Below are 54,342 nucleotides of genomic sequence, written 5' to 3' on the forward strand. Positions count from 1 at the left end.
ACGACGTCCAGAAGCACGGCTCGGCGACCTCTGTTTTCGGACACGATTTCCGAGCCTTCGAGCAGCAGCCCCTCTTCAATCAGGGAGTCGACCGCCCGAGTGACAGTTGCGGTGGAAATGCCCGTGGCTTCAGCGATTTGTTTCCTGCTCGCCGGGGCCAGTCGGAAGACCTCTGCGAGCACCGCGCCACGATTCATCATCCTCGTGCTTTGAACCATCGAGATCCTCTCAGCTTTAGATTCAGCATGAAGTAAAAGATACCGGACGCGGCGCCATTTCTACAGTCCTCGAAACAAATATTGCCCGTATTCTCCGAAAGCTCTTGACTTTGGTTGCATCCTGAAATCAAAATGGATGCAACACGTCAAGGGCGACTCTCCCGGGCTCCCCACGGTGCGGCGGCATCGTCCCTTGACAAGCAGCTCAAGGAAGGTCAAGGAACCGATGGAAACACCCACGCTCGTAGGACGACGCAATGCGCGATGGCTTATCGCCGGCGCGATGGCGCTGGCACTCTCGCTCGCCGGCTGCGCCGGGCCAGGGACATCCGGAGCATCCGGGTCAGGAGCTCCGGCCTCGCCGGCAACACAGCCCAGCCTTGAATTCGCTGGTCCAAACGGCGAAAAGCCCGGCAAGCTCGATGAACTTGCGTTGACCGATGGAGAGAAGGCCAAAGTCAAGAGCGGCAATTACACCGCAGCATTCGTTTGGCACACATCCTCGGAGTTCGTTTCCGCGGTCGAAAAGGGCGCGCGTGAGCAGTTTAGGGATCTGGGGATCAAAGTCGTAGCGAGTACACAAGCTGGCTTCGACGCTGCCACCCAGGCCAACAACCTTCAGACGGTGCTGGCGCTGAACCCTGACATTATCGTGACCATCGCAGTGGACCCGGTCTCGGCGGAAGCGACATTCAAGCCGGCAGTCGAGAAGGGAATCAAGCTCGTCATCATGACCACGCCGCCAGCTCACTACAAGGCAGGGCAGCAGTTCGTTTCCATCGTGACCGAATCGCTCACGGAAGCCGGACAGCTAAACGCCAAAATCCTTGGGGACGCACTCGGCGGCCAAGGAGACATCGGCTATATGTACCACGATGCCGACTTCTGGTTCACCAACCAGCGCGACAAGGCTTTCAAGGCTTGGACTTCCTACCTGTACCCGAACGAGAAGATCGTCGCTGAGGAGGGCTTCACGGACGAGGCCAAGACCCAGGAGATCGCGGCGGCGATGATAGCGCGCCACCCGGATCTGAAGGGCATCTACGTCCCGTGGGCAACTGCCGCCCAAGGTGTGCTCGCCGCCCTTCGCGACGCCGGCCGCTCCGACGTCAAGGTAGTCACCAACGACCTGGACGCCACGCTCGCAGCCGACATGGCCCGCGGCGGCAACGCGGTTGGCTTGGTGGGCAACAGTTCCATCTCCATCGGCAAGGGACTGGCCACTGCCTCCGCCTACGGCGTGCTGAAGAAGAAGGCACCTGCGCTCGTGGCCACGACGCCGACGGGGATCACTAAGGACAACCTGGCCCAGGGCTGGAAGGACGATTACGGCACCGAACCACCGTCGAGCGTCACAGGCAAGTGAGCGGGCACTGATTCCGGGCCCGGCGACGCTGGGTCCGGAATCAGAACAGGGGCATTACAGCCCTTTGACGCGTCACGACCCCCATCTCTAAAGCCCAACCCACGGGCACATTCTAAAGGAACTTCCCATGGCACAATTTGTGCAGACCGTACTCGGTCCGGTTGACCCGGCCACACTTGGAAAAATCCTCCATCACGAACACCTGACGTCTCTGGTCCCCGGACCGTGGCTCTCGGGTGGACGTCCGGAGACGCTCGCTGACCCGCACACGCTGGTGGTCCCGCCAACGGACCCCGCCTATGTGGACGACCAGGTGTCCCAAGCCGTCGGCGCCCTTAGCGGACTCAAGGACTTGGGCTTCGACACCGTGGTGGACCTCAGCCCCTACAGTGTCGTCGGCCGCACGGCGCTCGGTGAAAACCTGCACCTCCTGCAGCGGGTCTCCGAGCAGTCTGGGGTGCACATCGTGGCGGGAAGCTCCGTCTATTTGGAACCTTACAGCCCGGCCTGGACTGCCGAGGCGTCTCTGGAGGAGATGACGGAGCGGTTCACCGGGGACGTCACCACGGGGATCGGTTCCACGTCAATCAAAGCCGGCGTCCTGGGTGAACAGGCCACTGGACTGAACGAAATCACGGCCCACGAAGAGAAGTGCCTGCGTGCTGCGGCTCGCGCCCACCTAGCCACGGGAGTGTCGCTGGTGACACACACAACGCACGGGACGATGGCCCTGGAGCAGATTCAGATATTGAACGAGGAGGGGGCTGATCTCAGCCGTGTCGTCATCGGACATATGGACATTCAGCCCGAGTTCGGGTACCTGCTCAAGGTCCTGGACACCGGAGCCAACATCGCCTTCGACACCATCGGCAAGGAGTTCTGGGACTTCGTCCTGGAGCCCGGCCCCGCCCAGCCGGCGGAAGGTGAATTTTCCAAACGGGCCTACTACCGCTCTGACGCGAGCAGGGCGCGGAACTTGGCCGAACTGGCCGACCGGGGCTACGCAGGGCAAATCCTGCTCTCCCAGGATCTGACCGGTGCCGAGGTATACCTCAACCCCGGAACCCACGGACAGTGGGGCTACAACTACCTTGGCGCGGTATTCATCCCGATGGTGGCCGAAATCGGCCTGACAAAGGCCCAGGCCGATCTGATGCTGCGGGACAATCCCCTCCGCCTCCTGGCCCAGGAGGGGCTGTGAACGCTGGCCCGGACCGTGCCGTCGCAGATGCGGCCTACTACGTGGTCGGCGTTGATCTCGGGGGGACAAAGATCAGGGCCGGCATCGCCAGCGAAACCGGGACCATCCTGGCTGACCGGAAGGTGCCAACAAACGCCGGCGGCGCCAGCATTGTTGAACAGATTGTCGCCCTCGTCAGTGAGTTGTGTGCAGTTGTCGGCGCCGGCACCGAGCAGGTCGCGGCGACAGGCATTGGTGGCGCGGGAGTTCCAGACAGCTCCGGAGAGAACTTCGATCAGGCTCCCAACCTCTCAGGACTGCGGGACGTGCCTTTTGCGCAGGATCTTATGCAAAGGCTCGGGCATCCCGTGATCATCGAGAATGACGTCAACGTCGCCGCTCTCGGAGAATTGCACTATGGCCTCGGACTGGGTCACTCGGACTTCGTCTTCGTCTCCGTCGGTACCGGGATCGGCATGGGGATCGTGGCGGACGGCCAGCTGATACGGGGTGCCAGGGGGGCCGCAGGGGAAATCGGCTATCTCCCCTTCGGAACGGACCCGCTGACCCCGGAAAACCACGTGCGAGGCCCCCTGGAGGAAGCGGTTGCAGGCGACGCTCTGGTACGCCGTTACGAAATGGCCACAGGGGACCAAATCTCCGCACGGGAGATCTTTACGAAAGTGCAGGACGGTGACGCGGACGCTCGGTCAGCCATCGACGACGAAGCCCGCTGGCTCGCTGCGGCCCTCGTGGCAGTCCACGCGGTCCTCGACCCGGAAGTCTTCGTGATCGGCGGCGGCATCGGCAGCAGGAAGGAGATGTTGCCCCACCTCCACACCTGGCTGGCCCGCCATGGGGCTTCTTCACTCGATATCCGTATAAGCGAGCTCGGCCACCGCGCACCAGTAGCCGGAGCGGTCCGGCTCGCTCTCGCGGCAGCCAAACCCGGGTTGCCCACCCCTACCGCCACGCTCTCCGCACCGGCCGCACCTGCTCAGAAAGGACACACACCGTGAGCACCACAACCCTAGCGAAACCAAACTTCCTGACCCACGTCAAGGAGGTGAACTGGAGCAACTACGTTGTCTACATCGGATTCGCGCTCGTGTTCCTGTTCTTTGCGGTCACACAGACGGCGTACTTCCTCAACACGACCAATCTGCTCAACATCGTGATCCAGGCAGCCCCGATCACGATCATGGCGATCGGAATGGTCTTCGTGCTGAGTACAGGCGAAATCGACCTCTCTATCGGCTCGACCGTAGCACTGTCTGCGTTGACAACCGGCGTAGTCCTTCAAGGAACCGGGCAGTTTTGGATCGGCGCTCTGGCCGGGCTGGGGGTGGGCATCATTGTCGGGCTCGTTAACGGCTTCTTCATCACGATGGTGCGTCTTCCCTCATTCCTGGTGACTCTGGCCACGATGGGCCTGATCGCCGGCCTCGCCCGACAGTTGACCGACCTGCAATCGGTACCCGTGACCGACGGCGCCTTCGTCTGGCTCTTCGGCGGCGGTGATCTTCTAGGGTTGCCGATCATGCTGTGGTGGACCGCCTTGGCGGTGCTTGTTGGCTGGCACCTGCTGCGGCAGCGCCGGTATGGCGCCCACGTTCTGGCCGTGGGCAACAGCGCCTCGGCAGCCCGGGTTAGCGGCATCAAGGTCAACCGCATCCGGCTGATGGTCTTCGTCGGCAGCGCCATGGCCGCCGCCCTCGCCGGTCTCCTGTACGCCGGCCGCCTGCACGGTGCACGCTACACCCTGGGCGAAACCGACCTGATGACGGTTATCGCGGCAGCCATCGTGGGCGGCACCAGCCTGTTTGGCGGCAAGGGGACCGTGATCGGTGCCCTGATCGGCAGCCTCCTGATGAGCATGATCAACAACGGACTCATCCTCGCCGGACTCAATGTCTCCCAGCAGATGATCGTCCGCGGCCTGATCATTCTGGTGGCGGTCTCCTTCTCCCTCCGCGGCAAGAAGAGCTAGAGGAAGGATCACGATGTTCCTCGACCTGCTTCGACGACGAAACCCCCGCTTCCTCTCGGCAATTGCCGACCTGCACAGAGCCGGCGAGCTGCCCGTCAACTGCTACGCAATCGACCTCGACGCCGTTGAACGCAATGCCGTCGCGTTCGCCGCGGAAGCGGCCCGTCTCGGGCTGACACCGTTCGCCATGACCAAGCAGATCGGCCGCAACCCGGACGTCTCCAAGGCACTCGTGCGCTCAGGCATCACGCACGCCGTCGGCGTTGACCTGCAGTGCGCGGTGGCAGCGGCTTCCGGAGGCCTCCGCGTGGGGCACCTTGGCCATCTCGTTCAGATACCTCGGCACGAGGCCGATCTGGCCGCGTCCCTGGAACCGTTGTACTGGACGGTCTTCAGCGAGACCAAGGCCCGGGAGGCTGGTGCCGCGGCACTAAAGCGCGGCCGCGTCCAGGATGTCCTACTCCGCGTAATTGCCCCCGATGACCGCTTCTACACCGGCCACGAGGGCGGCTTCCCCTTGGAAGGAATCGTTCAGGCGGCCGACGCAGTCGACGCCCTCCCTGGCGTCCGCTTCGCTGGCATCACCACATTCCCGGCCACCCTGTTCGACCCTGCGACAGGGACGGCGGAGGCAACCCCGAACCGCCGGACCCTCGCTCGCGCTAAGGCGCTCCTCGAGGCCAGCGGACGGACGGGATTCGCGGTCAACGCGCCCGGAACCACATCAATTTCGGTACTGGAGGGGCTTGCCCGCGACGGAGCCACCCAGGTGGAGCCAGGCCATGGACTAACGGGAACCACCCCCCTGCATGCCGTGGCGGATCTGGCCGAAGAACCTGCCATCGCGTACGTCACGGAAGTGTCCCATCTGTGGAATGACAGGGCCTACGTCTTCGGCGGAGGATTCTACGTTGACCCGGTCCTTGGTGAAGGCGCCACGCGCGCGATCGTCGTTCCCGGCGCCTCGGACGTCTCGGCCGCGCCGGCGCTTCCCGTGGAAATGCCCGCAGCACAGGCCATCGACTACTACGCCACCATCCCGTTGGACCACACCATCCCGGTCGCGGAAGGCGACACAGTGATATTCGGATTCCGTCCGCAGGTGTTTGTCACCCGCGCCCTAACAGCGGCCATCTCCGGCATCTCTACAGGCACTCCCCGTGTAGAGGGCATCTGGGCCTCCGACGGCTCCGCACCGCTCACCCCGGCCCACCCCTGACGCCCCAGACAGACAGGACACATCATGACACTCTCATCTTCGGCAGCCGAGGCTGCCACCCCTGAATCCGCTCCGGCTCCACCCCTCCGGCTGAAGGGCATACACAAAAACTTCGGCGGCGTCGTAGCCATCAAGCACTTTGACCTGGAAGTAAAGGCAGGCGAGATCGTGGCCCTGGTCGGCGATAACGGCGCCGGCAAATCAACCCTGGTCAAGATCATCTCCGGGCTGTACCAGCCAAGCGACGGGGAGATCTGGCTGAACGGCGAACGGGTCAGCTTCCGGGACGCCTCCGACGCACGGACCAAGGGCGTCGAGGTCGTTTACCAGGACCTCGCCCTCGTGGAGGACCAGCCGGTCTACATGAACATGTTCCTCGGCCGGGAACTGACCAAGGGGCCGTTGGGCATCCTGGACAGGAAGGCAATGGCCAGGCAGACGCAGGAGCTCGTAGACACCCTGGACGTCCGCATCCCCTCCGCCAAGGCCACCCTGAGCGACCTGTCCGGCGGCCAGCGCCAGGGCGTCGCCATCTGCCGCGCCACGCACTGGGCCAGCAGCCTGGTGCTCATGGACGAACCCACAGCGGCGCTTGGCGTCGCCGAGACGGCGAAGGTCGAGGAAGTCATCCTCAAGCTCCGCTCCAGGGGTGCTGCCGTTCTCATCGTCAGCCACAACATGGACCAGGTGTTCCGCATCGCCGACCGCGTCTCGGTACTCCGCCGCGGAACCCAGGTCGGCACCAAGAGGCTGGCCGAAACATCCCACAACGAGGTCGTCGCCATGATTACGGGACTGAGCTCATGACCATCGAAGGGCAGCCCTCGGCCGGGGCTCACATGCGGTCCGAGATCGCCGAACAGCCAGCACGCTGGCAGGATCTCATCAGTCAGCAACAGCCTGCCTTCCTCAAGGCTGCCGAACTGTTCCGCACGGTCAACCCGGAGCTACTGGTTTTCGCGGCGCGTGGGTCAAGCGATCATGCCGCAATGTACGGACAGTACCTGGCACACAATCTCCTCGGTATTCCCGCCCTGCTATCGACCCCCAGCACGGTCACCGCGTTCGGCACCGAGCTGCGATATCCGACGTCGATCATGCTGGCGGTGTCGCAGTCAGGCGAGTCACCGGACCTCCTCGATACGGTCAGAGCCGCAAAGCGGGGCGGAGTCCCCGTGATTGCCCTGACCAACCACGAATCCAGCACACTCGCAGCTTTGAGTGACGTGCATGTCAGCCTCATGGCAGGGCCTGAACTTTCGGTGGCAGCAACCAAGACCTACACCGCCGAACTGCTCGCACTGTATGTCGTGCTGAGGCTCGCCGCAGGCGGCTCCTGGAACGAGATCCAAACACGGGCGAACGGAGCCATCGAAACCGCAACCCGGGTGATCGACAGGGCGACCTCATGGGCCGAGCAGCTTGCAGAGACGCTCCAGGACACTAACAAGGTCCTGCTGGTCGGCCGTGGCTACTCAATGTCCACGGCAAAAGAAGGCGCACTTAAGCTCATGGAGACTAACTCCATAGCCGCCTCGGGCTGGAGCGCCGCCGACGCGACCCACGGACCCCTCGGACAAGTGGAGCCCGGCACGCCGGTCATTGCCTTCACATCCAGCCCTGGAGGGCGAGAATCCGTTCACGCCTTTGCCGAGGCGGCCCGCGCTCTTGGTGGCCGACTCATTGTCATCGGGCCACGCGGAACCGATGATGCGGAAAACCTTGAAATTCAGGCTGCGGCTGGATCCGCGCTCGATCCGGCGCTGCTGCCTCTGATGGAGATCATCCCTCTCCAGCAACTGGCGCTGTGCCTGGCCTTGCGCCGGGGAATGGACCCAGACCGCCCCGCGGGACTCAAAAAGGTGACAAAAACCGTGTGAAGGGTCGCCCCGGACTTCCGTTGGCTCCGGTAACTCCTCCTAGTGGCTAGAGCGATAAATTGCGCCGATTTCAGGCACCTTCGATATCGAGGAAACAGCATGACGCGACGCGTCCACCCGGCGGCACGCGCCCACCTCGGCGCGGCTTCCTACCCTGACTTCTTGAGTCGCTCTGCTCATGTCCGGCTCGGCCCATTCCAGGGCCGCGACGAGGTGCGTGGTTGCCCCCTGACAACCCGTAACACCGTCTGCTGGGATACCCCGGCGAGCCCGGCAACATCGGACATCCGCGCAGCCTTGGACCTGGCGGCGAGCCGCTCCCCTCGCCCCATTGGGGTTTCGGGCTTCTGACGACGCGGGCATCGTGGAACCACTCCATTGTCCCCAGCTAGCGTCGAAGAGCCCGACGCTAGCCGGGCGGTGTGCAGCTGTCGCAAGTGCCGATACCACAGGACTTCGGAATGCTCATCGTTGGGCCACTCCGGCCCCTCCGATGTACTTCCGGGTCGTGTAACTGCCGTCCATGGTTGAGGCCAGCGACGGCGGTCCGTCGAAGCCGATGCCACCCCCCGACCCGGTTCTCGTGGCCCCCGTACACCGAAGCTGACCCCTCGGCCAACCCTCAGCTTGTAGGACTGCAGTTCAATCATCGTCACGCTGGGCTACACCCCAATCTGACGTCCTTCGGCTTGGTGTTTTGACCTTTCTTCTGAATGTCCTTGGAACTCAAGCTGACAGGTTCTTGGTTTGGAGGCGCACAAGCAGCGCCGCGCCTGCCGCGGACGGAAAAAGACCCTTAGTCCGGGACGGGCGAGCGAGCTGGTGCAGCTTGCGGCCAGTGGAGTTCCCAAATCGGTCCCCGCCAGTGCTTGCCCGACATCCTGCCGCATCGATGGCCGGGATGCTGGCATGCAGTGTCCGTGTTATGGAGCGCCCCGGGCCTTACTGCGGGTCTACTCGCACGGCTGCCGCCCGGGTGCGGTTCGAGATCCTTGGCGGCAGGTAGGGGCAAGGTAGGGGCTGTGGGCGTATTTCAGCGAGTAGGCGTCGTCGATCCGGTTGTTGATCTCTCCGTTGACGGGGGTGAAGGACACCGCTGCGTCGATGCCGCCGACGCGGATACGGCCTGCCCGCTGCGCCACCGCGGATTGGTGCCGGCGGGAAGCGGTTCCTTTGTAGGCGCGAACGTATACGTTCCCGTCGACAAGCACCGACCAGGTCCGGGTCGGCGTGGCGGGGGTGTTGGCGGCGGCGCGGTATGGCGAGATGTGGAAATCATCGGTCGATGCGATGTTCTCGGGCTGTTCCGGAGTCCAGGGGAACATGTCGTAAGCCTCCTTTTCTCTCGTTACTTGCCGCTGTAGACGGGGAATACGCTGTGCTCGCCGTAGTCCTGGGCGCGCAGCTCGCGCAGCGCGGCCATGTCCGTCCCGGAGATCTCGAAGTCGACCTCGGCATTGGCGCGCATGTGCTCCGGGTTCGCTGTCTTTGGCAGCGACACGGTGCCGAGCTGCAGGGTGTAGCGGATGCACAGCTGCGGCACGGACACGCCGTACTTCCCGGCCATCGCGCGGATGTCTGCGTTCTCCAGGATCGCGCCATGGCCGAACGGTGAGTACGCCTCAACGAGGATCTGCTTGCTCCGGCAGTAGGCCAGAAGCTCAGCGGGGGTGTTGCCCGCATGGACGAGCAGCTGGTTCACGTGCGGCGTCACCGTGCTGCCCGTCAGGATGTTCTCGAGGTCATGCTGCTGGAAGTTGGAGACGCCGATCGAGCGGAGCTTCCCCGCCTCGTGCGCCTCCTCCAGGGCCCGCCACGCCTGCCGGTTGCCCTCGGCGTAGTCGCCGCCGCGGAACTCGTCCCAGGGCTGCGGGCTGTGGATCAGCATGAGGTCGATGTACTCCAGGCCCATCGTCGCCAGGGAGCCCTCGATCGCGGCCACGGCGTGGTCGTGGTCCTTGATTTCCGCGGCCAGCTTGGTGGAGACGAACAGCTCCGTGCGGGGGACGCCAGCGGTGCGCACCCCTTCGCCGACGCCGCGCTCGTTGCCGTAGGCCTGGGCGGTGTCGATGTTGCGGTAGCCGACCTCGACGGCAGCGCGAACGGCGCCCGCCGCCTTGTCATCATCGATGAACCAGGTGCCGAGCCCGAGCCTGGGGATCTCGACGCCGTTGGCCAGGGTGGTGGTCTCGTTCAGGATTGTCATGGGGTTCTCTTTCTCTTCTCGTCAGGCAGTGGTCTGCCCGGGGTGATGGTCAGGTCCTGTGTTCCCGCCTGGATTCGATTGCCGCCTGCTTCGTCCTCGCGGTGCGGCGGGGCTGCCCAGCTGGCGAGCAGCTGCATGGCCTCGGCGGTAGGAGAGTTGGGTTCGACCGTGAAGACGAGCATGACCAGGCCCGGATCCGTGGAGAGCTCGAAGGACTCGTAGCCGAACTCGAGGTCGCCGACGTCGGGATGCGTGAGCAGCTTCGCTCCGGAGCGGTGGCGGAGCACGTCATGGGACGCCCATAGCGCGCTGAATTCCTCGCTCCGGGTCGTGAGGGTGCCCACGATCTCGATGAGCCCCCGGTCGTAGGGGTCCTGGGCGGAGGCTGCGCGGAGCAGGGCGACAACGTCGTGCCTGGCGGTGTCGAAGTCCCGGTGAAACCGTGGGGCCGCCGGGTCCAGGAACAACCACGTTGCGTAGTTGTACTGGTCGCCCGACCCGTCGGGCGGCAGCGAGTGCAGCGCACGTGCGATTCGGTTGAACGCGAGCCGGTCCAGGCGGGCGTTCTGCACCAGCGCCGGCATGTCGATGGAGTCGAGCACCTTCTGAATGCCCGGCCGCACCCTCGTGCGGTTCGAGCTCATCATCCTTGGGGGCCGGCGCTGGGTGATCCGCACGAGGTCGAACAGGTGGCGGCGCTCGTCGTCGTCGAGCTGCAGGGCGCGCGCGACGGCTTCGAGGACCTCGCGGGAGGCTCCTGAGATCTTGCCGCGCTCGAGCCGAGCGTAGTAGTCCGCGCTGACCCCGGCCAGGTGGGCGACCTCTTCCCGGCGCAGGCCGGAGACCCGGCGCGCCCCGCTGTAGAGGGGCACGCCGGCCTCTTCCGGGGAGAGCCTGGCCCGCCGGGAGGTAAGGAAACTGCTGATCTCGGACCGGGAATCCATGTTCACCTCGACTGTCTTAGTGGGTGGTGTAGCCGCCGTCGACGGGCAGTGCGGTGCCGAGGACGAAGCTGGCGGCCGGGCTGCAAAGCCACAGGACCGCCGCGGCGACCTCGTCGGCCCGGCCCAGGCGGCCGATAGGCTGCTGCTTCATGATCTCGGCCATCGCCTCGGCCTGGCCCTCGAGCATGCCGGCGACCATCGGGGTCTCGACGACACCCGGGCACACGGCGTTGATGCGGATGCCCCGGGGCGCGTATTCGACCGCGGCGCTCTTGGTCAGGCCGATGACCCCGTGCTTGGAGGCGTGGTAGGCCGCGCGCTCGGGCAGGCCGACGAGGCCACCGAGGGAGGAGCAGTTCACGATCGCGCCGGATCCCTGGGCGCGCATGTGGCGCAGCTCGTGCTTCTGCGCGGCCCACACGCCCCGCAGGTTGACCGCATTGACGCGGTCGAAGTTCGCCGCTTCCTCGTCGGCCGCGTCCGAGGGCGGGACCTGGATCCCGGCGCAGTTAAAGGCCATGTCGAGCCGTCCGTAGGTCTCCACGGCCGTGTCGACCGCGGCGGCGACCTGGGCCTCGTCCGCGACATCGCAGGCGATGCCGGTCGCCTGGTACCCGGCGTCGACCAGCGACTGGGTGGCCTGCCCGACGGCGTCGGCGCTGAGGTCAAGAAGCGCAACGGCGGCTCCGTTCTCGGCGAAGCCGCGGGCCGCGGCCAGCCCCATGCCCGAGGCCGCGCCGGTCACAAGGGCGACCTTGCCACTAAAGTCGTACTGCGGGTTCGTCATCAGGGGGTTTCCCATCTCTTTCGTTCTCTTCATCGTGGAAGTCCCGCCCCAGTCAGCGGCGGGCCCTTACACCTTCGACACTATGCCGGGCACCCGGGCCGAAACAGGACCTGCTGGACCACGGTTCGACCGGCCTCCCCGGGCACACCCGTTGCGGGGCCCGCACCCGTTCGCGCCTCACCGCCCACCCACTTCCGGGAAGACTGTTCCCGCGGGCCCGATAAGAGCTGCCGCGCCTCAACAACACCTGCAGCATCAGGACCAGTCCGCCACTGCGCATGATGCCCGACCCGTCAGGAGTAGGAAATCCCCCCAATCCAAAGGCGTCGGACACATGTGCTCAGACGTTTCACCGGGAAAGGCCCATTAGAGATATGAAGGGGCGCCGGTCTGGGGCTGGAGCCTCCGGTTCAAATAGATTCGTGGGTTGCCGGGGCCGGGACCGCTGTCCTGGGGCCGACCGGTAGAGCCACATTTGAAGGTGTGGAGGTTCCAGCTAAGGCCGAGAATACAGGTTCATGCAGTGCTGGGCAGCCCGTCGTTCTTGTGGTCCGGTTCCGTCCTGCCGCCGCCGGCCATTGTCGCCGGGCCCGGTCCGGGGCGCCGGCAGGAGGGTGTGCTGAGGCGGACGTGGCCAGTGGCGGCGCCCCGGCACGGTCTTGCCCGGCGCTGATGGCCTGTATCGGCCAGGGCGGAACTTTGTGGGTGAACCCCCTGACACACTGGGTTTATCGATCATCGCCCACCACCCGGTGGCCCGAAGGAGCTGCCGGTCAGCCTAAGAAGGTCCTGTCATGTTCGAGAGAACAAGCATTGGTTTGGACGTGCATGCCCGCTCGGTCGTTGACTGCGCCATCGACAGGGACACGGGAGAAATGGTCAGGCGCCGGCTCACCGCGGACTTCGGGGAGATCCTGGCCTGGATCGCGTCGTTGCCCGGTCCTGTGAAGTCCGTCTACGATCTGCCCATAAATTTGTGGCAAAGCTCAGTCCGGGGCGTTTAGGGCAGCAAAAAGCCCCACAGCATGGGGGGACACCACGGGGCTTTCCGGCGCTTTCGCACCCACCGAAGGTAGTTGGCTATCAGTTGGTAAGCAAACTATGAATGCATCTGGCAAGACAAACTTGTCCTACGCCGAGTCGGTGCGATGAACAGCGAGGGCAGGTCTCGTTCCGAATCCCATCCGCGGCGGGCTCCCCGAGCGAAATATCTCTCTATTTCTTCCCTGCGGTGCTGACGCCCAGCGCACAGACGGTCCCGGGGAAATAACGGTCCAAGGCGCCGTCCGGTATCGCTTCTGGCAGGTCTTCGTCGCCCACTGTGAAGATTGAGTAGTCCTCGTCCTCACCGTTCCAGACGTAGCCTGCGGTCTCGACTTCCCGTCGCAGCAGGTTCTCCGCCTTCTGAAGTGCCTCGGTCATCTGGTCGATGAACCCGCCATCTTGGCTGCTGCCCACGACGATCCGGAATGTCCGCTTGCCTGGAACCTCGGTTTTCACCGGCGAAGCCGATGAGGTGGTCCCCCTGCTGCTTGGGGCCAGAGTGGGCGGCAAAGAATAGCCGAGTGCCAGCAGCTCCATCGGACTGTAGATCTCTTCCGGGTCGATCGGCTCATGCCACGAACGGAAGCCGAAGATCCGTTCCCACAACCTGATCCGCTGCTTGTGCGCCTCCACGCCCATTGGGTAGCTGCCTAACATCGCCAGTGTCTGGTTGATGAGCGCCGTCGCAGTCTGCCTGTCCACCACGGTTGGCGGGACGCTCGGCTCGCGCTTGCCTTCCTTGATGTAGGCGGCCTGGCCCAGGCAGAACGCCTCGTTCGGCATAAAACCGGCCGGCACCAACCTTGTCATCATGCCGTTGACGGCTCCATCCATGAATCCCATGGCCGGAGTTTATCCCGGTTCACAAGATCACCTGTTTTGTTGCTTCACGCCGATCCAGCGGTATCGTCTGCCACAATCGGTCCATGACCGATACCAGCGCTGCGGCGCCAGCCAGGCCCCGTTACGACGAGGACTGCTGCGCGAATTGCTTTGACCCGCTGCCAGCCGACGAGGCCCACCGTCCGTGGCTGTTCTGCACGGAACTGTGCCACTCCATATCCATCGACGTCAGGTATTGGCGGGGCGTCATCCGGGACGAAAAGCGTCTGGCCGACCCGGAAGTGCAGTCGGCGCTGAATGTCAGGGTCGCTCACCTGCTCGCGGGCGGCTACGACGCGATGGCCCGCCGCATCCCGGCCGCGGTGCGGGCCCTGGTGATGGAGCGGGACAAGGTCTGCGTGTCGTGCGGCTGCGCCGGCAAGGAGATCGACCACGTCGATGGTGACTCGAGCGAGCCCGAGAACCTCCAACTGTTGTGCACCTTTTGCCACTACCAGAAGACCTCGTCCCACTTTGTCCCGGCCACTCCCGAGCAGGAGGCGTGGGCTGATGCACTGGAGCGGGACCGGGTCCGGCCGGACATTCCAACCCAGCTGTGCGATGACGCGGATTGGAAGATCATCGAGCCCCAACTCCGGCGTGAGCGCCTCGCCAGGCTGCGCGACACCGAACCGACCTACGGCAAACTCGGCCTACATTCAGCCGAACTCAGAGCCGGCTACAGAACAACCGCTGACCGGCTCATCTCCCTCAGCCAGTACACCGAGGAGGAGATAGCTGCCTGGGAGGTCACCGAGGACGAGGAGGATGGCCCGTGAGCAAGAATAGGCTCAAGGACCGCTCCGCGGCATCCAGCCGGGACGGGGTCGCCCAAGCAGGCCGTGTCGACCCGCTCCAAGACGTCCTCACCTCGCTGAACCTGAGGTTGACCGTTTCGGACCTCAAAGCTGCCCTGGAAGCAATGCGGCGCGAGAACTCGGCTGCAGACCTTCCGGCCCGAGACCGCAACTTCTGGGCCGCCCATTCGGGGATCAACACCGACCCGACCCCCCCGCCGCGCGCGGTTCTGCGAGGAACGCCGCGGCACAGCTCCTAATGGATTCCTCTTCATTGACCACGGACGAGGTCGCTGAACATTTAGATCTCTCAGCTTCCACCGTCCGCCGCTACAAAGCGGAGCGGAAGCTGTACTCGTACAGGGCCAATGGCCGTCTTCTCTTCCCGGTTTGGCAATTCATTCAGCGGGGAAGACGCCGTCTGCCCGCGCTGGACCGAGTACTCGCAGCGCTGCCTGTTGGCCTTCATCCGCAGGCCGTGGCCGGCTTCTTCCAAACACCTAAACCGGACTTGGTGATAACGGGTGAAGCAGTATCCGCGGCCGCGTGGCTAGAGTCCGGCGCACCAGTGGAACCCGTCCTCGCTATCGCCGACGCCTTGGCAGCCGGGTACTGACGAACAGCAGAGCCCCCGGAACACGGCCCAGCGGCTTCGCACTAGCGTGCCTCAACGTTGTCGGCTCCAAGCGCTGGGAAGATTTCACGACAGCACAGGGCATCGCTGACTAGCGGGGCAGCAACTGCACCTGTGCCCGTGCCCGGAGAGCGTCGCTCTCGATGCGGCGAAGACCATCTTCATGAGCTCCAGCTACGCCGCGCATACGAACGAGCACCTCGAGCTCGGCCAGCAGACACGTGACGCTGCCGCCGGCGTCAGGAACTCATCGATCCTCACCGCGTTCTGCGTCCTGCTGGAACGGGCCGACTTCGCATTGCGTACGGGTGCCACAGGGCTGCGTAGGGATCGTTTGCGCTAACTGCCCCAGCTTCCCTGCAGCGGCTTACCCACGGTGACGTCCCTGTAGTCGCAGAACAGGGACCTCTCATTGATGTCCGCGTCACTGTTGGATACGCCGATCTGCCCGGGGCTCAGCTTGAACGTAGATACCGGGGAGCCGTAACCGTGGAAGATGTCCAGCGGATACTTGTCGGTGAAGACAGTCCGACCGGATGGCACTTCGTAGGTTTCGGGCAGAGTGACATAGCCGGCAGGCATTTCCTGGCCCGTTTCTCGAACACTGGTCACGCTGATGCCGTCTGATTCGCGCAATCTCACCGGCACGGCAATGCGATTTTCGAGAACCAGCGTCATCGAGAACTCGTCGAGCGATCCGCCCTCCCTGAGTAGTTCAACCTTGATCAATGACACGCTGACCCCCGTATCAGCAGGACATGTCGGCTCCGGCGTCGGGCTGGGCGGAACAGCGGGTACGACATCGGCCTGTTCAACCGTCGGCGGCGGTGGCAGCGGCTGGACTTCAGCGAAGGACTGCTCCGGGACGGGCGTTGGGGTAACACGATCGAAATGGGGTGCCACCGATTTGGTGGGTGCCGCGCTGCTCTCAGTTGGTTCGGGCTCCGTGCTTTCCGTCGGCTCGCTCGCCACTGTCGGGGTGCTGGTCGGCACCTCTGCAGGTGATGAAGCAACCGCAGGAGTGGACACCGCACTCGACGGTGCGGTTATCAGCGACTGGCCAATCCGGACGCCGACAAGGATGACGATGACCGTCACGAGGACAACACCAACGGTGATGGCGGCGATCATCGGCGAACTGAGGGTGCGTCCACCCGGAGACTGTTGATTCACCGCATCAGTGTAGGGCGGCAGCGCCGGGTTTCAGGTGGCCGCCACGAACTCCGCTCGACTGTGACAACGCGACCGGACCGTCGCTGGTGAGGCGGTCGCTAACTTCCGCACACATGCTTTCCAGACACTCTCTGCCGACCCGGAAGGAACGCCATGTTTGAACGCTTCACCGCGGACGCCCGCCGCACCGTCGTCCTCGCCCAGGAGGAGGCCCGGATGCTGCACCACGACTTCGTCGGCACCGAACACCTGCTGCTCGCGCTCACGCTCGATCACGGTGCCGCCGGCCAGGCGCTGAACGGCCTCGGCGTCACCCACGACGTAGCCCGTGGTCACATCCTCGAAGCGATGGGTGAAGGAATATCTCCCGTCGCAGGCGCTTCCTGGCGGGCAGCAGGGCGCCATTGCCGGACATTCGGTGACGAAGGGCGGTTACGGTAGGGCCAGTCCGTGGTCTTGCAGGGCCTCCTCGATGATGCGGAGCGCTTTGGGCCCTACCTCGTGTAGCTTTGGCAGTTCGGCGCGGGTACGCGAGCGAGCTGTTTGAGCGTGGCGTAGCCGGTGGCGTTCCAGGCGCGGGTGGCAGGAGCTCCGACGTTCGGAAGGGCGTCGAGTCTTGATGTTGTCATTCCAATACCGTAGGGCGCCGGACCCCCGTCGGCCACGGAAACCGCTGCCTCGAGCAGAACCAGAAGTTGCCCATCTACGTCGAGCCAATCCCCAAGGGCCTCTAGGCGCAGAACATCACCGCCTCATAGCCAACGACCGGCCGCTCCCCCGGAACATGGCAGTGCCAGACAAGCCCCTGCGGTGGCGGTCCCGGCACGGCTGACCAGTCTGCCATGACCGCGCCGATACAACAGGTTCCACCTTGGACATCCGCGCCCGGGAAGTCAGCCGAACGGGCTGGCCATGCGATCCGGCTTCCGTAGGGTCAAGGATCTGGGTTTTACGGGCACGCCCTCCGCTCGTGCCGGCAGCACGGCCCGACATCCCCGCTCCGTGAGAGGAGCCACCTCTTATTCCTCCTGGCCCCGTTCACTCCGCGGCCTGTGGTGGCTTCGCGACGAGCCCCTGACGAGCCCGGAACAGGCGCCCTGACAATCATGCAGCCAGCCGGAAGCCTTGCCATGAACAGTCGTGGAGGCAGAACGAGGCAACAACACAACGGGCTCGGCAGCTCCAGAAAGGTCATGCAGTTCCACCCCGGGCCGACCATGAACAAGCAGAACAGACCACCACAACCGAACAGGAGGAGCGGGATGAACAACCACCGTCAAGCAGAAGAGAAACTTTCCGTCGAACGTGCTCAGATCATGCTGTCCGGGCCAAGGGTGACCATGAACAAGTACCAAAGACCAAACAGTCAACCACAAGACAAGGAGGCAACAGGCCACAGCACCGGCCACCAATGAAAAAGGCCCCCGAAGGGGCCCTTCACAACACAATTTGTCCACACTCAGAGGCTAAAAAGCCCCTGAACAGGGAAAACACGTGCCCAAGATGGGACTCGAACCAGCCGCTCCCCCCTAGAAATCCGCCACTCTATCGAAAACATCCCCAATCCGCCCCAGTCCGATGCCGGTACAACCGAATCCGAAGCCCCAGGTGTGGACACTGTCCACACCCTCTTTTTTGAGCCATTTGCAACACCAGGCAACAGCAGTCCGGAGGGAGTGGAGAATCCTCTCCACTCCCTCCACCATTCGGCCGTGCAAAGATGCTTCCTGGCTCAGCCGTAATGGAAAGCACGACAATGGCCGAGCATTTCTCAGCGGACGAAGCCGAGGGCTGGGAATCAACGAACGTCATAGCATTGCGGCCTCCTTCGAACATCTCATGGTCAAAACAATCAACGAGGCCATGACTAGAACCTTCGTCCCGGACAGTCAGAGCCCGGTACCCTCAGCACGACGGAATCACGCTTATCGGAGTTCAGGCCTGCAAGAAACCCGCCGGTTCTGAAGCACAGTTGAGCCCGGAACGCGCCGAACTCATCGCGGGACTCGCCACAAAGTCCGCGCAAACCGAGCCAAGAAACATCGTTCTGACAGCGACACCAAGAGCCTAGAAGTCATCACGGAGCCCAGGAACAAGGCCGCCGTGAGGAGACCCGACGAGCCGACGGGGCGCGGGGGACCACGGCCCCGGCGTTGGCCGGTAACGGGCGGCCCCTTCGCGGTGTAGATGCAGCACGCTAGCGCGGGAATCCCTTTGACTATCGAATCGATGGGCATCAGGAAACAGTCGCCAATGAGGATGAAGACGAACGCGACCAGGATTACTACGCGGGGTCACAGCCGGCGCGGAGGCGTGACACACGCCGGCTGGCTCCGCTAACGACTTCCGCCAGCCCACTGCCACGACCAGGCCATACGTGGCAGAATGCGGAACCATCAACGGCAAACGCGAAGGGGTGGACGAGTTGCCGCAGTATGAATTCAAGACCGTAAAAGTGCCGCGGGGCAGGTGGAGTCGCGATGCGGCCATCAACCGGTATGGCGCAAAGGGCTGGGAAGTGATCCAGGTCAGGGACGTCTGGCAGGGCACTGTGACAGTCAGCATGAAGAGGATCAAGCCGGAAAAGCCCAAGCGCAAGGAGGAGAAAATCGCGCACGAGATGCCGGTCTACACTGGCGGAGGTTTCTGGCGCTGGTTCACGGGCCGCCGCTGACCCGAGTGCGCGGAGGCAGGCCGCCGCCTCCGCACACCTAAGGGAACATGACGTCCAGACAATCACCGTCTCCAATGACATTTCCCTCATGACCAGGTCATGCTGCGCCAGCTCGTGGAAGTTCCGCGGGAACAGGCCGAAGCGCTGGTCAGGTCTCGGAGCGCCACCGACGCCTGCCCAAGAAGATCCCTGGGCTGCACCACGTCGGTGGCCTATCACTGCGTCCTGCTGGAGCGAGCTGACTTCGACCTGCGGACGAGCGCTAGCCGGGCCGCGTAAGGACCGTTGCGCTAGTTGCCTAGCAGCGGTTTACCGAAGGTGAGGTCCTTGTACTCGCAATATATCGAGTTTTCGATGTCCCAAACCCTCGTAAGCACCCGCGCCGACCCGACGAGCTCGAATGAAGCAATCGGGGATCCGAAATTCGTGATGGCCATCACCGGGCTGTTTTACTGACAGCTCGTCCATGATGTCCTGGGTGCGGATGTCCTGCCACACGATCGCGTTGTAGACAGCTTCGCCGGCTGTCTGTCCCACACCACGGCGGTCTCGCGCTGGTTGGTGATGCCGACGTCGGCAATGTCGTGCAGTGTCAGGCTCGCCTTCGAGAGGGCGGATGCGATGAACTCGCGGGTGTTGTTCCAGGTTTCGGCAGGCGGTACTAAGTTTTTCGCCAGAGTACCAAATATGGGTTGCACAACCATGAGCGAGCTGCTGTCATGTCTGGCGAGCGGCCCAACTAGGGAACTAGGAGGATCTTCCCGGTAGTTTTACGTCCTTCGAGGTCTCGGTGCGCGTTTGCGGCTTCGACCAGAGGATAAGTTTGGCCGATTCTGACTTTCAGGCTGCCCTCGGCTACGGCGGAAAACAACTCCGACGAGCGCCAAAGGCGCTCGTCCTTGTCTCGAATAAAGTCCTGGGATGTCGGGCGGGTCAAGTAAAAGGAGCCCGCCGCTAGCTTTTCCATGTCAACCGGTGAGACCTGTCCTGAAGAGGCTCCAAAGAGGACCAGCGTTCCACGGATACGGAGACTGGCAAGAGAACCCTCGAAGGTTGTTCCGCCGACGCCGTCAAACCCAACGTCCGCTCCCACCCCGCCCGTTAGCTCCCGTACTCGATCAGCAAATCCCTCATAGCGAAGCACTGCGTCAGCCCCTGCTAACTTGGCGAGGGTTTCTTTTTCGTCGGTGGAAACAGTGCTGATTACCCTTGCCCCGCGGGCTTTGAGCAGCTGCGTCAAAAGGAGTCCTACACCGCCGGCTCCGGCATGTACTACGGCCGTCTGTCCGGGTTCGACCCGGAACGAAGAGTTCACAAGATAGTGGGCGGTCAGGCCCTGAAGGGGGATCGCGGCTGCAGTTAGGTCGTCCACCTCAGCGGGAACCGCCCAGGCCTTCTCCTGCTCGATGAGTGCGAACTCAGCGTACCCGGCCACGCATTCTGCGGTCGCTACTCGGTCGCCAACACTGAAGTTCTGTACATCGTCTCCGACCGAAATGACCGTGCCCGCCACCTCCAGCCCAGGGGTGAACGGAAAATCACAGGAATAGATGCCACTGCGCTGACGAGTATCGATAAAATTGACGCCAGCTGCAGCGACTCGGACCAGTATTTGACCGGGACGCAGGACAGGCTCCTCAATCTCTTGCATTACCAAGACTTCTGGGCCGCCCGGCTGCCGGGCAACGATAGCGTTGATCAAAGCTCTCCTCCGAATTCTGACACTGGCGCCAAAGGCGTCGACTTCCCATGAGGAACCTATCGGGCTCCGAATCCACTGCGGTGAGCACGACGCCGCGTGCCACACCCGCACCAGTCGTTCCCCCCAGCATCTCCACGTCCCGTCGCGTTCCCTCTTCTCCTCGGTAAGGTACAGGCGTGAAGCAAGGTCCAGGCGAGCGGAAGACGACGCCGTATGCTGAGTGCGATCGAGGACGTTGGCACCTTGAGTGAATCCCAGGACACGAAGCAAACCTCACAAGGGATCAGTCAGGGCTGGCCAGGCCGCCCCAGCGGGCCGGCCAGCCCTGCGCGGCTGGCTAGCTCAAGACCGAACCCAACCTCCGTCGACTACTAAGGTTTGCCCGGTCATGAATGCAGCGCCATCGGAGGCAAGGAAGGACAGTGCTCCGAGGAGGTCTGAGGGCTCTTGGGTGCGCTTGATGGCCTGCTGCTGGGCCAGTGCGTCGAACCACTCCGATTGAGGACCGCCTGCGGTTGTGGCTGTCCGCACCAGTCCGGGAGCAATGGTGTTTACGGTGACACCATTGACGCCTACCTCGGCAGCCAGGGATCGGGAAAAGCCGATGACACCTCCCTTGCTGGCGGTGTAATGAGTATTGAGGCCGAGGCCCGAGTGAAACGTCGTTGAGGAAACGGAAATCACGCGTCCCCACCCCGATGCCACCATGCCCGGGAGGAACGCCTTGGTGAAATGGAATATTGAATTGAGATTGATGTTCAGTACACGCTGCCATTCCTCCCATTCCATCTCAAGGAAGGACGTGGCCGGGTAGATGCCGGCGTTGTTTACAAGGACATCCACTTTCCCGAAGCGGGCCAACACGGCTTCTGCGAAGGTCTGGACCGATTCCGGGGAGGAGACGTCGCACGGCCGGGACAATACCTGCTGTTGCTCCTTTTCGACCAGTTCTTCCGTTTCGCTTGCCGGGTTGAGATCGGCTATTGCAATGTCGAAGCCGTCCTGGGCAAGCCGTTGCGCGAAGGCCTGACCGATACCGGACGCTCCGCCGGTAATGACTGCCACGCGTTGTGCTATCTGTTGCACCAAAGGATTCACCTTTCTTTTCCAGGACCGTCGGTCCTTGTGTCTCGTAGGGTTGCTAGGCCAAGTGCCCGGGGCAGACCAGGCGTGTTTAGGGAGAAAATTCCGGCATGCCGGTCCCAGTCCCAGTGCCTGGACATTTGTATTGGTGGCGAGGCATCGAACCGGGACCAGCTGCAACAAATCCTCATCGGAAGACAGGGCGAGCTATGCTCGTTGGTCTGAGCCTGCCATGCGGCTTAGACGATCAGGCGAAGACCGGTGTGAGATCGAAGAAGACCCTGTAATTGGTGAATTGCCCGTTCGAGTTTCTGGTCCATATGGTCACGACTGGGATGTCCGCCTGGCCTCCGTCGAGACGGTCGTAGTGCACGTTCAATTCAATGATTGAATCGTCTTCGGTGGTCCACTCGTTAATGACTGTGTGGCGGAGGGCTTTTATGGTCTTGAAGAAACCTTCAACGCCAGCCCGGATCTCTTCCGGGCCAACCATCGGTGCCCCATTCGCGAAAACAAGTTTGCCCTCAGGTGCGAAAAGCTCCGCAAACGAGGCTGCATCCTTAGAGTCAACGCGACGCCAAACTTCAGAGGTGAAATCAGTTGCTGTGGTATACATTAAATTTCCTTTTTTCTTTGGTAAGTGAATATTTCTGGACTGGCAGGAGCTATTTCCCTCTGTCAGATAACCCCTGGTATCAGCGCCAGCCAGCGGTGGCCCCGCCATCGACAGAGAAATTCTGCCCAGTCACCCATCCCGATTCGTCGGATGCGAGGTAGCAGGCCATGTAAGCGATATCGGATCCTGTCCCAGCACGTTGAATGAGGTGGTTGTTGAGTTGCCACTGTCTGCCCGCTTCATCAACGGCAGCGTCCGTGGCCGGCGACTTGACGAAACCCGGTGAAATGGCGTTCACACGTATTCCGTTTGCCGCGCCCTCGGCCGCCAAGGATTTGGTCATTGCCACTATGCCGCCCTTTGCGGTCGCATGCGCTACCTGTCCTAGAGGACTAATTCCCCGGAGCGCCGAATAGGAGGCAGTGTTTATGATCGAACCTCCGGATTTGGACATGACCCCCCAAGCCGGGCTCGTTGTATTGAAAACAATCTCCAGTTCAACACGCATTACATGGCGGAATAGGTCGATGGTCATCTCAGGGAATGGCGCAAATCCAAAGCCAGCGGCGTTGTTGTAGAGGACGTCGATCCCCCCCAGCGCTCGGGCTCCTTCCTCGACCCATGCACGAGCGGCCTCCGGATCAGCAAGGTCGACATCATAACCACGGACGTCGTACCCATTGTCACGAAGGCTGCTGGCTGTCGCCTCGGCAGCCCCTGGCCGCAGGTCGCAGCCGATTACCTGGGCGCCTTGCTCCGCGAAGAGTTTCTGCGCTGCTTCACCCTGCCCCCCGGCAGTTCCGGTAATCAGTACACGTTTTCCCTTTAGTCGTTCCATTATTACTAGCTCCTTTGCTATTTGATGTCTTGCGATCGGAAACATTAGAAAAGCTTTTTTGCGATGGCATTAATGCGGCCCGATAGAGATTTTGCTCAGCGCATGGGGCACCAAAACAGTTAGTGCATCTTTCCAGGCCGAACTGATGATTCCATCAAATCTACCCGGGGTTATTTCAGGCGTTCATTTCGTGCAGAATGTTATGTTCTGAAACTTGTGATCCGTATAGAACCTTTGAAATTCGACCTCGCCGGAAAATAGCGACGCGTTTACACAGGTGCCTGTACTCCTCCAGTTCACTGGAGTTGAAGAGGACGGTGCAACCGTTCGCCGCCAGGTTGCGGATCACCTCATAGATCTCCAATTTCGCACCCAAGTCCACACCTCTAGTGGGATCGTCGAGCAGGACCGTACTTGGATTGACCTGTAGCCACTTTGCCAAGACGATTTTTTGCTGGTTTCCTCCCGAAAGGTTCCGGACGGGTGTGTTCAAGGAGCCGTACTTGACCTGCAATTCCGTCAGGCTTGCGGTCGCCGCGCGGTTCATCTCCGCCCGCCGAAGCCACCGTCCGAATCCTTTGGTCACGCCAGCGCGCACGCTCGTGACGTTTTCAAAGACGCTGTCATCCAACATGAGACCGTCCCGTCTCCGGTCAGCGGGGACCAGCGCAATCCTTCTGCGAACCGCCTCACGGACTGAGGCGGGCTGCCCCAGTCCGTCTGGAAAATACATCTCGCCTGAAGTCGATTTGGCGAGTCCAAAAACGGTGTATAGAAACTCCTGTACGCCTGCGTCTTCCAGGCCGGCAATGCCGAACACCTCTCCTTGGTGAACGTCCAGGGACACGTCCTTGAGCTTGGCTGAGGACAGCCCCCTCACGGAAAGCCGGGGGCTATCCTCCGTCGGGACGAATGTTTCCAGGAAAGGGATATCGCCGGCCGGTTTGCCGATCATGTCGGTGACCAGTTGGCTCATTGTTGTACTTCCAATTGGCACTGTCTTGACGTGCTCGCCGTCACGGAGCACGGTCACGGTGTCTGCAATCGCTGAAATTTCCTCCAGGCGGTGGGACACCAGCAATATTGTCACTCCCCTGCCGCGCAGGTTTCGGATGACGCGGAACAGCCTTTCAGTCTCGTTGGCGCTAAGGGAAGATGTCGGTTCATCGAGGATAAGCACCCTGGTCTGGATGAGCAGTGCCTTGGCTATCTCCAGCAACTGCCGTTCATGGAGCGGTATGTCGGAGACGAGTGCATCGAGCGGTACAGCTAGTCCGAGCTCTTCCAGAACGGGCGTTGCAGCCTGCATCATCTTTTGTCTGTTGACCGTTCCGAAAGTCGTGATCTCGCGACCGAGAAAGAGGTTGGACAGAACATCGAGCTCGGGGAAAAGCGACAGCTCCTGAAAAACAATCGCAACTCCGTTGGCGTTTGCTTCCTTCACAGATTGGTAGTTTGCCTCTTGGCCGTCTAGGTGAACTGCGCCCTCGTCCTGCGCCTCCGCGCCAGCAAGGATTTTCATCAGCGTGGACTTTCCTGCGCCGTTCTCGCCTAGGATCGCGTGGACTTCGCCAGGCTCGAATGACACTGTGATTCCGCGCAGGGCCTTAACCACGCCGTAGCGCTTTTTTAGTCCGTGAACGGCGCACCGCGGTGGGGCGACCGCGTCTTGTATGGTGTTGGCAGCCATCGTGTATTCCTAAGGCGCCGGTGTTGGTTCGTTGATCGACGCTACGTCGTTCTGATAGGTCATCGGTTTGTGGGCAATCTTTTGTGCGTCTGCCACCAGCTTTTCCCCGAGGGTTTGGTATTCGGCCTTTGCTGCCGCTGGGTCCGTGAGAAACTTCATGATGCTGTCGACGTTGTCCTTCGTGACGATGTCAAAGCCGGTATTGATCCACCCCTCGGGCATTTTTTCGCCTCGGAATGCATTGTTGGCGATGAGCTTCATCCCTACGTAGCCCTGAAGCCAGGATCGCTGGGTTACGGCGCCGACAAGGGCGCCGCGACTGATCGCTTTGACGGCGGTGGGATCGTCTCCTCCGGAAGCGGTTCCGGTCAGGTACTTCGCACCAGGCTGGGATTCCTTCAGCTTGATCAGGTTTGGAAGATCCACATCGCAGGCACCGACAAAACCGAGCGCATCAGGATACTTTGCGGCGATTCGCTGCCACGCGGCAAAGTTTGCGGCCGGATCGCCGGCGGTGACTTCCGGGTCGGGAACTTTGATTCCGGGGCGCTTCTCCTCCATGCGCATACGGAATCCGTCCAGCGGGGCTTCCAGAACCCTCAGTCCTGCCACGCAAAGCCCCGGGATGATCACACCTGTGGTTCCCTCTGGGATCTGTTTGATGTATTCCTCGGCAAGCGCCGCACCCATGGCGACTTTGGGTGCGCCGACTTCTGTGATGGCCTTCGATTTCTCCGAATAGACATCTGCCATGGCGACCGACACTCCCTGGTCCGCGGCCCTATTAATAGGTGCAGCCCACAGGTCTCCCGGGTAGGCCATGACGAGAACGCCTTTTGCGCCGGAGGCAACGGCATTCTGGAAATCAGAGATTGCCTTGTTGGGATCAAGTCCCGCAGGTCCATATTGAGTGAAGGGGGAATTGTCCTCTTCGGCAGCCGCTTTCGCGCCAGCCGCGATGTTGTTCGGGTAGGGGTTGTTGTAAAGGCCAACCATGGCTAGTGGTTGTCCCGCTGCTGCCTTCGCTCCCTGCTGGCCGGCGGGGCCGGCGCAGCCGGATAGGGCGGTGACCGCAATAGCGGCAGCGGCGGCTGCAACGGCGAGGCTTGACTTGGACATAGTTCAGTTACTCCTGATGAATCGACGGTGACTAACAGAGTTGATGAATAGTTTTGTGAAGCCGAGGCTAGGATTAACCGCGGGTGCTTCCCTTGCGCCGGAGCAGGGAGTCGAGGGCGACGGCGCCAATAATCACCAGACCCGTAACAAATCCCGCATAGTTTACTGAGACACCGAAGGCCGTCAATGCGCCGTTGATGACGCTGACGATTAGCGCTCCGAACATGGCGCCGAATACGGTCCCCCGGCCTCCGGTGAGTGCTGTTCCGCCGATGACTGCGGCGGCCACGACAAGGAGTTCATAGCCCGTGCCGACGGCCGGATCGGATGCCTGGAAGAAAGCGAATGAGAGGACTCCCGAAATGCCGCACAATGCGCCCAGCAGGGCCGAGACCTGGACCTTGATGCGGCCGATAGGGTAACCGCTCAATCGTGCGGCGTGAGCGTTGGATCCGATCGCCCGAACGGCAAAACCAAAAGCCATTTTCTTATACAAGACAGTTAGCGCGATGGCCAGGAGAACCATGGCTACCGCGAGGCCTGGTATGCCCAGAACAGATCCGCCAAGGACTGCAAAGAACGCTGCATCGGGCTCGCCGCCTGTAACCGACTGCGCACCGCTGACAATGAGAGTGAGTCCCCGGTAGGCCGCGAGCGTGCCCAGGCTAACGACAATCATCGGTACCGAGAGCACGTTGGCCAGGACGGCATTCAATGCGCCAAGCAGCGCTCCGGCCAAAACCGCCAGCGCGCCGGCAAGCCAGAGATCCACCTCCGCGCGGGCCAGAAGGGCCGTCACCATGGCACAGAATGCGAAATTGCCGCCCACCGAGAGGTCTAACTCTCCCATCGACATTAAGAAGACCATTCCCAGGGCAATAATCCCGAAAAAAGCTGCCTGCTGTGTGATGTTCGCGATGGACCCGATGTAAAGGAATTGAGGGTGGAACGCGGATACAAGTACCACGATGAAAGCCAGGACGCCGAGTACCCGGAGCTCCTCAAACGACCTCAGAAAACCTCGGACCTGTCCGGCTCTCGCTGTGGATACCGTCGTTTCCTTTTGGACTTCAGTGTCCGATAGCCGCGGTTTTGTAGTGTTGTCTCGCATCATTGCGGACCTCTCTTTGCGGAGGGTGGCGGAGGGTGGCGGAGGATCTTAGAACTTCGTCTGTGTCCTGCATCACGCCACAAAGTGTGTACACATCTTATGTCAGAAAAACGAGTTGCAACAGCCCCTTGGTTGATTAATTTTGACCTCGTAGAGCGGCTACATGAGACGCGCGGCCTCAGTGGATGCTGTTTTGGCATGAAAATTTCGATGAGTAAACGCCGCAACTCCAGTGATTCCACGAAAATGGAGTACCTCTCAGGCCTGAAATGGTTTCAGACGATCCCGTTTCGGGGTCGCTGTGCTCAATAGCAGGCAGACGCCCCCGCATTCACTTAGACACCCAAAGTCCATGCACTCCTGAGGTAATCTGTGGCCGATGCCCGGGCGCTGTCCAACAAGCTGCAAGGCCCGCAGTCGCACCACAGGGCGCGATTACACCTCAAGTACGGAAACCTACGGGCCGTCATTACAGACGCACAAGCGTCAATTGTGTTCGACACCCGTAATGCAGTCACGAGTCTTTCGACTATTCACACAGGGCTATTGTGAAAGGACGCCAGCCAGGAGATACAGGGTGACAATGGCCGGACTGCAAACCTTCCGAAAACCTTGCGCGTCTGCAATAGGAGGCGGCTGTACTCATGCACTGCCAAAGGTGTCTAGATTGCTGGCCGCGCCACTGGGACAACCCATTGCCGTACATAGCAGACCAACTGATCACTCTGACGAAGCACCGCCGCCCGGGCATGGGGTCTGACAAGCCACGACACACACTTAAAAGTGCCCCGGCAGCCCTCCGCCCAGCATTCGAGGGAGGTGCCCGCCTCGAATCCCCGGTGTTCCCATAGCAAGGAGAACGTCCATTGACTACTCAGAATGCCTTCGACGGACTCCCCCGCCCCACGTTCAGTTCTCCACGTACAACAAGCATGGAACTGCACGCTGACTTGCGGCGTCTCATCATCGACAGTGTCCTTCCTCCTGGGTCTGTACTCAAGCAGGCTGAGCTTGCTCGAGCGTTCGGCGTTAGCCGCACACACCCATGCGCGAAGCATTTCGGATGTTGCAAGAGGAGGGTCTGATTGATGCGGACCTGAATCAACGGGCCCGAGTCAAGGGACTCGATGCCAAGGAACTGGATCAGTTATACGCCGCCGCATTTGCCTGGAGAGTCTGGCCTGCCGCATGAGCACTGGGACTCTCACCGCTGAAGAGTCCAAGCTCGCGCGGGAGTGCCTGCTATCTATGGAGCAGGCGCAAAAGAATCAGGACATGCCGTCTGGACGGAAAGTCATCGCCACTTTCACAGCCTTTGCATGGCGCGGGTCACAGAACTGGTGTGTAGAACCATTGACTCATTTGCGGAACTAAGTGCACGGTACTTGCGGCTCTTTCAGCTGTGGCACCCCCAGTCCATCGATGCGGCACAGCGTGAGCATGAATGAATCTTAACTGCGGTGGAAGGGAAGGATCCGACCGTAGCAGGCAATCTGATGGCAAAGCACTTGTCGCGTACTGCTCTAATAGTCATACGGGACGGGTCACCCGGCACCGAGGCAGGCCATACGGGAATCCCTGGCGCCGGCTGTTAGCACCAGAACCCGGCAAAAGTAAGCGTGAGTACCCGTATCCGCTAGACATAACTGTCTACCGCGCGATCTGCATCTTGATCAGAACTGGACAGCACCCTGGCCACGAAGCTGCCGGCTAAGCAGGTTCCCCCTGCTTAGCCGGCGACGGCTGGAGAGCTTAGTACATACCCACTCCGGTTTCGCTTCCTCGGCGCGTTCTCACCTAACTGTCAAACGGGATGGCAAGACGGTACATAGGCGAGTGACCTTGCATTGAATATCTTGGCCCCACAGTCATCCGAAGGCAGTTAACCAGGCCCACGTCAGTCATGCGCCACGAACGAGACCGCCGTCGACCCAAATGGTTTGGCCGGTCATGAACGCAGCGTCGTCGCTGACCAAGAAGGCGAGGGCTCCGACCAGATCCTCCGGCTCCTCAACGCGCTTAATTGCCTGCAGCTGCGGCACGATTTCGAAGAACTCTGCAGGGCCGGAGGCCGTGCCGGGCGTTCGCACAAGGCTCGGGCCAATAGCGTTAACCGTGACACCGAACTCAGCAAGCTCGGTGGCGGCACCCCGGGTAAGACCCATAACGGCCATCTTGGACGCAAAGTAGTGTGCGAAGCCGGTCATGACCAAATTCACCGAGTTGCTTACCATATTGACGATGCGGCCGTAGCCACGCTCCTTCATGCCCGTGGAGTAAGCCTGGATGCAGGAGAAAACAGATTGCGCATTGATGGTCATGGTCTGTTGATACTGAGCCAGCGACATCTCTGCGAGCGGAACGTTCGGGTAGATGCCAGCGTTGTTGACGAGGATGTCAACGGCCCCCACCGCGGCTTCGACCTCCCACACGCTCGCAAGCACGGCCTCATGATCGGTCAGGTCGAGACGAATACCCACGGCGTCAACGCCAAAAGCCCGGATCTCGTTTAGTACGGGTGCGGCGTCCGCCAGATCGAGGATTGCAATATTGGCCCCCTCACCGGCGAGGTGAAGCGCGTAGGCACGGCCTACGCCGCTGGCGGCGCCTGTCACAACCGCGGTTCGGCCTGTGAACCGTCCCGTCATACCCTTGCTCCTTCTGTCTTGTTCTTACGCATTGCCTCGAGTGTCGAGCTGACTGCCTTGAGGTAGTCATCGGTCATGCTGTCGGCATATCGCTGCTCCTCGGCCGAGCCGGGCTCGACTCCCGAGATGACGAGGGCGAAGCTGAACCGCAAGCGAAGGTCGTCGTCCTCGCCCTCGATCTCGTTGGCGATGGTGCCCAGAACCGGGCCCGCGATACGGGTAAAGACGACCCGCTGCGGCTCCATCAGTGTGATTCGTTCGCTGTGGGGCTCGCCGCGCAGCACTATGTCGCGGTCGAATACCGTATCGCTGTGCCGCTGGGTGACGACGCAGTCCGTCATCGCCGCGACGAACGGCAGGGCGTTGTTCGCCTTCAGGACAAGGCCGTCCCAAACGTCAGCTCGTTTCAGCACGGGTTGCCCGTTCTCATTGACTGGCAGGGACTGACTGACGAAGATCATGGTTGCCTCCTCGGCGTGTTAAAGGGTCAGGACGCGGCGATTGCATCAAGGGGCGCGTAGACAGGAGCAACGTCTACTACGATCCGCCAGTCCGAAATCTTGTCGCCTGTCCAGCGAAGGATGTCGACGCACGGCACCGTGACGACTTGGCCATCCAGGCGCGTGTAGTCCACGAGGAGCCACACGACAGTGACATTGGGCTCCGCCTCCCACAAGTCCTGAATGCGATGGCGAAGGCCGCCGATGGACGACCAGAACGCCTCGACTCCTGCGATCACCGCTTCGTGTCCGACAGCCGACGGATGATTGCCGAATGTGAAAAGGACGTCGTCAGTAAGACCCGCGACGAAGCCGGCGGCGTCCTGCTTGTCTATTGAGTCGAAGGTCTCCTGCAAATTACGGGCCATGCTGTTTCTCCTTTGAAACGATGTGACGTGCTCAGTATTGAACGGCGGTAGCTTTTTCGACCCCCGCGGCTCGCACGAGGTCGATGAAGCCCGCCGATAGCTAAGTGTATGCAGTTGAACGAAAGGGTCAAGTAGTGTCTCGGTGAGTGGAACACGGCCAAGTGTGCACTGATTGAGAGGTTCGACCAGCGCAAGAAGCACAAAGTGTTGTCGAGAACGCACGTCAGAGATTGCCGATAGCCGGCCCGCAGAATTACCCCCTGAGGAGGTGAGATCGGGTTCCGCAGTGTGACGACGTTCCCTAACGGACGGTCCCCCTGCACCAGCAGTCCCTGCTCGCGCGCTGCCCGTCGTCCAGAACGCAGTATCCCTGATTCTGGCTAATCCATAAGCGGCGCGTGGGTTCTGAGCGGATGAACGCGGGGGCGTCTTACACGCCCGAATGCGTCATCTGATCATCGTGCAGTTTGGATGCTGTCATTCGATAACGGAGCGGGCCCTCGAGCTCCTGAGGTTCAACCCACACTTCATATCCTTCAGATTTCTCAAGAAGGGTTCGAGTGTAGGTCCCGCTGGCCGCCAGCCACAGAGAAGATGAGTCGGGCATGGCGTCCTCTACGAATCCTGCCCTCACAAACCTTTGATCCTTGCGTATCTCGACGAATGCTCCGATGAGAAGGTTCCATTCGTCATAGCGGTGTGATTTCATATCGCCTTCCTTAGGCGCGTGCAACGCCTGGGCAAAGTTGACCGTTGTTCGTTCGATGAATCCGCCGAAGTATCGACGGCGCAAAGTTTGGCCGAAAGATCGCGAGATTCTCTGAGAAGAGGACCCTGGAGGTTCACGCATCCCTCGGTCTTCAATCGGTGCTGCGGGGGCCGGAATGGAGGCGGTCCCGTGCTGCGTATACAGCTTTGCCGAGACGCTCCTGAAGCAGCACAAGACACGGCACCACAAAATAGACAGCTAGGGGAACTACCACGATTGTAAGAACGAAGGCCTGTAGCAGCGGGGGCCACTGCGGAGCAAGAACTCGCAGCACTCCAATGCCAATAGCGACTAGCGGAAATATAGCAACCCAAGTGATGACCGCCCTGGCATGCACCGACGCGGTTGAAGGACGGGGCGAAGACACGTCCGATTCGTTTTGCGGCCCGGGTTTAGCTTCATGTTGCACTCTGCTGCCTTCCGCCTTCTGATCTTTGCACAAGATGCCCTATAGCCTCACCTGGTCAACGTTTCTTCAACATCCGAAAGTACCGGCACAAGCACAAAGTGTCTACACCTTTGGTATAGTTTCTTGATACATCGAGTCTGCCGGAGCGGGGCAGAAAGCTTCTCAAGTTCAGTCGCCGTGGGTCGTTCTCGACGGAGAACCTTATGTACCCGTTATCGTCACAAAAGTACATGTAGTTTGGGTGGACTTCAGTATCCCAACAGCTAGGAGCACCTAGAGTGACGCAACAGAATGTGCTGGAAGGCCTCCCGCGCCCGATTTTTACTTCTCCACGGACAACAAGCATGGAGCTGCATGCCCACCTCCGCCGCCTTATTATCGATAGCGCCCTCCCCCCGGGGGCTGTTCTCAAGCAGGCCGAACTGGCCAGGACATTCGCTGTAAGCCGAACACCAATGCGGGAGGCCTTCCGAATGCTTCAAGAGGAGGGCCTCATTGAGGCCGACCTCAACCAACGAGCCCGGGTCAAGGGGCTCGATGCTACGGAACTCGACCAGCTCTATGCCGCCCGCATATCCTTGGAAAGCCTTGGTTGCCGCTTGAGCACGGGATTTCTCACTGCCGACGAGTCCCGGCTCGCGCGAGAATGCCTCCGTTCCATGGAACAAGCCCACATGGCCCAAGATATGACTGCTTGGATGGATAGCCATCGCCGCTTCCACGGTCTGTGCATGGCGCGGGTAACGGAACCACTTCGAAGGACCATAGATTCTTTCGCAGAACGAAGCGAACGGTATCTGCGGCTTTTCCAGCTTTGGCATCACCAATCCTTCGAAGTTCGGCAGCAGGAGCACGAACAAATCCTGGCCGCCGTCGAAGGGAATGATCCGTCCGTTGCGGGAAGCCTCATGGCAAAGCACTTATCACGTACAGCTCTTACAGTCATGCAGGACGTATCCACCGAAGCCGAGGCGATGGCCATCCAGGTGTCCTTGGCAATGGCGGTTGGCAGCAGAGCCAGGCAAAAATAAGGACGATCGTAACCCCTCTTCATCTATACCCTCGTCCCGCCCTGAACGGATACGAGTTCCCTGGGTCAGAGCTTCAATCCGGGTCGTCTCGCGACCAGGCGCGACACTGTCTGCGCTGCAGTTTGAACGGCGAGCCCAACCCGTTTCACGTTGACATCCTTCACCCAGCCTGCTGCCGACAAGGCTGCTATCGGCTCACCCGTGGCAGTGCGGATGATGGTTGCCGCGCAGGCAACTCCAGGGGCACTCTCCTCGTGCTCGTAGGCGATTCCATTCGCCCTAACGCGCACGAGCTCCCGTCGAAGCCGCGCAGGATCCGTTACGGTGTGGGGGCCAACGGCTACCAGCGTCTGGCTCAGTACGTCGTCCACCACGGAGTCATCCGACCATGCGAGCAGCGCTTTGCCCACGGCCGTTGCATAGGCCGGCATTCGGCCTCCCACCCGGCTGGGTAAAGGCGGGATTCCCCTAGCGGGCAGGATTTCGATGTAGACCACTTCGCGTCGTTCCAGCACAGCAAGGTGAACCGTGAGGTGCACGGCAGCGCGAAGGTCTGCCATGGACGCGAGGGCTATCTTGCGAAGATCTCGTGGCCTGCTGGCCGATTCACCCAACTCGAACAGCCGGAGTCCTAGCTGCAGGTCTGAACCGCTGCGCTCGAGGAACTTATACGTCGTCAGCTCCTGCACAATCCGCGACACAGTGGACTTCGCCAGGCCGGTTCTTCGGGCGATTTCTGAGATGCCGAGGGCATCGTCGCCCGATCCGAAGGCATCGAAGATCGCTGCCACTCGGCTAATCATGGACTCTGCATCGTTCCGTTCAGCGGGACACATGCTTGGAGTATGCGGGGGCAACCGTCCAGAATGCAAGTACGTCAAACATTCCCGGCTCATGGAATTCCTTTGGGAAACGTCATCCGTAGTTTCGAACAACGACGTCGAACAGATCTTGGATATCCAGCGCACCACCACCTGACACCTATGAAAGGGGCGCCCCTTGCCTCAGCGAGAAGAACCTCGTTCCCTGCATGCCGCCATTATCGGATCCGGCAACATCGGGACAGACTTGATGATCAAAATCCTCCGCGGCGACGGCACCCTGAAGATCACCGCCATGGTGGGTATCGACCCCGCCTCGGACGGACTCGCCCGGGCGAAGCGTCTGGGCGTCGAAGCGATCGCTACCGGAGTGCAAGGCCTAATTGAGTCGGCCGAGTTCGAGACCATCGATTTTGTTTTCGATGCCACCTCGGCAAAGGCGCACGTGCACAATGCCGAAGTATTGCTGGCAGCCAAGCCGGGCCTCCGCCTTATCGATCTCACCCCCGCCGCCGTCGGCCCATACTGCGTGCCGGTCGTGAATCTTGAAGAGAACCTCGATGCCTCCAACGTAAACATGGTCACCTGCGGCGGCCAAGCCACGATCCCGATCGTCGCTGCGGTCTCCAGTGTGGCACCCGTGGCCTACGCCGAGATCGTCGCGTCGATCAGCAGCAAGTCGGCCGGACCGGGAACGCGGGCCAATATCGACGAGTTCACGGATACAACGGCCGCCGCCCTCCAGAGTGTCGGCGGGGCCGCAGCCAGCAAGGCCCTGATAATCCTGAATCCGGCCGAGCCGCCGCTGATGATGCGTGACACTGTCTTCACACTGACCCGTGCCGGCGACCGTGAGGCGATCGAGGCAGCTATTGATGCAATGGTGGAGAAAGTCAACGCGTATGTACCGGGCTACCGGCTGAAGCAGCGCGTGCAGTTCGATGACATCACAACTCCGGTCGTGGTGCCGGGCGTTGGCGAATTCACGGGCCTGAAGACCAGCGTATTCCTCGAAGTCGAGGGCGCTGCCCACTATCTGCCCGCATACGCTGGCAACCTTGACATCATGACCTCGGCCGCCCTGCGGACGGCAGAAACAATGGCCCGCCATGCGCGCGCACTGGAGGTGGCATAAACCATGTTCGATCCCACGAAGGATAAGCTCTTCATCTCCGATGTCACCCTTCGCGACGGCAGCCATGCCGTTGGCCACCAGTACAGCGTGCAGAACGTACGGGACATCGTCCAGGCGCTCGATGCTGCCCGCGTCGACAGCGTGGAGGTCGCGCACGGCGACGGCCTCAACGGTTCCAGCGTCAACTTTGGCTTCTCCGCGCACTCGGATGTGCACCTCATCGAGGCCGCGGCCGAAGTGGCCGGGAACATCGCCATTGCAACGCTGCTGCTGCCCGGCGTCGGAACTATCCGCGACCTCAAGCGCGCTGTGTCCGCCGGCGTCAGTTACGTTCGGGTGGCGACCCACTGCACCGAGGCAGACGTCTCGGCGCAGCATATCGAGACGGCCAGAGAGCTCGGCCTGAACACGGCCGGCTTCCTCATGATGAGCGCCATGACCACCCCGGCCGAACTCGGGAAACAGGCCAAACTGATGGAAAGCTACGGCGCCCAGTGCGTCTACGTCGTCGACTCCAGCGGCGCGCAGACCATGGACGACGTCACCGACCGCGTCAACGCACTGCGCGACGTGCTCGACGCCGGCACCGAGGTTGGCATCCACGCCCACCACAACCTTTCCCTTGGCGTCGCGAATTCGGTGGCCGCGGTGAAGGCCGGCGCGAACCGCGTCGACGCGAGCCTGACCGGGATGGGCGCCGGGGCGGGCAACGCCCCGCTCGAAGTGTTCATCGCCGTTGCGGACAAGCTGGGCTGGAACCACGGCACAGACCTGTTCGCACTGATGAACGCAGCGGATGACATCGTGCGGCCGCTGCAAGTGCGCCCGGTCCAGGTGGACCGGGAAACGCTCAGCCTCGGCTACGCCGGCGTCTACTCCAGCTTCCTCCTGCATGCCGAGCGTGCCTCGGAAAAATACGGGATTCCCACGATGGATATTCTGATGGAACTGGGACGGCGCAAGATGGTCGGCGGCCAGGAGGACATGATCGTCGACGTCGCCCTCGACCTACTCAACACCAAGGCGGCATAGACATGACCGAAACCCCAACCACTACCCCCGCAGTTTCGATTGAAGCGCTGGGCGACGCCCTGCTGGCCGCGTACACCTCCCGGCAGCCGATTGCTCCGCTGAGCGGGACCCACCCAGATCTCACCCTCGAGCAGGCTTACGCCGTCCAAGAACACCAGGTAGGGGCGTGGAAGAAAGCCGGGCGGACAGTGGTGGGCTACAAAGTGGGACTGACCTCGCTCGCCATGCAAAAGCAACTCGGCGTCGACCAGCCCGACTTCGGCCGCCTGCTCGACGACATGGTCCTGGACCCGTCCCGACGGGTCAGCCTCGAGCAGTTCATCAGCCCTAAGATCGAGCCGGAGATATCCTTCGTGCTCAAGAGCGACCTGCGCGGGCCCGGACTCACGCTCGACGACGTCCGCGACGCCGTGGACTACGCCGTGACCTCGCTGGAGATCATCGACTCGCGGATCGCCGACTGGCGCATCAAGCTCCCCGACACGATCGCCGATAACGCCTCTTCCGGCGCCTTGGTACTCGGCAGCGAACACATCAGGATCGAATCCCAGGATCTCGCTGCCACCGCAGTGACCCTCTCCGTCAACGGCAACGTGGTGGGCGAGGGCACCGGCGCGGCCGTGCTCGGCCATCCGCTCAACGGGCTGCTCTGGGTTGCCAACACCCTGGGCGCGCTGGGCCAGACACTTGAGGCAGGTACGGTGGTCATGTCCGGTTCGATGACAGCCGCTGTCCCGATCAGCCCGGGCGACACTGTCACCGCGACGTTCAGCGGACTGAAGACCCTCGAGGTGCGATTCAGCTGACCTAGCAGCGCAACGCCGAAGGAGAGGACCTAGCCAGGTCCTCTCCTTCGGCGTTCGCGGGGTCAGCCGACGTTATCGGAGAACAGCCCAGTTCGAGGGAAATAATCCGGGTCGCCTCCAACAGTTCGGCGGACCTTGTCCATCTCGTGCTGGTCCATGAAGTCGGCGGGGAACTCGACGGACATTGCCAACGGCAGGGAATTACCGGAGGAGGGTGCTGGGGGCGAGGAAGACGCTTTGGAATAACGCCTCCAGTGGTGCTGGACTATCCGACGGATAGCACGTTCCGGCGGACTCGCCCTAAGCATCCTCTGGGTAGGCAAATCGGCTACGCCAGGCACCGTCCTTTTCCGTGCTCCGCAGGTCGTGGATCTGCTACGCAAGCACTACCAGGCGCTTGCTTTCCGGCCGCCATGAAAACGCCGTAGGATCTGCGGCAAGCACTCAGGTCTTGATCTTGCTAAGCCGACCACCAGCTCCAGCGCCCACTGCAACGACTCCACCCACCAACATGACCAGACCGGCGACCGCTTGGTCACAGGAGGATGTCGACTACCAGACCGATCGGAAGGAGGCACATGTAAGCGACGCTCGTGTGGAACAGCAGCATCGGACGGGGATCACTTGGGCTGCGACGTGCACGTTGGAAGAACTGATGGGCTTGGAGGAGAAACCAGAGTCCCGCGAGGCCGGCCACGGTAAGGTAGCAGACACCGATCCGGTCATTGGCAAGCGGCAACAGGAGCGAGACTGCCACGGTTGCGTAGGTCCAGAGCACGCTGCAGAGAGCGACACTCCGGATGGGCTCGACTACAGGGAGCATGGGGACCCCCGCCTGGGCGTAGTCCTCCCGGTACTTCGTCGCGAGGGACCAGAAATGCGGCAACTGCCAGCAGAACACGACGGAAAATAACACGACCGCCGCCATCGACACGTTACCGGCGACCGCGGCATAGCCGATGAGCACAGGAGCTGCGCCTGGGAAGCCTCCAAGGAGCGTGCTGTGCCGGGTGCGCCGTTTAAGGACCCGGGTGTAGAGGAACCCGTACCACGCAATCGAAGCTGCCGCCATCACCGCCGCGAGCAGCGTCGTGCCAATCGCCAGCAGGGCGACGCTGAGCACGGTCAGGATGCCGGCGAATATCCGTGCGGCGTGGACGGACACAGCACGCCTGACAAGTGGGCGGGACTGCGTGCGCGCCATTACCGCGTCGATGTCTCGGTCGTATATGCAGTTCAGGACGCTCGCCGCGGCTGCCGCGCATGCCCCGCCGACCAGTGTGAACACGATAACGGGCCAGGACGGCCAGCCGCCCGCGGCAAGGACCATGCCCGGCACCGTCGTCACCAGGAGAAGCTCAATGATCCGTGGTTTGGTGAGCGCCATGTATGCGCCTACACGCTCCACGAGGCGGGTCCGTGCGGATGCCGCAGATGCCCGTGTCACTGGGCCAAGGTCGGCAGCCGTCGGGACCACTCCTCGGTGTTGAGCTGCGCCGCGACGAACGCTGCTAGGTCATGACGGCTCAGCTTCCATCCTCCGCGAGGGTTCGACCCGTCAGAGATGCGGATCTCGCCCCCGCCTGGTCCGTCTTTGAGGTATGAGGCGCGCACTATCGTCCAGTCCAGCTCGCTGGCCCGGAACATGTCCTCCATGACCTTCATGTCCGTGTAGAGATCGTTCATGAATAGTGGGGTGAGGATGCGCCGGAACCACCACAATGGCAGGCCCTTGTCGTCGCGGGCTACGCCGCCTGAGGAGACCACGATCACGCGTGTTCCGGGTGCCACCGCTCCGATCACAGCCCGGGCGGCATCGGAGTACACGGAGCCTGATCCGCGGGCGGAACTGCTCACGGCGACTATCACAGCGTCAGTGTTCTTCACTGCGGCGAGGACAGATGCGGGATCGTGGACGTCGGCGTGGACCAGTCCGATGCCCTGTGGAACGGTTCCTTCATCCGTGACGCGGCGTGGATCTCGTGCCGTTATGGTGACATCGTGGCCGAGACGCTTCGCCTCGTCGGCGATGAGACGGCCTGTGCGACCCGAGCCGCCGATGATGAGTACGCGGCTCATGCTCGAGCCCCCTTTAGTGTTGCGCGGCGGCTGCCGCTCCTGTCAATGCGCGCTGGGTTGCGGCCCACTGGGGGTACGCAAAAATGCTTCAAGTCGTTCCCCTTCTGAGGACTAAGTGACCCTGCGGATACGCGCCGTATGGGCGGGCACACGCCGCCCCGGGCGGGGCGGGCGTTCGAAGTCGGACGGTCCACGAGCTTCTGAAGGCTGGGTGCGGCTGGGCAACAGGATGTGGTCGATGAAGTCCTGCTCGACCGGCCGTCTTACCTACAGCGCTGGCGTCGCCATACAGGCAACCGGATCGCGTCAGCCGATCAGGCCGTGCCCGCCGCCATCGCTGCAGTGTAGTCTCGCACGCTGGTCGGCTGAACCCATGGGTAGCGATCGTTCATGAGCGGCCCGAGTTTGCCCTTACCGGTGAGCATGGCACGCCAGTACATCAAAGGCACGGCGGAGAATCCGCCTCGACCGTCGCCTCGGCGCCGGACGATCTCGGCATCCATGTCAGCTAGGGTGCCGAGTTTCTTAACCGTGATGGCGCGCCCGAGTCCGGCTTCGGCTGCGGCGACCAGTTCATCGAAGGTGAGCACATTGCCGGCAACATAGAGCCTTTCCGGTACGTTACGTTCGTCCACGGCCGCCGCGGCAGCGTAGGCAGCCGTATCGGCGAAGGTGGTGAATTCCATCTTTACTTCGCCGTCACCCCATAGGTAAGCCTCGTCCTTGTCGAGATCGAATGCTTCGAGAAAACCGAAGAGCACCCCCCGGTCCAGGAATGCGCCGTTGAGCAGATGGACGAGCTCGACATCGCCCTGTTCGGCTTCGGCTCGCCGTGCGAATTCGCGGCGGAAGTCCGAATGGATGTTGTCGCCGTCGTCGAGTCCGAAAAGGTTCATGCTGTAGTCGGAAGCGATGAAGCGCCTTACGCCTGCTTCCCGGGCGGCTCGCAGCCACCCCAGCTGGGCTTCGACGATCGTGCCAGGCCCACCCTGAACGGGGGAGACCACCATGTGCACGCCGTCGAAGATGCCCGGTCCATCATCAACAACCTCAGATTTGGCCGCGATTTCGGCGTCGATCTTGGAGCGGCTGCTGGAACGAACCAGCAGTCGGAGATTGGCGCCTTGGGCAAGGAGCTCCCGCGCGATCATGCCTCCAAGCGATCCAGTCGCACCGATAAGCAGGACTGTCTTGGCTGATGATTGAGGGCTAGCTTGAGTGGTCACGGTGGTTCTCCCTTTGGTTCACTTTTGGTTGCCGGGCAGGGCCGAGGCGCTAAATGGCGAGGTAGCCGCCGTCGATGTTGAACAACGCCCCCGTGGCGAACGAGGCAGCATCCGAACCGAGCCAGGCAACAGCCTCGGCAATGTCCCGCGGCGCACCCAGCCGGCCGATCGGGTGCTTGGCCAGCAGTGCGTCCTTGAAGCCGGGGTGGGTCTCTTCAAGTGCATCGATCATAGGGGTCTGGATCACGCCGGGCAGAATGGCATTCACCCGGACGCCGCGGTCGGAGTATTCGACGGCGGCGGCCCTTGTCAGTCCGATCACGCCATGCTTCGAGGTGACATAGGCGGATTGGTGCGCGATCGCTGCCTGGCCGAGCGAAGAGGCCGTGTTGATAATGGATCCGCCACCCTGGGCAAGCATCTGGGGGATCTCAACCTTCATGCTGATGAAGACGCCGGTGAGGTTGACGGTGATGATTTTGTTAAATTGCTCGACAGTAACGTCTGCGAGGTCCGGACCGCTGAATTCGATGCCGGCATTGTTGTGCGCAATATCTAGGCTGCCGAAACGGTCGACGGTGGTGCGGACGAGTGCGGTCATCGAGTCGAGGTCTGCGACGTTGGCACGGACAAAGATCGCATCGTCACCGGCCCCCATCACCTCAAGTGTCTCCCGTCCTGCCTCCTCCGAGAGGTCGGCGACGACGACCCGTGCGCCCTTTTCGGCGAGCACACGGGCGGTCTCTCGGCCGATTCCGCCGCCGCCCCCGGTGACGATGGCAACTTTGCCAGCAAGAGATTCAGTCATGGTCATTCCTAACTTTCCATTTGCGGGTGCGACACGTTGGATTCGAGCGCACCATATCTTGTTGCCGTACAGCCGGTGAGAGTCAATGTGCCACGGAATGCCCGGGCCTCATCGTCGGCATGGAGGCGTCGGGTTCAGGGCCATCCACGTCCAGGCGGAGTCGACTGAGGTCGTCACACTACGCGGCATGTGCCGCGCGGCGTGCCGCACGCCGGTTGCGTCGCCGGTGGGCGGCATGGCTGAAGCGACTGTGCAAGAGCAGCAGCCTCGGTACCACGAAGTAGACCGACACGGGCACGACTACGAGCGTCAGCATGAGGGTCCTTAGAACCGGGTGCCAAGCCGGGATGACAAGCCCCTCGACGGTCATTCCGATTAGGATCAGGGGGAAGATCGCGCACCACGTGAGTAGGGCACGGACATGCACAGAGGCGATCCCCGGTGTGCGCTGGTGGTGTCCGTCGGTCTCATCGGCGGCAAGCGCCTTACCCTCGTGCTGCATGTGTTCTCCAGTTCTTTCGGCGTTGGTTTACGTATTCGGTGAGCGCGGCGGCTAGGCTGGCTTGCCAGGGGTCCGAGAGCAGGTGGCAGCAGGGCGTCGGACTCAGACGGGCGGGATCCCGGCGGACGCGCTAGGTCGTTGCGCTCAGGGAACCGGGGCCTCAATACCGACGACCGGGGCGCTGGCGACCAAGTTCTTTTCGGTCTGCGCAAGCAGGGCAAGGAAGTCCGACTGCTCCACTGTGCTTAATTCGCCGGTCGTACATTCTTCGAGTTGCGCCCAGATGGACTCCACCTGAGTGCGCAGCGCGAGGCTGGCAGCGGTGGGTTCGACGATGGTGACGCGTTTGTCTTTCGCGCACGGGCGGCGCCGGACGAAGCCTGCGTTCTCAAGGCGGCGGACGGTGCGCGTCATGGTAGCGGCGTCCGACCCCAGAAACCTTACGAGGTCAGTCTGACGCTGAGCCCCTCGATCCCAAAGCTGCATCATCACGAGTTCCTGGGCGGGATGGAGTCCGACTTCCCGAAGCAATTGTCCCGCCAACATCCGATGCAGGCGCGCCACCCGGAAAATAGCGTGACTGATCGGGCCGCCAGCGGCTGATACAGGAACGGGTACGCTCCCCATCGACGACGATGCGTCGGGACTGCTCGGACATTCTTGCACGCCCACACCTTCTTTTTCACTGTTCGGACAATTAAACCCTAGCCCCCTTGAAACTTGAGCGCAATCAGCCCGTCTGTGGGTTCCATCACCCGCATTTCCCCACTCCTACGAACTTTACTGTTCGAACAAGTATGTGCCATGCTCAACGATGTCATCGACTCCGGTGACCGAGACGCGAACAGTAAGGACAGCACAATATGACGACCGTCTTCGAGCCCTACGAACTGGGCAGGACGCCCTTGAAGAACCGGGTCGCGATGGCGCCGATGACGCGCAGTCGCGCGACCGCGCCCCATGGAACGGCAACGGAGCTGATGGCGACGTATTATGCTCAGCGTGCGGAGGCCGGGCTCATCATCAGCGAAGGTATACAGCCCTCGGTCGTGGGTCAGGGCTACACCAATACCCCAGGACTCCACTCGGCTGACCAGGTCAAGTCCTGGAAGCCGGTCACGGCGGCAGTGCACGAGGCCGGCGGGGTGATCTATGCGCAGTTGATGCACACCGGCCGGGTCGGCCACCCCAGCCTTCTTCCGGAGGGACTGCATCCCGTTGGCCCGTCGGCCGTGACGGCTGCCGGGCAGGTCTACACCTATGAGGGGATGCAGGCGTTCGTCGAGCCCCGCGAACTCTCCGAAGACGAGATCATTCAGACGATTTCGGACTTCGCGGACGCTGCCCGCAACGCGATCGACGCCGGCTTCGACGGTGTCGAGATCCACGGCGCCAACGGGTACCTCATCCACCAGTTCCTGGCCCCGAACTCCAACATCCGCACAGACAGCTGGGGTGGCAGCGTCGAAAGACGTATCCGCTTCGCCGTCGAGGTCGCTTCCGCCGTCGCCGAGGCGATCGGCGCGGACAGGGTCGGATTCCGGATCTCACCCGGCGCGACTTTCAACGACATCCAGGACGATGCCGACCTCGAGGCGACCTATGGTGCCCTCGTCGCTGAACTGGCCCCTCTTGGTCTGGCGTACTTGCACATCATGGAATCCGCCGGCCGCGAACTCACCAACACCCTCCGCGCCGCCTGGCCCAGCACCCTGGTCCTGAACCCGAACACCGCTCCGGAACCCACAGGCCCCGAGGCCCTGGTCCTGATTGAGGACGGCACGACAGACCTCGTCTCCTTCGGTGCACTGTTCCTGGCCAACCCCGACCTGCCCGCACGGCTCGCCGCCGGCGGGCCGTTCAACACCCCCGACCGCTCAAGCTTCTACGGCGGCGACGCCGCCGGCTACCTCGACTACCCGACCCTGGACGAGCTCGCCCTCCTCACCGACGCGAAGGCAAACGCTTGAGCACCACCACAACCACTCCCGCATCGACCGCCCGCACACAGTGGCCGGTCCATTCCTCCCGTTTGGCGATCGCCGCAGGCTCGGCTGCCGTCCTGAACCTCATCACGTATGGCATCGCCTCGGCATCCGGCGCATCAATGGCCGTCACCGCGCCCACCGCCCAGGAGATCCCGGCGCTCCTTACGGTCATCGCGACGCTTGTGCCGATGGCAGTAGCCGGCCTGCTGACCTGGATCATTGCATGCCGCAGACCCGGCTTCCGCCGCTTCGCGGCCTGGGCAGGCCTTGTCTTCGGCGTTCTGACGGCGGCCAGTCCCATGGCGTCGTCCGAGGACATCCCTACCGGAGCCGTCCTCGGATTAATGCATGTCATCGTCGGCATAGCCTGGTTCATGGCGCTGCAGTCACCACGGGCCACAGAGCAGGAGGGCGCAGCATCATCATGACGACCTGCTATGTCCCGGCCCGATGCCCGTTCCATGCAGTGAGCTAGGCATCTTTGCGGACGGCAAGTGCGGCGCATACCGTCCCTGCACCCAGTACGTGAAACACCACCTGAAAGGAATCCATCCATGATCTTCGTTTCCCATGCTCTGCCCGTTAATGGTGACGGCGTTTCGATTACCAAAGACCAGCTCTGGGCTGGCCTCGTCATGAAGGCCAATAACGCTCTGCCCTTCGTGTCATCGATGAGCAGCTGTACGGTCATCGACCGAATCAGCGACACTGTGTTCGATCGAGAGATCGTACTGCGCGACGAGGCGTACACCGAGCGGATCACCTTGCAGAAGCCAAACCGCGTGGTCTTTACGCGGATCGCTGGCGACGTACTCGGCACAATAGCCAACGAGATCGAGGGTGACGACGACGACCTGCGGCTCCGCTTCAGCTTTGCCCTCGTCGTCTCCATGGCGAAACCCGGGTCAACGGAGGAAGAGGCTTACGCAGAAGGGATGAAAGCCGACTACCTCAAAGCGGTCGAATCAACCATCGCTGCAGTCAGAAAGATGGCGGAAAAGACCATTGCCGCGGCCTGACTTAGATTAGAAGGCCGCAACCGGATCGAGCAGGAGGGCCGGGCTTCCCGGCCCTCCTCGCGTACGAATTTCCATGTGCCGTCTTCCGTACCCGGACTCGCGACTCCGGTGGAGGCTAAGGTCGAAGCCGCGACCTAGCCTCCGATTGCAAGCAGCGCCAGCGCGCTGTCTCGTGGTTTTTGGAGATCCAGGCCCGTGTAGCCTTCGAAGGCCGCGAGTCTGTTGACCACTGTGTTCCGGTGGCAGGCTAGCCGGTCTGCAGTTGCTACCAGGCTCCCGAGCTCCAGGAAGGTGTGCGCCGCCTCGAGAAGACGTTCCCGCTCGCTGTCACTGCACCGGTCCAGCGCCGCGTAAATCAGGCGTCCCGGGTGGCAGCCCACCTGAGATAGTCGGTGTGCCGTGATTGATAACCAGCGGTCCCTTAGCGTGAAGACTCCCTTGCTGCCCATGGGCAGGTCCCTCATGATTTCCCGGGCAGCGCTGACCGCTGTGCGAACTCCTGCTATCCCTTTGGCGTGCGGTGCCAGTGCGACTGCCACATCGTCGAATAGGACGGCCTCCTGGAAACTTAGCCTTTCGTCTGAGGATGCCGTCCGGGGCCGGATGACCAGGGTGTGATGGCCTTGATCGTATGTGAACACCGGAAGGTCACGGGGTGGGCGCGCCCGTAGCCGCCTCTTGATAATCAGGCTGTCGTTCCTGTCAATGGCCGCCACCAGAAGGGCCTCCTTCGCATCGATACGCAGGGCCCCCGCTATTCGGGAAAGATCCGCGGCTGACGGTTCGGCAGGCGCCAGCAGTTGTGTCAGGTACTGCTGCTGCAGATCGGCATCCGCCCCTTCGATTTCGCCCAACTTCGCGAGATATTTCTCTTGGACGCAGGCCGCAAAGCGATCCACAATCGCCCACACGACCTCCGCCTTCCTCACCAACAACGAAGGGTCTGCGCCCAGTCCCGGTGCGGACAAAGCGTCCCACAGTACGGAAAAGTCGAGCCGAATCGCCCGGACCAGACTGTCCAACGGGACGCCCTGGCGCGCCCTCCGCGCGCCAAGTTCGGAAGCGAAAACCGACAGTGCGTCGATATCCGGGGCATGTCCGCCGAGGGCCGAGAGCATGGCCGCAAAAGAGCTCAGGCTGCTGCCACGCAGGTCCTCCAGCGTTAGGCCTGAATCGGCGTAGGCAGGATCGGGAAGAATCCGGGTCAGGAAATTTTCGACGAGGCTGGGAAGCTGCCTGCCGACAGCGTCGACCAGAGCCTGCCACTGCTCATCTTCCGTCATGTCATACCTCTCGATAGCCCTCCACCCATCATCGCCGACCTGCACACGAAGGGGCATGTACGTTCGTACAATTTTTGGCCTCTTTTGGGGGTTGCTCTGTCATGGGCAATCACGCGTCGCCTTGGGACGATCGAAGTCAGCTGCTCCTGTGGCAGCTCCAACACTTTCACCGGCCAGGAGTTTCCATGACCACCATTGATCCAGTCGAGGAGCGGACAACGGCTGTCCGCCCCGACGAGCAATCCGGCTATAAGAAGGGCCTGTCCAACCGCCAGGTCCAGATGATCGGCATCGGCGGTGCCATCGGCACCGGCCTCTTCCTGGGCGCCGGCGGACGCCTGGCCTCAGCCGGGCCCGTACTCCCCGTTGTCTACGCGATCTGCGGCGTGTTCGCCTTCTTTATCCTCCGCGCCCTCGGCGAACTGGTGCTGCACCGCCCTTCATCAGGCTCCTTCGTCTCCTATGCGCGGGAGTTCTACGGCGAAAAGGCCGCCTACATCTCCGGGTGGGTCTACTCGCTGTCCTGGGCGCTCACTGCGATCGTGGACATCACCGCCGTCGCGGTCTACCTCAACTACTGGACCGCGTTCAGCAGCGTCCCACAATGGATCCTCGCGCTGGCGGCCCTGCTCGTGGTCACCGGCGTCAACCTCATCTCCGTGAAGCTGTTCGGTGAGCTGGAATTCTGGTTCGCCATCATCAAGGTGGGCGCGCTCGTGGCGTTCCTGCTGGTGGGCGGCATCTTCCTCGCCGGCAACTTCCCGGTCGCAGGGCATCAGCCCGGGCTCTCCCTAATCGCTGACCACGGCGGCCTGCTGCCCAACGGGTTCCTGCCCGCCGTGATCATCGTGCAGGGCATCGTGTTCGCGTACGCCGGCATCGACATGATCGGCGTCGCCGCGGGCGAAACCAAGGACCCCCGGAAGATCATGCCGAAGGCGGTGAACGCGGTCATCTTCCGGATCGCCATCTTCTACGTGGGCTCCGCCGCCCTGCTGGCGCTCCTGCTTCCCTACGACGCGTATAGGGCCGGCGAGTCCCCGTTCGTTACCTTCTTCGCCAGCATCGGCGTACCCGGTGCCGGCGACGTGATGAACTTCGTCGTCCTCACCGCCGCGCTGTCCAGCCTCAACGCCGGGCTCTACTCCACCGGACGGATCTACCGCTCCATGGCCCAGACCGGGACAGCTCCCCGGTTCATGGAACGCATGAGCCGCGGCGGCGTCCCCTACGGCGGAATCCTCTTCACCGCTGCGTTCACCCTCCTCGGGGTTGGACTCAACGCGGTGGTTCCAAAGATGGCCTTCGAAATCACCATCAACGCCACCGCCCTGGCCATCCTCTGCACGTGGGCCACCATCATTTTGTGCCAGCTCAAGCTGTACAAACTGTCCAAGGCAGGGCTCATGGCCCGGCCAGCCTTCCGGCTCTTCGGTGCGCCCTGGACCTCCTACCTCACGCTGGCTTTCCTGGCCGCCGTGCTGGTCCTGATGCTGTTCGATTTCCCGGTCGGAACGTACACGGTCGCCTCCCTGGCGATCATCATCCCGGCCCTGATCTCCGGCTGGTACTCGGTGCGCAAACGCGTCAACGAGCTCGCCCACACCCATCCGCTGACCGGCGCCATCCCTGTACCGGCGCCGGTATCCCAGCTTTCATCCACGCGGTCGACCAACGAGGAGCACACATCATGACTGCCGCAGCAATGCATCCCGCCCCAGAGCTGACCAATCCCGTCCTGACATGCAACTCCGGCGACCCCCGCCAGGGAGCGGCAGCTGATGCCGCGTCCTTCCTCCGTGACTTCCGCAGCCTCTCGGCCATCGGCGAAACACCCGGCCACGGCGTGGACCGCCAGGCGGCCACTCCGGCGGACGCCCAGGCACGTGCCTGGTTCACGTCCCTCGCGTCCCATTACGGGTTCCGCACCGAGACGGACAGGATTGGCAACCTCTTCGCACTGATCGAATGGCACCCCGGCGCGCCCTACGTCATCGTGGGCTCGCACTTGGACAGCCAGCCGACGGCCGGAAAGTATGACGGCGCGTACGGCGTCGCCGCTGCCCTTCACGCCAGCCGCCGGCTAGCGGACAAGGTAGCGTCCCAATCGCCTGACGGCGGTACCCGGCCCGCTGCTCCCAAGTACAACCTCGCCGTCGTGGACTGGTTCAACGAGGAAGGCTGCCGCTTCGCCCCGTCCATGATGGGAAGTTCGGTTTACACCGGAAAGCTGCCCGCCGACGTCGCGCTGTCCGTCACGGACACCGCGGGCACCAGCGTGCGGGAAGCCCTGACCGAAATTGGGCACCTCGGCAGTGGCGAGGGTCCCACGGCCGCGGCGTACGCGGAGATCCACATCGAACAGGGCCGTTCGATGGAGGACTCCGGTACCACGATCGGACTGGTTCATGCCTGCTGGGCGGCGGCGAAGTACACGGTGACCGTCCACGGCGAGCAGGCGCACACGGGTTCAACGGTCATCGTCGACCGCAAGGACGCGCTGCTCGGGGCATCGCGGCTGGTGGTGCTGCTGCGCGAAATCGCGGACCACTTCAGCGGTGCGGTGCTGCACACCTCCGTGGGCCAGCTGACCGTCTACCCGAACTCGCCCGTTGTGGTGCCGTCCCGGGTGGAGCTCGTGATGGACCTGCGGACCGCCGACGAGGACATCCTCGCCTCCGCCAAGGCCCTGCTCCGCGCCGGTATCGCCAGCATCGAGGCGGAAGCCAACGTCAGCATCGACGTCGCCGAGTCCCATGCCTGGGGCATCAACCCCTACCAGCCAGCGGGTGTGGCCCTGGCCGCCGAATGCGCCGCCGAGCTGGGCCTCAGCAACCGCGAGGTGTTCACGCTCGCCGGGCACGACTCCATCAACATGAAGGACGTCGTCCCCACCGTCATGCTGTTCGTCCCCAGCGTGGACGGCATCTCCCACAACGAGCGTGAGTACACGAACGACGACGACGTCTGCGCGGGCGTGGACATGCTCACCCGCGTGGTGGAACGGCTGTGCAACGGCGACCTCGACGGCGCCTCCTCGCCCGTGCCTGGCACCCAACCCGGCACGCAGCCGGAAGACACCCGGCAGGAGGGCACCAAGTGACCGGACGGATCAGGGTGGCCGTCCTGCAGGCCACCGGCCTGGTCAACTCACCGCAGCAGAACCTGAACAGGATTGCCGTCCGCGCACAGGAAGCAAAGGCACAGGGTGCAGAACTCCTTGTGACCCCCGAGCTGTTCATCAGCGGGTACGCACCGAGCCTGGTCCACAGCACCGACGGGACAGCCCAGCGGCGGCAACTCGCCGACATCGCGGCTTCCACCGGTCTGGCGATCGTGGGCTCCACGGTCGAACACGGCCGCGGACGGCACTACATTTCGGCGTCCTTCTTCGATCGCGACGGCACCGAACTGACCCGCTACCGCAAGCAGCACCTCTTTGGCGCCCTCGAGAAGGAAGCCTTCGACCCCGGAGAGGCGCCGCCCGCCGTCGTCCGCTTCAACGGAATAAACGTTGCCCTCGGCATCTGCTTCGACATCGAGTTTCCCGAGTTTGCCCGTGCTGCGGCCATCGCGGGAGCGGAACTGCTCTGCATTCCGACGGCGGTCCCCCTGCGTGAAGGCGGCCAGACCGACGCCCACCCCTTCGACACCAGGCTGATCCCGTCGATGGTGGTACCCACCCGCGCCCTGGAAAGCCAGCTGTTCATTGCCTACGCCAACCACGCCGGACCGCACTTCGCCGGCCTCAGCACCATCGCCGATCCGTACGGACGGCGCCTCGCGGCGGCCGGTGACGACTCCGCGCTCATCATCGCCGACATTGCGGTGTCCACCCTTCGACAGGCCAGGCTCGACACCGACTATCTTTCCCCGTTCATCCACAGCGCAGCCAGCGCCCACCCCCAGTAAGGAGCTCCGTGACCATCGCAGCCACCAGCACGCCGACTGCAAAACTGAGCATGCTCATCCCCGACTTCCCGTTCCCTTACGACGACTACATCACCCATGAAGCGGGAATCGGCACTGTGCCGGCCGACATGTACGGCACGGAAGTGGCCGTTGTGGGCGCCGGCCTCTCGGGACTCGTCGCAGCCTACGAACTCATGAAGATGGGACTCAAGCCGGTTGTGTACGAGTCCTCCCGGATAGGCGGGCGCCTTCGCGGAGGCACCCAGCCGGGCCAGTCCGGCCCGGTGGCGGACCTGGGCGGGATGCGGTTCCCGAAGACCGGCGCCTCGTTCTTCCACTACGCGGACCTCGTCGGCATCGAAACCCAGCCGTTCCCCAACCCGCTGACCCCCGCCGCCGGCAGCACGGTCATCGAACTGGGCGGCAAGGCCCACTACGCCGAGACGCCAGACGATCTTCCCGGCTTCTTCCGGGAGGTCTCCAATGCCTGGGACGACTGTCTGGAGGAACGCGCCCACTTCAGCGCCATGCAGGAGGCCATCCGCGCCAGGGACCTCGGCACCATCAAAATGCTCTGGAACGAGCTGGTTCCACGCTTCGACGACATCTCCTTCTCGGGCTACCTGGCCACGTCAAAGGCGTTCTCCTCGCTGCCGTTCGAATACCGGGAGGCCTTCGGCCAGGTCGGGTTCGGCACCGGCGGCTGGGACACCAACTTCCCGGACAGCATCCTGGAGATCCTCCGCGTGGTCTACGTCGATGCCGACGCGGACCAGCACCGGATCATCGGCGGGGCCCAGCTCCTGCCGGAACGTCTCTGGAACCATGCCCCGTCGGGCCTGGCGCACTGGCCGGAGGGCACCAGCCTCGCGTCCCTTCACGGCGGGCACCCGCGGCCCGGCGTCGCGTCCATCCGGCGTGTCCCCGGCGGTGACGGCGGGCCGGCCGGCAACCTGACGGGCAGCCAGGGACCTATCGCCGTCACGGACAAGTGGGGACAGTCGCGGCAGTACGCGGCCGTCATTGCGACGTGCCAGAGCTGGCTGCTCTCGGCGCGCATCGACGTCGACGAATCGCTCTTCAGCCACAAACTGTGGACGGCCATCGAGCGCAGCCACTACATGCAGTCCTCCAAGACGTTCGTGGTGGTCGACAGGCCGTTCTGGAAGGACATCGACCCGCAGACCGGCCGCGAGGTCATGAGCACCACGCTCACGGACCGGCTCACCCGCGGAACCTACCTGCTGGACAACGGCCCCGACCAGCCCGCCCTGATCTGCCTGTCCTACACCTGGAATGACGACGCCCTGAAGTGGCTGCCGCTGGATGCCGACGAACGGGTCCGGCTCATGCTGCACTCCCTGAAGCAGATCTACCCCACAGTGGACATCGCCGCGCACATCATTGGCGACCCCATCACAGTCTCATGGGAGGACGACCCCAACTTCATGGGTGCCTTCAGCGACAACCTCCCCGGGCACTACCGCTACCAGGAGCGGCTCTACACGCACTTCATGCAGGAAGGGATGGACGCGGCGCACCGCGGGATCTACCTGGCCGGGGACGGCATCTCCTGGACCGGCGGCTGGGCCGACGGCGCGGTGACCACGGGCCTGAACGCCGTGTGGGGCGTAATGACTCAGCTGGGCGGCAAGACCCAACCGGAGAACCCGGGCCCCGGCGACCGCTTCGACGAACTCAAGCCGGTCCGACTCCCCTGACCGCTCGGGATGGGCCGGACATCGGCCCGGCCCATCCATCCCAGTCATGAGGACCAAGATGCCAAATCTGCGTGTTTACGTGCGTACGTAAAATGCTTGGGTCGCCAGGGACTTCATGCTGACGTCCTAAGCTGAGACGTCACTTGTTCGAGCCTATGGTGGCGCGGCCGGTCTCCGTTTGGGCTCAGGCTTATACCTTATGTCGGCACTGGACCTGGCTGAAGGGCTCGCCTAGGTCGGCAGTATTGTCCTGATACCTAGGCCGTGTAGGTCCAAGGCCGGCCACCGATCGCCCTGAAGCTCGAGCGGGAAGGTGGCGACGATTATAGGTTCCTCCATGGGGATCGGGCCCAAAATGCGCGGTACCGCGGCAAATTCCTCCCCGGGTCGGTGTGAAGCGTCCCAGCGCACCTCGACCCCAGCCGCGGCCAGCGCGTCTTCATCCACCACAACCGCCAGTAGCGGAAGCTTGAGGCCGCCGAACACCTCGTCCAGAACCGTTCGTAGCTGGGGGCCGGTAGCCGCGTGTATGAATCCCGCGTCGTCAATGGTCTTCCCCCGGGTCGAGACGTCATACTCCCCGAACCGTGCGCAGGCTTCCCAGTCATCGGTGATCGCCACGTGCAGCAGTCGCTCCCCGCTCATGTCATTTCCTTTCCATAAATGAAACGCTATCGTTGCATTAAGTATGCGGGAACTCTCCGCAGCTGGGCAATGAGGGCAGGATCACATGGAGCAGAACAGGAAGCGAGGCCGCCCTAGCGCTGTGGAGCGCAATAGCAGACGGCGGCACATCCTTGATGTCGCCTCGGAATTGTTTGCCAGGGGTGGCTTCGCGGCAACAACGATTGATGCCATCGCTGTTGAAGCGTCGGTTGCCAAGCGCACCATTTATAGCTATTTCGGCGATAAAACAGGTGTCTTCACCGCAGCCGTTGATCAACAGCACTCCACGCTGACAGAAACACTCGAAGGCTTCGAAGACCTCGATGTGGTCGCTGCCCGGATCATCTACACAATGCACTCGGAGAAAGCCGTGGCTCTGCACCGACTTGTTATTGCGGAGGCTGGACGCATGCCGCGACTTGCCGCAGCCTTTTATGAGCACGGCCCAGCCCGCTCGATCACGCTCCTGCGCTCGCGACTTTCGACCCAGGAGCAATCCCCCGCGCCAGAAATGGCGGAGGCTCTCTACAGCCTGTTGCTCGGCGAGCACCACCGCCGAAGACTCTTGGGTCTATCCCCTGCCGCGACGGCCGAAGAATCCCGCGAATACGCCCGACAGGCAATCGCCGCTCTGTGTTTCAGCCACCCAAACGCCACAGAATAGGCCACCCGGACCCACAGACTAGACAGAGACACAGCAATAGGGACTCCGGGAAAGGAATGGCTGGGACTCAGAACCACGTGATTACTGCCGATCCGGAGGCCGAAGAGGTCGTGAAGGTCCGCCGGCTGCCACGGGGATACCGGGAAGGAAACCTGCTTCGTCTGTGGACCGAGGTCGCTGACATTATTCCGACGTTCCGGTTCGTCGTCGCGGGCGAAGGCGTGTGGACCATCATCGGCGACCATACGCGGATGACCGGCCTTGACTTCCTGCTGGCCCTGCCTTGGAACTCTCAAGCCGAATGGTCCCGTTTCAAGTCGCGGTCATCCGGGCGACTCCAACCTGTCCTGGTGCCAGCATGCCCTAACGTGCCCAACGTGATTGGGCAAGCCATCAGCCCGCCGTGAATGCCTGCGGAATCGGGGAGCTCAACAGGTAGCGCGCCGGGGCATCTCGACGATGCCGCCAACAAGGGCTATTGTCGCAAAAGTACATGTACTTAGGGGTTGATTCTCAGTAATCCCAATAGCCAGGAGAACATACATTGACCGATCAGAATGTCTCGGAAAGCCTTCCCCGCCCGACATTCAGTTCTCCGAGGACAACAAGCATGGAGCTGCACGCTCACTTACGCCGACTCATCATTGACAGCGTCCTCCCTCCGGGGGCTGTCCTCAAGCAAGCCGAGCTGGCTCGGGCATTCGACGTAAGCCGCACACCTATGCGGGAAGCGTTCCGCATGCTCCAGGAGGAGGGCTTGATCGACGCGGACCTAAATCAAAGGGCCCGGGTCAAGGGATTCGACGCCAAGGAACTGGATCAGTTGTACGCCGCCCGTATCTGCTTAGAGAGCCTTGGTTGCCGCATGAGCACTGGAACTCTCAGCGATGAAGAGTCCGGGCTAGCTCGGGAGTGCCTGGAATCCATGGAACAGGCGCAAAAGACCCAGGACATGACGGTCTGGATGGAAAGTCACCGCCGTTTCCACGGCCTGTGCATGGCACGGGTCACAGAACCACTTCGCAGAACCATCGACTCCTTCGCGGAAAGAAGTGAACGGTACCTGCGGCTTTTCCAGCTTTGGCACCCCCAGTCGTTCGACGCTGCACACCTGGAGCATGAACGAATCCTAGCGGCAGTAGAAGGGAACGACCCTGCCGTTTCGGGAAGCCTTATGGCAAAGCACTTATCGCGTACAGCTATTACAGTCATGCAAGATGTGTCGCCCGAATCCGAGGCCATGGCCATACGGGAGGCTCTGGCCATGGCTGTCGGCACCAGGACTAGGCAAAAATAAGCGCCCGCGCCGGTGCTCGTCAGACCGACCAAAGCCGCCCGCTCCGCCGCCTTCAAGGGACGGTGGAGGGGACAGTTTTGGATCCAGTGGGACCTCGACAGGCAAGCATCGATAGAGAAGACTCTTCCGGGGCCGAGCGTATTCCGCGGCCTGAGCGATGGCCACTTATGTGAAGCGCACACCGGAAAGTCGGTCCATTAGAGCCGGCCGCATTGCCCCGGCCGAGGAAAAGATCCACGGTCCGCATCGTCTTCCGCAACGGTGTAGTCGGCTATGTGGTGGAGCGGGTCATCGCCTGCATATCTTTGCATCGCTCGTCGATCACAACGGCCACGTCGGCTTCCCAAGCAACTTCGGGGCCTCATAGACCGGCTGCCGACGTTGGTAGATCAGGGGTAGCGGTGGCGGGTGCGCCGGCTTGGGTGTGTCCGGCCGGCGCCGCTGGACCGCGGGTGGATGTTTCGGTCTTGTGGTTACTGCTGGGGCAGCAGTTCGCTGAGGATGG

At 62.3% G+C, this 54,342-nt stretch carries 56 protein-coding genes and 2 pseudogenes (1 of these 58 running past the window's edge); 30 read left to right on the forward strand and 28 right to left on the reverse strand.

The annotated features are described in order from the left end of the window. A protein-coding gene (locus tag ACFRAU_RS14115) for an ROK family protein (RefSeq protein ID WP_378000364.1) crosses the window boundary here: on the reverse strand, positions 1-182 show its 5' end (the start). Its footprint begins 1,006 nt before the window's first position; the window shows 182 of its 1,188 coding nt (coding positions 1-182); it begins with the start codon at positions 180-182; its stop codon lies off the left edge, out of view. Between the two features lie 262 nt (positions 183-444). Here ACFRAU_RS14115 and ACFRAU_RS14120 point away from each other — a divergent pair, with 262 nt between their 5' ends. From ACFRAU_RS14120 to ACFRAU_RS14150, 7 genes are all read left to right on the forward strand, one after another. After that, a complete protein-coding gene (locus ACFRAU_RS14120; RefSeq protein ID WP_378000365.1) occupies positions 445-1,584 on the forward strand; it encodes a substrate-binding domain-containing protein in 1,140 nt (379 codons plus the stop codon). 127 nt (positions 1,585-1,711) lie between these two features. After that, positions 1,712-2,785, forward strand: a complete 1,074-nt coding sequence (locus tag ACFRAU_RS14125; protein WP_377991925.1) for a phosphotriesterase — start codon at positions 1,712-1,714, stop codon at positions 2,783-2,785. Next, complete coding sequence (locus ACFRAU_RS14130) at positions 2,782-3,783, forward strand: ROK family protein (RefSeq protein WP_377991924.1); 1,002 nt, start codon at positions 2,782-2,784, stop codon at positions 3,781-3,783. The genes ACFRAU_RS14125 and ACFRAU_RS14130 overlap by 4 nt, the downstream gene beginning before the upstream one ends. Beyond that, complete coding sequence (locus ACFRAU_RS14135) at positions 3,780-4,754, forward strand: ABC transporter permease (RefSeq protein ID WP_377991923.1); 975 nt, start codon at positions 3,780-3,782, stop codon at positions 4,752-4,754. Before ACFRAU_RS14130 ends, ACFRAU_RS14135 begins: the two co-directional genes overlap by 4 nt. 13 nt (positions 4,755-4,767) lie before the next feature. Beyond that, on the forward strand, positions 4,768-5,973 hold the full coding sequence (locus tag ACFRAU_RS14140) for an alanine racemase (protein ID WP_378000366.1): 1,206 nt from the start codon (positions 4,768-4,770) through the stop codon (positions 5,971-5,973). A gap of 24 nt (positions 5,974-5,997) precedes the next feature. Further along, positions 5,998-6,780, forward strand: coding sequence for an ATP-binding cassette domain-containing protein (locus tag ACFRAU_RS14145; RefSeq protein WP_377991921.1), 783 nt, complete (start codon positions 5,998-6,000; stop codon positions 6,778-6,780). Beyond that, positions 6,777-7,853, forward strand: coding sequence for an SIS domain-containing protein (locus ACFRAU_RS14150; protein ID WP_378000367.1), 1,077 nt, complete (start codon positions 6,777-6,779; stop codon positions 7,851-7,853). Before ACFRAU_RS14145 ends, ACFRAU_RS14150 begins: the two co-directional genes overlap by 4 nt. 953 nt (positions 7,854-8,806) lie before the next feature. Here ACFRAU_RS14150 and ACFRAU_RS14155 read toward each other — a convergent pair. The 4 genes from ACFRAU_RS14155 to ACFRAU_RS14170 are packed head-to-tail and all read right to left on the reverse strand — an operon-like array spanning position 8,807 to position 11,790. Continuing rightward, complete coding sequence (locus tag ACFRAU_RS14155) at positions 8,807-9,178, reverse strand: DUF2255 family protein (RefSeq protein ID WP_378000368.1); 372 nt, start codon at positions 9,176-9,178, stop codon at positions 8,807-8,809. Positions 9,179-9,201: 23 nt separating this feature from the next. Further along, on the reverse strand, positions 9,202-10,059 hold the full coding sequence (locus ACFRAU_RS14160; RefSeq protein ID WP_378000369.1) for an aldo/keto reductase: 858 nt from the start codon (positions 10,057-10,059) through the stop codon (positions 9,202-9,204). Continuing rightward, entirely contained in the window at positions 10,056-11,003 is a 948-nt protein-coding gene (locus ACFRAU_RS14165; RefSeq protein ID WP_378000413.1) for a helix-turn-helix transcriptional regulator, read from the reverse strand. Before ACFRAU_RS14165 ends, ACFRAU_RS14160 begins: the two co-directional genes overlap by 4 nt. A 16-nt stretch (positions 11,004-11,019) precedes the next feature. After that, entirely contained in the window at positions 11,020-11,790 is a 771-nt protein-coding gene (locus ACFRAU_RS14170) for an SDR family NAD(P)-dependent oxidoreductase (protein ID WP_378000370.1), read from the reverse strand. Positions 11,791-12,584: 794 nt separating this feature from the next. Between ACFRAU_RS14170 and ACFRAU_RS14175 the strand changes: the two genes are divergently transcribed. Then, on the forward strand, positions 12,585-12,794 hold the full coding sequence (locus ACFRAU_RS14175) for a hypothetical protein (protein ID WP_378000371.1): 210 nt from the start codon (positions 12,585-12,587) through the stop codon (positions 12,792-12,794). A gap of 211 nt (positions 12,795-13,005) precedes the next feature. Here the strand turns inward: ACFRAU_RS14175 and ACFRAU_RS14180 are convergent, their stop codons facing one another. Further along, a complete protein-coding gene (locus tag ACFRAU_RS14180; protein ID WP_378000372.1) occupies positions 13,006-13,677 on the reverse strand; it encodes a hypothetical protein in 672 nt (223 codons plus the stop codon). Positions 13,678-13,760: 83 nt separating this feature from the next. On the opposite strand from ACFRAU_RS14180, the gene ACFRAU_RS14185 reads away from it, so the two are divergent. The 4 genes from ACFRAU_RS14185 (at position 13,761) to ACFRAU_RS14200 (ending at position 15,490) form a co-directional block, all read left to right on the forward strand. Next, positions 13,761-14,495, forward strand: coding sequence for an HNH endonuclease (locus tag ACFRAU_RS14185; RefSeq protein WP_378000373.1), 735 nt, complete (start codon positions 13,761-13,763; stop codon positions 14,493-14,495). After that, on the forward strand, positions 14,492-14,773 hold the full coding sequence (locus ACFRAU_RS14190) for a hypothetical protein (RefSeq protein ID WP_378000374.1): 282 nt from the start codon (positions 14,492-14,494) through the stop codon (positions 14,771-14,773). The genes ACFRAU_RS14185 and ACFRAU_RS14190 overlap by 4 nt, the downstream gene beginning before the upstream one ends. Continuing rightward, on the forward strand, positions 14,773-15,129 hold the full coding sequence (locus tag ACFRAU_RS14195) for a helix-turn-helix domain-containing protein (protein ID WP_378000375.1): 357 nt from the start codon (positions 14,773-14,775) through the stop codon (positions 15,127-15,129). Before ACFRAU_RS14190 ends, ACFRAU_RS14195 begins: the two co-directional genes overlap by 1 nt. Before the next feature lie 181 nt (positions 15,130-15,310). Next, complete coding sequence (locus tag ACFRAU_RS14200) at positions 15,311-15,490, forward strand: hypothetical protein (RefSeq protein WP_378000376.1); 180 nt, start codon at positions 15,311-15,313, stop codon at positions 15,488-15,490. On the opposite strand, the gene ACFRAU_RS14205 is transcribed toward ACFRAU_RS14200, so the two are convergent. Continuing rightward, complete coding sequence (locus tag ACFRAU_RS14205; protein WP_378000377.1) at positions 15,487-16,278, reverse strand: hypothetical protein; 792 nt, start codon at positions 16,276-16,278, stop codon at positions 15,487-15,489. The genes ACFRAU_RS14200 and ACFRAU_RS14205 overlap by 4 nt on opposite strands. Positions 16,279-16,473: 195 nt before the next feature. Between ACFRAU_RS14205 and ACFRAU_RS14210 the strand changes: the two genes are divergently transcribed. Further along, positions 16,474-16,761 carry a Clp protease N-terminal domain-containing protein gene (locus ACFRAU_RS14210; RefSeq protein WP_378000378.1) on the forward strand — a complete coding sequence of 96 codons (288 nt, stop codon included), beginning with the start codon at positions 16,474-16,476 and terminating at the stop codon, positions 16,759-16,761. Between the two features lie 53 nt (positions 16,762-16,814). On the opposite strand, the gene ACFRAU_RS14215 is transcribed toward ACFRAU_RS14210, so the two are convergent. After that, positions 16,815-16,949 carry a hypothetical protein gene (locus ACFRAU_RS14215; RefSeq protein WP_378000379.1) on the reverse strand — a complete coding sequence of 45 codons (135 nt, stop codon included), beginning with the start codon at positions 16,947-16,949 and terminating at the stop codon, positions 16,815-16,817. Positions 16,950-18,697: 1,748 nt separating this feature from the next. Between ACFRAU_RS14215 and ACFRAU_RS14220 the strand changes: the two genes are divergently transcribed. Beyond that, positions 18,698-18,994: a hypothetical protein gene (locus ACFRAU_RS14220; protein WP_378000380.1), complete on the forward strand. Its 297-nt coding sequence runs from the start codon at positions 18,698-18,700 to the stop codon at positions 18,992-18,994. 417 nt (positions 18,995-19,411) lie between these two features. On the opposite strand, the pseudogene ACFRAU_RS14225 reads toward ACFRAU_RS14220, so the two are convergent. From ACFRAU_RS14225 to ACFRAU_RS14260, 8 genes and pseudogenes are all read right to left on the reverse strand, one after another. Next, positions 19,412-19,644, reverse strand: a pseudogene (locus tag ACFRAU_RS14225) (FGGY family carbohydrate kinase); the annotation flags it as partial. A gap of 89 nt (positions 19,645-19,733) precedes the next feature. Continuing rightward, entirely contained in the window at positions 19,734-20,696 is a 963-nt protein-coding gene (locus ACFRAU_RS14230; protein ID WP_378000381.1) for a quinone oxidoreductase family protein, read from the reverse strand. A gap of 342 nt (positions 20,697-21,038) precedes the next feature. Then, on the reverse strand, positions 21,039-21,761 hold the full coding sequence (locus ACFRAU_RS14235; RefSeq protein ID WP_378000382.1) for an SDR family NAD(P)-dependent oxidoreductase: 723 nt from the start codon (positions 21,759-21,761) through the stop codon (positions 21,039-21,041). A gap of 265 nt (positions 21,762-22,026) precedes the next feature. Beyond that, a complete protein-coding gene (locus tag ACFRAU_RS14240; RefSeq protein ID WP_378000383.1) occupies positions 22,027-22,395 on the reverse strand; it encodes a nuclear transport factor 2 family protein in 369 nt (122 codons plus the stop codon). 79 nt (positions 22,396-22,474) lie between these two features. After that, positions 22,475-23,233: an SDR family NAD(P)-dependent oxidoreductase gene (locus ACFRAU_RS14245; protein WP_378000384.1), complete on the reverse strand. Its 759-nt coding sequence runs from the start codon at positions 23,231-23,233 to the stop codon at positions 22,475-22,477. Positions 23,234-23,408: 175 nt separating this feature from the next. Beyond that, a complete protein-coding gene (locus ACFRAU_RS14250) occupies positions 23,409-24,923 on the reverse strand; it encodes a sugar ABC transporter ATP-binding protein (protein ID WP_378000385.1) in 1,515 nt (504 codons plus the stop codon). A 9-nt stretch (positions 24,924-24,932) separates the two neighbouring features. Then, on the reverse strand, positions 24,933-26,042 hold the full coding sequence (locus ACFRAU_RS14255; protein WP_378000386.1) for a sugar ABC transporter substrate-binding protein: 1,110 nt from the start codon (positions 26,040-26,042) through the stop codon (positions 24,933-24,935). A 73-nt stretch (positions 26,043-26,115) separates the two neighbouring features. Beyond that, a complete protein-coding gene (locus ACFRAU_RS14260; RefSeq protein WP_378000387.1) occupies positions 26,116-27,009 on the reverse strand; it encodes an ABC transporter permease in 894 nt (297 codons plus the stop codon). A 1,076-nt stretch (positions 27,010-28,085) separates the two neighbouring features. Here ACFRAU_RS14260 and ACFRAU_RS14265 point away from each other — a divergent pair. Next, a complete protein-coding gene (locus ACFRAU_RS14265; RefSeq protein ID WP_378000414.1) occupies positions 28,086-28,238 on the forward strand; it encodes a GntR family transcriptional regulator in 153 nt (50 codons plus the stop codon). Positions 28,239-29,054: 816 nt separating this feature from the next. Here the strand turns inward: ACFRAU_RS14265 and ACFRAU_RS14270 are convergent. The 4 genes from ACFRAU_RS14270 to ACFRAU_RS14285 all read right to left on the reverse strand — a co-directional run bounded on the left by ACFRAU_RS14270 (position 29,055) and on the right by ACFRAU_RS14285 (position 31,378). Then, a complete protein-coding gene (locus ACFRAU_RS14270) occupies positions 29,055-29,801 on the reverse strand; it encodes an SDR family NAD(P)-dependent oxidoreductase (RefSeq protein WP_378000388.1) in 747 nt (248 codons plus the stop codon). After that, positions 29,798-30,262 carry an SRPBCC family protein gene (locus ACFRAU_RS14275; RefSeq protein WP_378000389.1) on the reverse strand — a complete coding sequence of 155 codons (465 nt, stop codon included), beginning with the start codon at positions 30,260-30,262 and terminating at the stop codon, positions 29,798-29,800. The genes ACFRAU_RS14270 and ACFRAU_RS14275 overlap by 4 nt, the downstream gene beginning before the upstream one ends. Before the next feature lie 26 nt (positions 30,263-30,288). Continuing rightward, on the reverse strand, positions 30,289-30,669 hold the full coding sequence (locus ACFRAU_RS14280) for a nuclear transport factor 2 family protein (protein ID WP_378000390.1): 381 nt from the start codon (positions 30,667-30,669) through the stop codon (positions 30,289-30,291). A gap of 430 nt (positions 30,670-31,099) precedes the next feature. Then, positions 31,100-31,378: a hypothetical protein gene (locus ACFRAU_RS14285; protein WP_378000391.1), complete on the reverse strand. Its 279-nt coding sequence runs from the start codon at positions 31,376-31,378 to the stop codon at positions 31,100-31,102. Between the two features lie 747 nt (positions 31,379-32,125). Between ACFRAU_RS14285 and ACFRAU_RS14290 the strand changes: the two genes are divergently transcribed. After that, positions 32,126-32,878 (forward strand): GntR family transcriptional regulator, encoded by a 753-nt coding sequence (locus ACFRAU_RS14290; RefSeq protein WP_378000392.1) that lies wholly within the window; start codon positions 32,126-32,128, stop codon positions 32,876-32,878. Between the two features lie 65 nt (positions 32,879-32,943). Here ACFRAU_RS14290 and ACFRAU_RS14295 read toward each other — a convergent pair whose 3' ends face one another. Then, entirely contained in the window at positions 32,944-33,681 is a 738-nt protein-coding gene (locus ACFRAU_RS14295) for an IclR family transcriptional regulator (protein WP_378000393.1), read from the reverse strand. A gap of 196 nt (positions 33,682-33,877) precedes the next feature. On the opposite strand from ACFRAU_RS14295, the gene ACFRAU_RS14300 reads away from it, so the two are divergent. Genes ACFRAU_RS14300 through ACFRAU_RS14310 form a run of 3 tightly spaced genes read left to right on the forward strand, consistent with a single transcriptional unit; the run spans position 33,878 to position 36,672 of the window. Next, positions 33,878-34,834: an acetaldehyde dehydrogenase (acetylating) gene (locus ACFRAU_RS14300; protein WP_378000394.1), complete on the forward strand. Its 957-nt coding sequence runs from the start codon at positions 33,878-33,880 to the stop codon at positions 34,832-34,834. 3 nt (positions 34,835-34,837) lie between these two features. Next, positions 34,838-35,866 carry a 4-hydroxy-2-oxovalerate aldolase gene (gene dmpG, locus ACFRAU_RS14305; RefSeq protein ID WP_378000395.1) on the forward strand — a complete coding sequence of 343 codons (1,029 nt, stop codon included), beginning with the start codon at positions 34,838-34,840 and terminating at the stop codon, positions 35,864-35,866. Positions 35,867-35,868: 2 nt separating this feature from the next. Further along, complete coding sequence (locus ACFRAU_RS14310; protein ID WP_378000396.1) at positions 35,869-36,672, forward strand: 2-keto-4-pentenoate hydratase; 804 nt, start codon at positions 35,869-35,871, stop codon at positions 36,670-36,672. Between the two features lie 535 nt (positions 36,673-37,207). Here the strand turns inward: ACFRAU_RS14310 and ACFRAU_RS14315 are convergent. The 5 genes from ACFRAU_RS14315 to ACFRAU_RS14335 all read right to left on the reverse strand — a co-directional run bounded on the left by ACFRAU_RS14315 (position 37,208) and on the right by ACFRAU_RS14335 (position 41,914). After that, on the reverse strand, positions 37,208-38,149 hold the full coding sequence (locus ACFRAU_RS14315) for a heme o synthase (protein ID WP_378000397.1): 942 nt from the start codon (positions 38,147-38,149) through the stop codon (positions 37,208-37,210). Continuing rightward, on the reverse strand, positions 38,116-38,751 hold the full coding sequence (locus ACFRAU_RS14320) for an NAD(P)-dependent oxidoreductase (protein ID WP_378000398.1): 636 nt from the start codon (positions 38,749-38,751) through the stop codon (positions 38,116-38,118). The genes ACFRAU_RS14315 and ACFRAU_RS14320 overlap by 34 nt, the downstream gene beginning before the upstream one ends. Positions 38,752-39,065: 314 nt before the next feature. Continuing rightward, the gene (locus tag ACFRAU_RS14325; RefSeq protein ID WP_378000399.1) at positions 39,066-39,977 is read right to left on the reverse strand and encodes an NmrA family NAD(P)-binding protein; all 912 of its coding nucleotides are present in this window, start codon (positions 39,975-39,977) and stop codon (positions 39,066-39,068) included. A gap of 49 nt (positions 39,978-40,026) precedes the next feature. Then, positions 40,027-40,785: an SDR family NAD(P)-dependent oxidoreductase gene (locus ACFRAU_RS14330; RefSeq protein ID WP_378000400.1), complete on the reverse strand. Its 759-nt coding sequence runs from the start codon at positions 40,783-40,785 to the stop codon at positions 40,027-40,029. A gap of 646 nt (positions 40,786-41,431) precedes the next feature. Continuing rightward, on the reverse strand, positions 41,432-41,914 hold the full coding sequence (locus ACFRAU_RS14335) for a MarR family winged helix-turn-helix transcriptional regulator (protein WP_378000415.1): 483 nt from the start codon (positions 41,912-41,914) through the stop codon (positions 41,432-41,434). Between the two features lie 236 nt (positions 41,915-42,150). Here ACFRAU_RS14335 and ACFRAU_RS14340 point away from each other — a divergent pair, with 236 nt between their 5' ends. From ACFRAU_RS14340 to ACFRAU_RS14350, 3 genes are all read left to right on the forward strand, one after another. Next, a complete protein-coding gene (locus ACFRAU_RS14340) occupies positions 42,151-43,257 on the forward strand; it encodes an alkene reductase (RefSeq protein ID WP_378000401.1) in 1,107 nt (368 codons plus the stop codon). After that, positions 43,254-43,703, forward strand: coding sequence for a DUF6069 family protein (locus tag ACFRAU_RS14345; RefSeq protein WP_378000402.1), 450 nt, complete (start codon positions 43,254-43,256; stop codon positions 43,701-43,703). Before ACFRAU_RS14340 ends, ACFRAU_RS14345 begins: the two co-directional genes overlap by 4 nt. Positions 43,704-43,829: 126 nt before the next feature. Beyond that, the gene (locus tag ACFRAU_RS14350) at positions 43,830-44,294 is read left to right on the forward strand and encodes an SRPBCC family protein (protein WP_378000403.1); all 465 of its coding nucleotides are present in this window, start codon (positions 43,830-43,832) and stop codon (positions 44,292-44,294) included. A 134-nt stretch (positions 44,295-44,428) separates the two neighbouring features. Here ACFRAU_RS14350 and ACFRAU_RS14355 read toward each other — a convergent pair whose 3' ends face one another. Further along, entirely contained in the window at positions 44,429-45,577 is a 1,149-nt protein-coding gene (locus ACFRAU_RS14355) for a helix-turn-helix domain-containing protein (protein ID WP_378000404.1), read from the reverse strand. A gap of 185 nt (positions 45,578-45,762) precedes the next feature. On the opposite strand from ACFRAU_RS14355, the gene ACFRAU_RS14360 reads away from it, so the two are divergent. Genes ACFRAU_RS14360 through ACFRAU_RS14375 form a run of 4 tightly spaced genes read left to right on the forward strand, consistent with a single transcriptional unit; the run spans position 45,763 to position 51,210 of the window. Beyond that, the gene (locus tag ACFRAU_RS14360; protein WP_378000405.1) at positions 45,763-47,271 is read left to right on the forward strand and encodes an amino acid permease; all 1,509 of its coding nucleotides are present in this window, start codon (positions 45,763-45,765) and stop codon (positions 47,269-47,271) included. Further along, a complete protein-coding gene (locus ACFRAU_RS14365; protein ID WP_378000406.1) occupies positions 47,268-48,680 on the forward strand; it encodes a M20 family metallo-hydrolase in 1,413 nt (470 codons plus the stop codon). The genes ACFRAU_RS14360 and ACFRAU_RS14365 overlap by 4 nt, the downstream gene beginning before the upstream one ends. After that, positions 48,677-49,489, forward strand: coding sequence for a nitrilase-related carbon-nitrogen hydrolase (locus ACFRAU_RS14370; protein WP_378000407.1), 813 nt, complete (start codon positions 48,677-48,679; stop codon positions 49,487-49,489). The genes ACFRAU_RS14365 and ACFRAU_RS14370 overlap by 4 nt, the downstream gene beginning before the upstream one ends. Positions 49,490-49,539: 50 nt before the next feature. Beyond that, positions 49,540-51,210, forward strand: coding sequence for a flavin monoamine oxidase family protein (locus ACFRAU_RS14375; RefSeq protein ID WP_378000416.1), 1,671 nt, complete (start codon positions 49,540-49,542; stop codon positions 51,208-51,210). 231 nt (positions 51,211-51,441) lie between these two features. On the opposite strand, the gene ACFRAU_RS14380 is transcribed toward ACFRAU_RS14375, so the two are convergent. Then, positions 51,442-51,855: a DUF952 domain-containing protein gene (locus ACFRAU_RS14380; protein ID WP_378000408.1), complete on the reverse strand. Its 414-nt coding sequence runs from the start codon at positions 51,853-51,855 to the stop codon at positions 51,442-51,444. An 85-nt stretch (positions 51,856-51,940) separates the two neighbouring features. On the opposite strand from ACFRAU_RS14380, the gene ACFRAU_RS14385 reads away from it, so the two are divergent. The 4 genes and pseudogenes from ACFRAU_RS14385 (at position 51,941) to ACFRAU_RS14400 (ending at position 53,837) form a co-directional block, all read left to right on the forward strand. After that, entirely contained in the window at positions 51,941-52,540 is a 600-nt protein-coding gene (locus tag ACFRAU_RS14385) for a TetR/AcrR family transcriptional regulator (RefSeq protein ID WP_378000409.1), read from the forward strand. Between the two features lie 56 nt (positions 52,541-52,596). Further along, entirely contained in the window at positions 52,597-52,947 is a 351-nt protein-coding gene (locus ACFRAU_RS14390) for a hypothetical protein (RefSeq protein WP_378000410.1), read from the forward strand. 203 nt (positions 52,948-53,150) lie between these two features. After that, a pseudogene (locus tag ACFRAU_RS14395) lies at positions 53,151-53,297 on the forward strand (GntR family transcriptional regulator); the annotation flags it as partial. Beyond that, the gene (locus ACFRAU_RS14400) at positions 53,298-53,837 is read left to right on the forward strand and encodes a GntR family transcriptional regulator (protein WP_378000417.1); all 540 of its coding nucleotides are present in this window, start codon (positions 53,298-53,300) and stop codon (positions 53,835-53,837) included. Positions 53,838-54,342: the final 505 nt, after the last annotated feature.

Source organism: Arthrobacter sp. NPDC056691 (assembly GCF_042791415.1).
In the GTDB taxonomy this organism is placed as follows: domain Bacteria; phylum Actinomycetota; class Actinomycetes; order Actinomycetales; family Micrococcaceae; genus Arthrobacter.

Excerpts from the sequence above, each read along its gene's own strand:
- ACFRAU_RS14200 (WP_378000376.1), top strand. The coding sequence starts at position 15,311 with ATGAGCTCCAGCTACGCCGCGCATACGAACGAGCACCTCGAGCTCGGC.
- ACFRAU_RS14330 (WP_378000400.1), bottom strand. The coding sequence starts at position 40,785 with ATGACTGAATCTCTTGCTGGCAAAGTTGCCATCGTCACCGGGGGCGGC.
- ACFRAU_RS14145 (WP_377991921.1), top strand. The coding sequence starts at position 5,998 with ATGACACTCTCATCTTCGGCAGCCGAGGCTGCCACCCCTGAATCCGCT.
- ACFRAU_RS14170 (WP_378000370.1), bottom strand. The coding sequence starts at position 11,790 with ATGACGAACCCGCAGTACGACTTTAGTGGCAAGGTCGCCCTTGTGACC.
- dmpG (WP_378000395.1), top strand. The coding sequence starts at position 34,838 with ATGTTCGATCCCACGAAGGATAAGCTCTTCATCTCCGATGTCACCCTT.
- ACFRAU_RS14275 (WP_378000389.1), bottom strand. The coding sequence starts at position 30,262 with ATGATCTTCGTCAGTCAGTCCCTGCCAGTCAATGAGAACGGGCAACCC.
- ACFRAU_RS14270 (WP_378000388.1), bottom strand. The coding sequence starts at position 29,801 with ATGACGGGACGGTTCACAGGCCGAACCGCGGTTGTGACAGGCGCCGCC.
- ACFRAU_RS14210 (WP_378000378.1), top strand. The coding sequence starts at position 16,474 with ATGTTTGAACGCTTCACCGCGGACGCCCGCCGCACCGTCGTCCTCGCC.
- ACFRAU_RS14355 (WP_378000404.1), bottom strand. The coding sequence starts at position 45,577 with ATGACGGAAGATGAGCAGTGGCAGGCTCTGGTCGACGCTGTCGGCAGG.
- ACFRAU_RS14365 (WP_378000406.1), top strand. The coding sequence starts at position 47,268 with ATGACTGCCGCAGCAATGCATCCCGCCCCAGAGCTGACCAATCCCGTC.
- ACFRAU_RS14140 (WP_378000366.1), top strand. The coding sequence starts at position 4,768 with ATGTTCCTCGACCTGCTTCGACGACGAAACCCCCGCTTCCTCTCGGCA.
- ACFRAU_RS14150 (WP_378000367.1), top strand. The coding sequence starts at position 6,777 with ATGACCATCGAAGGGCAGCCCTCGGCCGGGGCTCACATGCGGTCCGAG.
- ACFRAU_RS14295 (WP_378000393.1), bottom strand. The coding sequence starts at position 33,681 with ATGATTAGCCGAGTGGCAGCGATCTTCGATGCCTTCGGATCGGGCGAC.
- ACFRAU_RS14215 (WP_378000379.1), bottom strand. The coding sequence starts at position 16,949 with ATGACAACATCAAGACTCGACGCCCTTCCGAACGTCGGAGCTCCTGCC.
- ACFRAU_RS14125 (WP_377991925.1), top strand. The coding sequence starts at position 1,712 with ATGGCACAATTTGTGCAGACCGTACTCGGTCCGGTTGACCCGGCCACA.
- ACFRAU_RS14255 (WP_378000386.1), bottom strand. The coding sequence starts at position 26,042 with ATGTCCAAGTCAAGCCTCGCCGTTGCAGCCGCCGCTGCCGCTATTGCG.
- ACFRAU_RS14385 (WP_378000409.1), top strand. The coding sequence starts at position 51,941 with ATGGAGCAGAACAGGAAGCGAGGCCGCCCTAGCGCTGTGGAGCGCAAT.
- ACFRAU_RS14285 (WP_378000391.1), bottom strand. The coding sequence starts at position 31,378 with ATGAAATCACACCGCTATGACGAATGGAACCTTCTCATCGGAGCATTC.
- ACFRAU_RS14280 (WP_378000390.1), bottom strand. The coding sequence starts at position 30,669 with ATGGCCCGTAATTTGCAGGAGACCTTCGACTCAATAGACAAGCAGGAC.
- ACFRAU_RS14155 (WP_378000368.1), bottom strand. The coding sequence starts at position 9,178 with ATGTTCCCCTGGACTCCGGAACAGCCCGAGAACATCGCATCGACCGAT.
- ACFRAU_RS14205 (WP_378000377.1), bottom strand. The coding sequence starts at position 16,278 with ATGATCGCCGCCATCACCGTTGGTGTTGTCCTCGTGACGGTCATCGTC.
- ACFRAU_RS14185 (WP_378000373.1), top strand. The coding sequence starts at position 13,761 with ATGACCGATACCAGCGCTGCGGCGCCAGCCAGGCCCCGTTACGACGAG.
- ACFRAU_RS14160 (WP_378000369.1), bottom strand. The coding sequence starts at position 10,059 with ATGACAATCCTGAACGAGACCACCACCCTGGCCAACGGCGTCGAGATC.
- ACFRAU_RS14335 (WP_378000415.1), bottom strand. The coding sequence starts at position 41,914 with ATGGGGAGCGTACCCGTTCCTGTATCAGCCGCTGGCGGCCCGATCAGT.
- ACFRAU_RS14180 (WP_378000372.1), bottom strand. The coding sequence starts at position 13,677 with ATGGGATTCATGGATGGAGCCGTCAACGGCATGATGACAAGGTTGGTG.
- ACFRAU_RS14240 (WP_378000383.1), bottom strand. The coding sequence starts at position 22,395 with ATGTATACCACAGCAACTGATTTCACCTCTGAAGTTTGGCGTCGCGTT.
- ACFRAU_RS14250 (WP_378000385.1), bottom strand. The coding sequence starts at position 24,923 with ATGGCTGCCAACACCATACAAGACGCGGTCGCCCCACCGCGGTGCGCC.
- ACFRAU_RS14340 (WP_378000401.1), top strand. The coding sequence starts at position 42,151 with ATGACGACCGTCTTCGAGCCCTACGAACTGGGCAGGACGCCCTTGAAG.
- ACFRAU_RS14120 (WP_378000365.1), top strand. The coding sequence starts at position 445 with ATGGAAACACCCACGCTCGTAGGACGACGCAATGCGCGATGGCTTATC.
- ACFRAU_RS14320 (WP_378000398.1), bottom strand. The coding sequence starts at position 38,751 with ATGAGCCGCGTACTCATCATCGGCGGCTCGGGTCGCACAGGCCGTCTC.
- ACFRAU_RS14380 (WP_378000408.1), bottom strand. The coding sequence starts at position 51,855 with ATGAGCGGGGAGCGACTGCTGCACGTGGCGATCACCGATGACTGGGAA.
- ACFRAU_RS14390 (WP_378000410.1), top strand. The coding sequence starts at position 52,597 with ATGGCTGGGACTCAGAACCACGTGATTACTGCCGATCCGGAGGCCGAA.
- ACFRAU_RS14175 (WP_378000371.1), top strand. The coding sequence starts at position 12,585 with ATGTTCGAGAGAACAAGCATTGGTTTGGACGTGCATGCCCGCTCGGTC.
- ACFRAU_RS14245 (WP_378000384.1), bottom strand. The coding sequence starts at position 23,233 with ATGGAACGACTAAAGGGAAAACGTGTACTGATTACCGGAACTGCCGGG.
- ACFRAU_RS14375 (WP_378000416.1), top strand. The coding sequence starts at position 49,540 with ATGCTCATCCCCGACTTCCCGTTCCCTTACGACGACTACATCACCCAT.
- ACFRAU_RS14195 (WP_378000375.1), top strand. The coding sequence starts at position 14,773 with ATGGATTCCTCTTCATTGACCACGGACGAGGTCGCTGAACATTTAGAT.
- ACFRAU_RS14165 (WP_378000413.1), bottom strand. The coding sequence starts at position 11,003 with ATGGATTCCCGGTCCGAGATCAGCAGTTTCCTTACCTCCCGGCGGGCC.
- ACFRAU_RS14350 (WP_378000403.1), top strand. The coding sequence starts at position 43,830 with ATGATCTTCGTTTCCCATGCTCTGCCCGTTAATGGTGACGGCGTTTCG.
- ACFRAU_RS14310 (WP_378000396.1), top strand. The coding sequence starts at position 35,869 with ATGACCGAAACCCCAACCACTACCCCCGCAGTTTCGATTGAAGCGCTG.
- ACFRAU_RS14265 (WP_378000414.1), top strand. The coding sequence starts at position 28,086 with ATGGAACTGCACGCTGACTTGCGGCGTCTCATCATCGACAGTGTCCTT.
- ACFRAU_RS14360 (WP_378000405.1), top strand. The coding sequence starts at position 45,763 with ATGACCACCATTGATCCAGTCGAGGAGCGGACAACGGCTGTCCGCCCC.